This is a genomic window from Kitasatospora phosalacinea (genome assembly GCF_030268885.1).
Taxonomy (GTDB): Bacteria; Actinomycetota; Actinomycetes; order Streptomycetales; family Streptomycetaceae; genus Kitasatospora; species Kitasatospora phosalacinea_C.
In genome coordinates this window covers 227,623-284,001 of sequence record NZ_BSSA01000003.1, presented here as the reverse complement: position 1 = coordinate 284,001, position 56,379 = coordinate 227,623, and the positions used below count along the sequence as shown (strand labels likewise).

51 protein-coding genes, 1 tRNA gene and 1 pseudogene (2 of these 53 cut by a window edge) are annotated in these 56,379 nt (G+C 73.1%); 12 read left to right on the top strand and 41 right to left on the bottom strand.

The genetic code is table 11. The features are described from left to right. From QSK52_RS07370 to QSK52_RS07250, 25 genes are all read right to left on the bottom strand, one after another. Positions 1-421: the 5' portion of a DUF2550 domain-containing protein gene (locus tag QSK52_RS07370; protein ID WP_176190007.1), read on the bottom strand. The gene continues 80 nt to the left of window position 1, outside the view; 421 of the gene's 501 nt are visible here — the first part of the coding sequence; the start codon lies at positions 419-421; its stop codon lies off the left edge, out of view. Between the two features lie 128 nt (positions 422-549). Then, the gene (locus QSK52_RS07365) at positions 550-933 is read right to left on the bottom strand and encodes a F0F1 ATP synthase subunit epsilon (RefSeq protein WP_033252989.1); all 384 of its coding nucleotides are present in this window, start codon (positions 931-933) and stop codon (positions 550-552) included. A gap of 217 nt (positions 934-1,150) precedes the next feature. Next, positions 1,151-2,596 carry a F0F1 ATP synthase subunit beta gene (gene atpD / locus QSK52_RS07360; protein WP_285734897.1) on the bottom strand — a complete coding sequence of 482 codons (1,446 nt, stop codon included), beginning with the start codon at positions 2,594-2,596 and terminating at the stop codon, positions 1,151-1,153. Positions 2,597-2,598: 2 nt separating this feature from the next. Beyond that, positions 2,599-3,513 (bottom strand): F0F1 ATP synthase subunit gamma, encoded by a 915-nt coding sequence (locus tag QSK52_RS07355; RefSeq protein ID WP_285734895.1) that lies wholly within the window; start codon positions 3,511-3,513, stop codon positions 2,599-2,601. Between the two features lie 32 nt (positions 3,514-3,545). After that, positions 3,546-5,120 (bottom strand): F0F1 ATP synthase subunit alpha, encoded by a 1,575-nt coding sequence (gene atpA, locus QSK52_RS07350; protein ID WP_030457722.1) that lies wholly within the window; start codon positions 5,118-5,120, stop codon positions 3,546-3,548. Positions 5,121-5,274: 154 nt separating this feature from the next. Next, entirely contained in the window at positions 5,275-6,090 is an 816-nt protein-coding gene (locus tag QSK52_RS07345; RefSeq protein WP_285734891.1) for a F0F1 ATP synthase subunit delta, read from the bottom strand. Beyond that, positions 6,087-6,644: a F0F1 ATP synthase subunit B gene (locus tag QSK52_RS07340; RefSeq protein WP_285734889.1), complete on the bottom strand. Its 558-nt coding sequence runs from the start codon at positions 6,642-6,644 to the stop codon at positions 6,087-6,089. The genes QSK52_RS07345 and QSK52_RS07340 overlap by 4 nt, the downstream gene beginning before the upstream one ends. A gap of 41 nt (positions 6,645-6,685) precedes the next feature. After that, positions 6,686-6,916 (bottom strand): ATP synthase F0 subunit C, encoded by a 231-nt coding sequence (gene atpE / locus QSK52_RS07335; protein WP_285734887.1) that lies wholly within the window; start codon positions 6,914-6,916, stop codon positions 6,686-6,688. Between the two features lie 80 nt (positions 6,917-6,996). Next, positions 6,997-7,806, bottom strand: coding sequence for a F0F1 ATP synthase subunit A (atpB, locus tag QSK52_RS07330; protein ID WP_285734885.1), 810 nt, complete (start codon positions 7,804-7,806; stop codon positions 6,997-6,999). A 282-nt stretch (positions 7,807-8,088) separates the two neighbouring features. Then, the gene (locus QSK52_RS07325) at positions 8,089-8,511 is read right to left on the bottom strand and encodes a hypothetical protein (protein ID WP_285734883.1); all 423 of its coding nucleotides are present in this window, start codon (positions 8,509-8,511) and stop codon (positions 8,089-8,091) included. Between the two features lie 272 nt (positions 8,512-8,783). Further along, a complete protein-coding gene (locus QSK52_RS07320; RefSeq protein WP_285734881.1) occupies positions 8,784-10,112 on the bottom strand; it encodes an MraY family glycosyltransferase in 1,329 nt (442 codons plus the stop codon). 172 nt (positions 10,113-10,284) lie between these two features. Continuing rightward, positions 10,285-11,547 carry a serine hydroxymethyltransferase gene (gene glyA, locus QSK52_RS07315; RefSeq protein WP_285734879.1) on the bottom strand — a complete coding sequence of 421 codons (1,263 nt, stop codon included), beginning with the start codon at positions 11,545-11,547 and terminating at the stop codon, positions 10,285-10,287. A 166-nt stretch (positions 11,548-11,713) separates the two neighbouring features. Next, positions 11,714-12,349, bottom strand: a complete 636-nt coding sequence (locus QSK52_RS07310) for a protein-tyrosine-phosphatase (protein WP_285735099.1) — start codon at positions 12,347-12,349, stop codon at positions 11,714-11,716. A gap of 35 nt (positions 12,350-12,384) precedes the next feature. Then, positions 12,385-13,032: an L-threonylcarbamoyladenylate synthase gene (locus QSK52_RS07305; protein WP_285734877.1), complete on the bottom strand. Its 648-nt coding sequence runs from the start codon at positions 13,030-13,032 to the stop codon at positions 12,385-12,387. 150 nt (positions 13,033-13,182) lie between these two features. Then, the gene (gene prmC / locus QSK52_RS07300) at positions 13,183-14,049 is read right to left on the bottom strand and encodes a peptide chain release factor N(5)-glutamine methyltransferase (RefSeq protein WP_285734875.1); all 867 of its coding nucleotides are present in this window, start codon (positions 14,047-14,049) and stop codon (positions 13,183-13,185) included. Between the two features lie 18 nt (positions 14,050-14,067). Next, complete coding sequence (gene prfA, locus QSK52_RS07295; RefSeq protein WP_285734873.1) at positions 14,068-15,144, bottom strand: peptide chain release factor 1; 1,077 nt, start codon at positions 15,142-15,144, stop codon at positions 14,068-14,070. 120 nt (positions 15,145-15,264) lie between these two features. Beyond that, positions 15,265-15,489 carry a 50S ribosomal protein L31 gene (gene rpmE / locus QSK52_RS07290; protein WP_033214688.1) on the bottom strand — a complete coding sequence of 75 codons (225 nt, stop codon included), beginning with the start codon at positions 15,487-15,489 and terminating at the stop codon, positions 15,265-15,267. A 124-nt stretch (positions 15,490-15,613) separates the two neighbouring features. After that, complete coding sequence (locus QSK52_RS07285) at positions 15,614-16,774, bottom strand: LCP family protein (RefSeq protein WP_285734870.1); 1,161 nt, start codon at positions 16,772-16,774, stop codon at positions 15,614-15,616. 185 nt (positions 16,775-16,959) lie between these two features. Then, a complete protein-coding gene (rho, locus tag QSK52_RS07280; protein ID WP_285734869.1) occupies positions 16,960-19,068 on the bottom strand; it encodes a transcription termination factor Rho in 2,109 nt (702 codons plus the stop codon). 512 nt (positions 19,069-19,580) lie between these two features. Then, entirely contained in the window at positions 19,581-20,522 is a 942-nt protein-coding gene (thrB, locus tag QSK52_RS07275) for a homoserine kinase (protein WP_285734868.1), read from the bottom strand. A 300-nt stretch (positions 20,523-20,822) separates the two neighbouring features. After that, a complete protein-coding gene (gene thrC, locus QSK52_RS07270; protein WP_285734867.1) occupies positions 20,823-21,911 on the bottom strand; it encodes a threonine synthase in 1,089 nt (362 codons plus the stop codon). 9 nt (positions 21,912-21,920) lie between these two features. Next, positions 21,921-23,213: a homoserine dehydrogenase gene (locus tag QSK52_RS07265; RefSeq protein WP_285734866.1), complete on the bottom strand. Its 1,293-nt coding sequence runs from the start codon at positions 23,211-23,213 to the stop codon at positions 21,921-21,923. 132 nt (positions 23,214-23,345) lie between these two features. After that, positions 23,346-24,737, bottom strand: coding sequence for a diaminopimelate decarboxylase (lysA, locus tag QSK52_RS07260; protein ID WP_285734864.1), 1,392 nt, complete (start codon positions 24,735-24,737; stop codon positions 23,346-23,348). A gap of 95 nt (positions 24,738-24,832) precedes the next feature. Further along, entirely contained in the window at positions 24,833-26,488 is a 1,656-nt protein-coding gene (gene argS, locus QSK52_RS07255) for an arginine--tRNA ligase (RefSeq protein ID WP_285734862.1), read from the bottom strand. A gap of 117 nt (positions 26,489-26,605) precedes the next feature. Next, the gene (locus tag QSK52_RS07250; protein ID WP_285734861.1) at positions 26,606-27,157 is read right to left on the bottom strand and encodes a response regulator; all 552 of its coding nucleotides are present in this window, start codon (positions 27,155-27,157) and stop codon (positions 26,606-26,608) included. A 168-nt stretch (positions 27,158-27,325) separates the two neighbouring features. Here QSK52_RS07250 and QSK52_RS07245 point away from each other — a divergent pair. The 3 genes from QSK52_RS07245 (at position 27,326) to QSK52_RS07235 (ending at position 28,306) form a co-directional block, all read left to right on the top strand. After that, positions 27,326-27,400 (top strand) — tRNA-Arg (locus QSK52_RS07245). 101 nt (positions 27,401-27,501) lie between these two features. Then, positions 27,502-27,849, top strand: a complete 348-nt coding sequence (locus QSK52_RS07240) for a hypothetical protein (protein WP_285734858.1) — start codon at positions 27,502-27,504, stop codon at positions 27,847-27,849. Positions 27,850-27,928: 79 nt separating this feature from the next. Next, the gene (locus QSK52_RS07235; protein WP_285734855.1) at positions 27,929-28,306 is read left to right on the top strand and encodes a hypothetical protein; all 378 of its coding nucleotides are present in this window, start codon (positions 27,929-27,931) and stop codon (positions 28,304-28,306) included. 21 nt (positions 28,307-28,327) lie between these two features. Here QSK52_RS07235 and QSK52_RS07230 read toward each other — a convergent pair whose 3' ends face one another. From QSK52_RS07230 to QSK52_RS07210, 5 genes are all read right to left on the bottom strand, one after another. Further along, positions 28,328-29,083, bottom strand: a complete 756-nt coding sequence (locus QSK52_RS07230) for a hypothetical protein (RefSeq protein ID WP_285734853.1) — start codon at positions 29,081-29,083, stop codon at positions 28,328-28,330. Between the two features lie 116 nt (positions 29,084-29,199). Then, on the bottom strand, positions 29,200-30,153 hold the full coding sequence (locus QSK52_RS07225; protein ID WP_285734851.1) for a trypsin-like serine peptidase: 954 nt from the start codon (positions 30,151-30,153) through the stop codon (positions 29,200-29,202). Positions 30,154-30,388: 235 nt separating this feature from the next. Further along, complete coding sequence (locus tag QSK52_RS07220; protein WP_285734849.1) at positions 30,389-31,885, bottom strand: MFS transporter; 1,497 nt, start codon at positions 31,883-31,885, stop codon at positions 30,389-30,391. 180 nt (positions 31,886-32,065) lie between these two features. Next, complete coding sequence (locus QSK52_RS07215) at positions 32,066-33,778, bottom strand: DUF885 domain-containing protein (RefSeq protein ID WP_285734847.1); 1,713 nt, start codon at positions 33,776-33,778, stop codon at positions 32,066-32,068. A gap of 56 nt (positions 33,779-33,834) precedes the next feature. Next, complete coding sequence (locus QSK52_RS07210; protein WP_285734845.1) at positions 33,835-34,509, bottom strand: rhomboid-like protein; 675 nt, start codon at positions 34,507-34,509, stop codon at positions 33,835-33,837. 115 nt (positions 34,510-34,624) lie between these two features. Here QSK52_RS07210 and QSK52_RS07205 point away from each other — a divergent pair, with 115 nt between their 5' ends. Next, complete coding sequence (locus QSK52_RS07205; protein ID WP_285734842.1) at positions 34,625-35,395, top strand: TetR/AcrR family transcriptional regulator; 771 nt, start codon at positions 34,625-34,627, stop codon at positions 35,393-35,395. 117 nt (positions 35,396-35,512) lie between these two features. On the opposite strand, the gene QSK52_RS07200 is transcribed toward QSK52_RS07205, so the two are convergent. The 4 genes from QSK52_RS07200 to QSK52_RS07185 all read right to left on the bottom strand — a co-directional run bounded on the left by QSK52_RS07200 (position 35,513) and on the right by QSK52_RS07185 (position 39,364). Next, on the bottom strand, positions 35,513-36,637 hold the full coding sequence (locus tag QSK52_RS07200; RefSeq protein WP_285734840.1) for an ALF repeat-containing protein: 1,125 nt from the start codon (positions 36,635-36,637) through the stop codon (positions 35,513-35,515). Between the two features lie 178 nt (positions 36,638-36,815). Continuing rightward, the gene (locus tag QSK52_RS07195; protein WP_285734838.1) at positions 36,816-37,655 is read right to left on the bottom strand and encodes a fumarylacetoacetate hydrolase family protein; all 840 of its coding nucleotides are present in this window, start codon (positions 37,653-37,655) and stop codon (positions 36,816-36,818) included. A 217-nt stretch (positions 37,656-37,872) separates the two neighbouring features. Then, positions 37,873-38,982: a DUF6745 domain-containing protein gene (locus QSK52_RS07190; RefSeq protein WP_285734836.1), complete on the bottom strand. Its 1,110-nt coding sequence runs from the start codon at positions 38,980-38,982 to the stop codon at positions 37,873-37,875. Positions 38,983-39,037: 55 nt separating this feature from the next. After that, positions 39,038-39,364, bottom strand: coding sequence for a hypothetical protein (locus QSK52_RS07185; protein WP_285734834.1), 327 nt, complete (start codon positions 39,362-39,364; stop codon positions 39,038-39,040). A gap of 191 nt (positions 39,365-39,555) precedes the next feature. Between QSK52_RS07185 and QSK52_RS07180 the strand changes: the two genes are divergently transcribed. The 5 genes and pseudogenes from QSK52_RS07180 (at position 39,556) to QSK52_RS07160 (ending at position 44,784) form a co-directional block, all read left to right on the top strand. After that, positions 39,556-40,509, top strand: a complete 954-nt coding sequence (locus QSK52_RS07180) for an STM4015 family protein (RefSeq protein WP_285734832.1) — start codon at positions 39,556-39,558, stop codon at positions 40,507-40,509. A 14-nt stretch (positions 40,510-40,523) separates the two neighbouring features. Then, positions 40,524-41,525 (top strand): annotated as a pseudogene (locus QSK52_RS07175) (STM4014 family protein); the annotation flags it as partial. Positions 41,526-41,789: 264 nt separating this feature from the next. Then, positions 41,790-42,611: an STM4013/SEN3800 family hydrolase gene (locus QSK52_RS07170; RefSeq protein WP_285735097.1), complete on the top strand. Its 822-nt coding sequence runs from the start codon at positions 41,790-41,792 to the stop codon at positions 42,609-42,611. Then, positions 42,608-43,936 carry an STM4012 family radical SAM protein gene (locus QSK52_RS07165; protein ID WP_285734830.1) on the top strand — a complete coding sequence of 443 codons (1,329 nt, stop codon included), beginning with the start codon at positions 42,608-42,610 and terminating at the stop codon, positions 43,934-43,936. The genes QSK52_RS07170 and QSK52_RS07165 overlap by 4 nt, the downstream gene beginning before the upstream one ends. Continuing rightward, positions 43,933-44,784 carry an STM4011 family radical SAM protein gene (locus QSK52_RS07160; protein WP_285734829.1) on the top strand — a complete coding sequence of 284 codons (852 nt, stop codon included), beginning with the start codon at positions 43,933-43,935 and terminating at the stop codon, positions 44,782-44,784. The genes QSK52_RS07165 and QSK52_RS07160 overlap by 4 nt, the downstream gene beginning before the upstream one ends. 31 nt (positions 44,785-44,815) lie before the next feature. Here the strand turns inward: QSK52_RS07160 and QSK52_RS07155 are convergent, their stop codons facing one another. Genes QSK52_RS07155 through QSK52_RS07130 form a run of 6 tightly spaced genes read right to left on the bottom strand, consistent with a single transcriptional unit; the run spans position 44,816 to position 50,192 of the window. Next, complete coding sequence (locus QSK52_RS07155; RefSeq protein ID WP_285734826.1) at positions 44,816-45,805, bottom strand: ABC transporter substrate-binding protein; 990 nt, start codon at positions 45,803-45,805, stop codon at positions 44,816-44,818. 30 nt (positions 45,806-45,835) lie between these two features. Beyond that, positions 45,836-46,612, bottom strand: a complete 777-nt coding sequence (locus QSK52_RS07150) for an amino acid ABC transporter ATP-binding protein (RefSeq protein WP_285734824.1) — start codon at positions 46,610-46,612, stop codon at positions 45,836-45,838. Next, positions 46,609-47,556 carry an amino acid ABC transporter permease gene (locus QSK52_RS07145; protein WP_285734822.1) on the bottom strand — a complete coding sequence of 316 codons (948 nt, stop codon included), beginning with the start codon at positions 47,554-47,556 and terminating at the stop codon, positions 46,609-46,611. Before QSK52_RS07145 ends, QSK52_RS07150 begins: the two co-directional genes overlap by 4 nt. 19 nt (positions 47,557-47,575) lie before the next feature. Next, positions 47,576-48,502 carry an ABC transporter substrate-binding protein gene (locus tag QSK52_RS07140; RefSeq protein WP_285734820.1) on the bottom strand — a complete coding sequence of 309 codons (927 nt, stop codon included), beginning with the start codon at positions 48,500-48,502 and terminating at the stop codon, positions 47,576-47,578. Next, on the bottom strand, positions 48,499-49,020 hold the full coding sequence (locus QSK52_RS07135) for a GNAT family N-acetyltransferase (protein WP_285734817.1): 522 nt from the start codon (positions 49,018-49,020) through the stop codon (positions 48,499-48,501). Before QSK52_RS07135 ends, QSK52_RS07140 begins: the two co-directional genes overlap by 4 nt. Then, entirely contained in the window at positions 49,017-50,192 is a 1,176-nt protein-coding gene (locus QSK52_RS07130; protein WP_285734815.1) for an LLM class flavin-dependent oxidoreductase, read from the bottom strand. The genes QSK52_RS07135 and QSK52_RS07130 overlap by 4 nt, the downstream gene beginning before the upstream one ends. A 593-nt stretch (positions 50,193-50,785) precedes the next feature. On the opposite strand from QSK52_RS07130, the gene QSK52_RS07125 reads away from it, so the two are divergent. Genes QSK52_RS07125 through QSK52_RS07115 form a run of 3 tightly spaced genes read left to right on the top strand, consistent with a single transcriptional unit; the run spans position 50,786 to position 55,987 of the window. Further along, a complete protein-coding gene (locus QSK52_RS07125) occupies positions 50,786-51,760 on the top strand; it encodes an amino acid ABC transporter permease (RefSeq protein ID WP_285734813.1) in 975 nt (324 codons plus the stop codon). After that, on the top strand, positions 51,757-53,652 hold the full coding sequence (locus QSK52_RS07120; protein ID WP_435053179.1) for an FAD/NAD(P)-binding protein: 1,896 nt from the start codon (positions 51,757-51,759) through the stop codon (positions 53,650-53,652). The genes QSK52_RS07125 and QSK52_RS07120 overlap by 4 nt, the downstream gene beginning before the upstream one ends. Before the next feature lie 58 nt (positions 53,653-53,710). After that, positions 53,711-55,987 carry an FdhF/YdeP family oxidoreductase gene (locus QSK52_RS07115; RefSeq protein ID WP_285734811.1) on the top strand — a complete coding sequence of 759 codons (2,277 nt, stop codon included), beginning with the start codon at positions 53,711-53,713 and terminating at the stop codon, positions 55,985-55,987. Between the two features lie 17 nt (positions 55,988-56,004). Here the strand turns inward: QSK52_RS07115 and QSK52_RS07110 are convergent, their stop codons facing one another. Next, positions 56,005-56,379 carry the end of an NlpC/P60 family protein gene (locus tag QSK52_RS07110; RefSeq protein WP_285734810.1) on the bottom strand. Its footprint extends 1,173 nt past the window's final position, so 375 of the gene's 1,548 nt are visible here — the last part of the coding sequence; its start codon lies off the right edge, out of view — the gene reads right to left on this strand; it ends in the stop codon at positions 56,005-56,007.

Below are 56,379 nucleotides of genomic sequence, written 5' to 3'. Positions count from 1 at the left end.
CGAGCTCCAGCGGGGCGCCCTTGTGCAGGCAGCGCAGCACCACCGAGCCGGAGAGCAGGGCGAGTTCCTCCTGCCCCTGCGGGTAGCGGCGGCCGAGGACCTCGATCTCGGTGCGCGGCAGGACGCGGCGCGGGCGGGGTGCGTAGGAGAAGACCCGGAACCACTCGATGGAGTCGCCGCTGTAGCGGCCGATACCAAAAACCCACCCCTTGCCGTCGGTCTGCGGGACCGGGGCGGAGGTGGGCTGGCCGTTCTCGTCGAGATCCGGCTGCGTCGAGGCGTCGGCGGGCATTTTCAGGCGGTAGGAGCAGTCGAAGGTGCCGCCCACCCGCTGGATGAGGCGGCGGCGTACCGCGAAGCCGACCAGGCCGGCGATGGCGAGGACCACGACGGCCGCGCACACCACAAGGGCGAGGACCATGCTCACCTACCTCCTCGCTGCGTCCCCGTGGCGGTCGACCCACGACCGCTCGTTCCTACCAACTGATGCGACAGTCCCGGGGTCACGCTGCAGGCGTCCCCGGGACCGTCGCTGAGATCACATCAGGCTCAGTGCTGCGCCTTGAGCCCGCCGGCGGCGAGCAGACGGACCTCGGCGCGCCGCTCGGCGTGCGAGTCGGCCTCGTTCTTGGCGTTCTCCAGGGCGCGCTCGGCCCGGGCGACGTCGATCTCGTCGGCCAGCTCGGCGATCTCGGCGAGGATCGACAGCTTGTTGTCGGCGAACGAGATGAAGCCGCCGTGCACCGCGGCGACGACCGTGCCCTGGTCGGTGGTGCGGATGGTGACCGGACCGGTCTCCAGCACGCTCAGCACCGGGGTGTGGCCCGGCATGATGCCGGTGTCACCGGAGGCCGTACGGGCGACAACGATGGTGGCCGCACCGGACCACACCTTGCGGTCGGCTGCGACCAGCTCGACGTGCAGCTCAGCCAACGTGGGCTCCTTGGCTCTTGCCGGTCCTCGGGCACCCGGGCGAACGGGCGGCGGTCTCGGCAGTTTCGGTAAGAATAACGGTCACGCGCCCCCGGGACGAAACCAAGGGCCCGTACATGACGGGGATCACAGCAGATCCAGCGGTGAGGGGTGGCCCCCGACGGAGAGCCGGGGACCACCCCTCAACGGTTCGGTCTGCCGCGCAACCGGCCTGCGGTTACTTCTTCAGCAGCTCGGCGGCGTTGCGCTCGAGGTCGTCGATGCCACCGCACATGAAGAAGGCCTGCTCCGGGACGTGGTCGTACTTGCCGTCCGCGATCGCGTTGAAGGCCTCGATGGTCTCCGACAGCGGAACGGTCGAGCCGTCGACGCCGGTGAACTGCTTCGCCACGTAGGTGTTCTGCGAGAGGAAGCGCTCGATGCGGCGGGCCCGCTGCACCGTGACCTTGTCCTCCTCGGACAGCTCGTCGATGCCGAGGATCGCGATGATGTCCTGGAGGTCCTTGTACTTCTGCAGGATCCCCTTGATACGGACGGCCGTGTCGTAGTGGAGCTGCGTGATGTACCGCGGGTCGAGGATGCGGGACGTGGAGTCCAGCGGGTCGACGGCCGGGTAGATGCCCTTCTCCGAGATCGGGCGCGACAGAACGGTGGTCGCGTCCAGGTGGGCGAAGGTGGTGGCCGGGGCCGGGTCGGTCAGGTCGTCCGCGGGGACGTAGATCGCCTGCATCGAGGTGATCGAGTGACCGCGGGTCGAGGTGATGCGCTCCTGCAGGAGGCCCATCTCGTCGGCCAGGTTCGGCTGGTAGCCCACCGCGGAGGGCATGCGGCCGAGCAGGGTCGACACCTCGGAACCGGCCTGGGTGAACCGGAAGATGTTGTCGATGAAGAGGAGCACGTCCTGCTTCTCGACGTCGCGGAAGTACTCCGCCATGGTCAGCGCGGAGAGCGCGACGCGCAGACGGGTGCCCGGGGGCTCGTCCATCTGGCCGAAGACCAGCGCGGTCTTGTCCAGGACGCCCGAGTCGACCATCTCGTCGATGAGGTCGTTGCCCTCACGGGTGCGCTCGCCGACACCGGCGAACACCGACACACCACCGAAGTTCTCGGCGACGCGGTAGATCATCTCCTGGATCAGAACGGTCTTGCCGACACCGGCACCACCGAACAGACCGATCTTGCCACCCTGGACGTACGGGGTGAGCAGGTCGATGACCTTGATGCCGGTCTCGAACATCTCGGTCTTCGACTCGAGCTCGGAGAAGTTCGGGGCCTTGCGGTGGATCGGCCACTTGACCTGCACCTGGGACTCGAACTCGGCCTTGTCGACGTTCAGCACCTCACCGAGGGCGTTGAACACCTTGCCCTTGGTGATCTGGCCGACCGGGACGGAGATCGCCGCACCGGTGTCGACGACCTGCGAACCGCGGACCAGGCCGTCGGTCGGCTGCATCGAGATGCCGCGGACCAGGCCGTCGCCGAGGTGCTGGGCGACCTCGAGGGTCAGGGTCTTCTTGCCCGAGCCGTCGGGGTTGTCCACCTCGACGTGCAGGGCGTTGAACATGTCCGGAATGGCGTCGACGGGGAACTCCACGTCGACGACCGGGCCGATGACCCGCGCGACGCGGCCCGTCGCCGTGGTCGGCTCAACAGTGGTGGTCATACTCATTCGCTCCCCGCGCTAGCGTCGGCCAGCGCGTTCGCGCCGCCCACGATCTCGCTGATTTCCTGGGTGATCTCGGCCTGACGGGCCGAGTTGGCAAGCCGCGTCAGCGACTTGATGAGCTCGCCGGCGTTGTCCGTCGCGCTCTTCATCGCACGACGGCGGGCGGCGTGCTCGGAGGCGGCCGACTGCAGCAGCGCGTTGTAGATCCGGCTCTCGACGTACCGCGGCAGCAGCGCGTCGAGGACGCCCTCCGCCGACGGCTCGAAGTCGTACAGCGGGAAGATCTGGTTCTTCGCCGCCGCACCGTCGCTCAGCTCGACCTCGTCGAGCTTCAGCGGCAGCAGGCGGTTGTCCACCGCGTTCTGCGTCAGCATCGACACGAACTCGGTCGACACCAGGTGCAGCTCGTCCACGCCGCCGGTCTCCGCGGTGAAGGCCTCGATCAGGTCCGCCGCGATCGTCTTGGCGTCCCCGTAGGTCGGCTTGTCGGAGAAGCCGGTCCAGGAGTTCGCCACCGCCAGGTTGCGGAAGCCGTAGTAGCCCACGCCCTTGCGGCCGACGATGTACGTGACCACTTCCTTGCCCTCTTCGCGGAGGCGGGCGGCGAGCGCCAGCGACTGCTTGATGGCGTTGGTCGAGTAGCCGCCCGCCAGGCCGCGGTCCGCCGTGATCAGCAGGACGGCGGCGCGCGAGGCGTTCGGGTTCTCGGTGGTCAGCGGGTGCTTCGCGGTGGACCGGGTGGCCACCGCGGTCACCGCGCGGGTGAGCTCGTCGGCGTACGGAGTGGAGGCGGCCACCGCGCGCTGCGCCTTGACGATGCGCGACGCGGAGATCATCTCCATCGCCTTGGTGATCTTCTTCGTCGCGGTGACGGAGCGGATGCGGCGCTTGTAGACCCGAAGCTGTGCTCCCATGGGTCGTTACGTCCTTTCCCTCGCTACCGGACTCAGGCCTGCTCGGAGAGCAGCTTGCCGTCAGCCGTGGTGAAGCCCTGCTTGAAGGACGTGATGGCGGCGGTCAGCGCGTCGATGGTGCCCTGCTCCAGCAGGCCGGTCTCGACGATGCCGGCCAGGATGCCCTTGTGCTCCAGGCGGACGTTGTCCAGGAACTCGCGCTCGAAGCGGCGGATGTCCGCCACCGGGACGTCGTCCAGCTGACCGGTGGTGCCGGCCCAGATGGAGACGACCTGCTCCTCGACCGGGAACGGCTGGTACTGGCCCTGCTTCAGCAGCTCGACCATGCGCGCACCGCGCTCCAGCTGGGCCTTGGAGGCCGCGTCCAGGTCGGAACCGAAGGCCGCGAAGGCCTCCAGCTCGCGGTACTGGGCGAGGTCCAGGCGCAGACGGCCGGCGACCGAGCGCATGGCCTTGATCTGGGCGGAGCCACCGACGCGGGAGACCGAGATGCCGACGTTCACGGCCGGGCGGATGCCGGCGTTGAACAGGTCGGACTCCAGGAAGCACTGGCCGTCGGTGATGGAGATGACGTTGGTCGGGATGTACGCCGAGACGTCGTTGGCCTTGGTCTCGATGATCGGCAGACCGGTCATCGAGCCGCCGCCGAGGGCGTCGTTCAGCTTGGCGCAGCGCTCCAGCAGGCGGGAGTGCAGGTAGAAGACGTCACCCGGGTACGCCTCGCGGCCCGGCGGGCGGCGCAGCAGCAGGGAGACGGAGCGGTAGGCCTCGGCCTGCTTCGACAGGTCGTCGAAGACGATGAGGACGTGCTTGCCGTCGTACATCCACTCCTGGCCGATGGCCGAACCGGTGTACGGGGCGAGGTACTTGAAGCCGGCCGGGTCGGAGGCGGGAGCGGCCACGATGGTGGTGTACTCCAGCGCGCCGGCCTCCTCCAGGGCGCCGCGGACGGACGCGATGGTGGAGCCCTTCTGGCCCACGGCGACGTAGATGCAGCGGACCTGCTTCTCCGGGTCGCCCGAGCGCCAGTTGTCGCGCTGGTTGATGATCGTGTCGACGGCGACGGCGGTCTTGCCGGTCTGGCGGTCACCGATGATCAGCTGGCGCTGGCCGCGGCCGATCGGGGTCATCGCGTCGATGGCCTTGATGCCGGTCTGCAGCGGCTGCTTGACCGACTTGCGGGCCATGACGCCGGGGGCCTGCAGCTCCAGGGCGCGACGGCCGGTGGCCGCGATCTCGCCCAGGCCGTCGATCGGGTTGCCCAGCGGGTCCACGACGCGGCCGAGGTAGCCGTCGCCGACCGGGACGGAGAGGACCTCGCCGGTGCGCTGCACCGTCTGGCCCTCCTCGATGCCCGAGAACTCACCGAGGACGACGACACCGATCTCGCGGGTGTCGAGGTTCAGCGCGAGGCCGAGGGTGCCGTCCTCGAACTTCAGCAGCTCGTTGGCCATGACCGAGGGCAGACCCTCGACCTTGGCGATACCGTCCATGGCCTCGGTGACCGTGCCGACCTCTTCACGCGAGGCCGCGTCCGGCTGGTACGACTGGACAAAGTCGGCCAGCGCGTCCCGGATCTCCTCCGGACGGATCGTAAGCTCCGCCATCAGGCTTCCCTGCTCTCCTAGTTTGCGATCCTCGGCCCGCCATTGAGGGCCGCAAGTGCTCGACTCTCGGCCGGGTCGGGTGAACCGGCCGTACGTTTTGCCGGCCCACCTGGTGTGGACCGACGCCCGACCGAGGGTCGGATAGTGCTGGTGCTCAGCCTTCGAGGCCCTGGCGAGCGCCTTCGAGGCGGCTCGCGACGGTGCCGTCGATGATCTCGTCGCCGATCTGGACCCGGACACCGCCCTGGACCGCGGGGTCCACGTCGATGTTCAGGTGCACCGAACGGCCGTACAGACCGGCCAGGGCGGCGGCGAGGCGCTGCTTCTGGACGTCCGACAGCGGGATCGCGCTGGTGACCAGGGCCACCACGCGGCCCCGCCGGGAGGCGGCGAGCTTGGAGTAGGACTCCAGGCCACCTTCCAGGCTACGACCACGCGGGTTGGTGACCAGGCTGGTGACCAGGCGGACGGTGCCCGCGTTGGCGCGGCCGCCGAGGAGCTTGCGCACCAGCGCGGCCTTGGCGGCGGCGTCGGCCTTCGGCTCGGTCAGCGCGGCGCGCAGCTCGTGCGAGCCCGCCACCACCCGGCCGAACCGGAACAGCTCGTCCTCGACGTCGTCCAGCGCGCCCGCCTTGTCGGCGGCGATGACCTCGGCGTACGCGGCGAGTTCCTCGACCGCGTCGACCAGGTCGCGCGGGCCGGACCAGCGCGAGCGGACCAGGCCGGAGACCAGGTCGACACTCTCACCGGAGACCTGGCCGTTCAGCAGCGAGGCGACCAGCTGGGCCTTGTCCTGACCGGACCGCGCGGGGTCGGTCAGGACGCGGCGCAGCGAGACCTCGCGGTCCAGCAGCGCGGTGACGGCAGCGAGTTCCTCGGCGAGCTTGGCCGCGTCCACCGAAGTGTTGTCGGTCAGGCTCTCCAGGTTCTCGCGACCGGCGGCGAGTGCCTCACGGCTCGCGCCGATCACTTGGACGCACCCTGGGCAGCGGCGGCCTTGGACTCCAGCTCGTCCAGGAAGCGGTCGATGACACCGCTCTGGCGGGCGTGGTCCTCCAGCGACTCACCGACGATGCGGGAGGCCAGCTGGGAGGCCAGCGAGCCGACGTCCTGGCGAAGGACCGCGGTCGCCTGCTTCTTGTCGGCCTCGATCTGGGCGTGGCCGGCCGCGACGATGGCCTCGCGCTGGCGCTGGCCCTCCTCGCGCATCTCGGTGATCAGGGCAGCGCCCTGCTCACGGGCGTGCTCGGTGATCCGAGCAGCCTCGTGGCGCGCCTCGGCGAGCTCCGCGCGGTACTGCTCAAGCAGGGCCTGGGCCTCGGCCTGAGCGGCGTCCGCGCGCTTCATGCCGCCTTCGATGGCGTCACGGCGCTCCCCCAGCACCTTCTCGATGCTGGGGAGGAGCTTCTTGCCGAGGATGCCGAAGACGATGAAGAAGCAGAGCAGGCCGATGATGACCTCGGGCCACGCGGGGAGAAGAGGGTTCATCTTCTCTTCTGCCGCGAGGAGAACCTCGGGGGCCATATCAGAACCTTTCGTCGGAAGTGACTACCGGTGCGCCTGGCTCACTGGCCGTAGACGAACGGCATGACGATGCCGATCAGGGCGAGGGCCTCGGTCAGCGCGAAGCCGATGAACATGTTCGAGCGGATCAGGCCGGCGGCCTCGGGCTGACGGGCCATCGCCTGCACGCCGTTACCGAAGATCAGACCGACGCCGATGCCGGGGCCGATCGCGGCGAGGCCGTAGCCGATGGAAGCGACGGAACCGTGGACACCTTCAGCGAGAGCGGACATCTCAGCTAATCCTTTGCGGGGATGGGATACCGGTGGGTGTTGGCCACCGGGAGTTCAGGGCGCGGCCGGGGCCGCGGGGCTCAGTGCGCCTCTTCCAGGGCACCGGCGATGTAGCTGCTGGCGAGCATCACGAAGATGTACGCCTGCAGGAACTGCACCAGCAGCTCGAAGGCGGTCAGACCGGCAGCCACCACGAAGGACACCGAGCCGTACAGGGCGCCGATGGTGGGGCTCAGCAGGTACCACGAGGCCACCGAGAAGACGACGATCAGCAGGTGACCGGCGAACATGTTGGCGAAGGCTCGGACCGCGAGGGTGAAGGGGCGCACGAAGATGTTCGAGAAGAACTCGATCGGCACCAGGATGACCATGACCCAGCCCGGGATGCCCGACGGCCAGCAGAGGTTCTTCATGCCGCCGACGAAGCCGTGCTTCTTGAAGGTCAGCCCCATGTAGGTGACCCACACGATCGCCGCCAGCCCGACCGGGTACGCGATGCGCGACATCACCGGGAACTGGGCGAACGGGATGATGGACATGATGTTCATGATCCACACGAAGAAGAACATCGAGACCAGCATCGGGACGTACTTCTCGCCCTTTTTGCCGATGGTCTCCAGCACGATGCTCCGCTTGACGAAGTCGTACCCGATCTCGCCGACCAGCTGGAACTTGCTGGGGAGGAGCTTCGGCTTGGCGAACGCAGCCCAGAAGAACCCGACCACCAGCAGCGCGCAGATGATCGCCAGCAGCATCGGCTTGGTGAACTCGACGCCGGCGACCGTGAAGATCGGCTTGAACTGGAACTCACCGAGACCGGGGGCCGGGAAGCCGCAGCCGGAGAAAAGGTGGCAACTGGCCTCGGAGGCGAGCTGGACGTCAGCACCCACCACAGACTCCTTCGTTCTGACGCATGGTTACGGCAACCTCGGTGTGTCGGCGCGGCCGGTGGCCACGGTGCGGCACTGGAACTTGTCGGATTTCTCGCTGACCCGGCGCGGCGCATATCCCCACCGCGGGATCTTCGAAAGCTTCGTGGAGCCGGGGGGCGATCCGTCCGATCATCGGAGGGACCTGGCCGCTTCCCGTACTCCGCCGTTGGGACGGACGATAGCAGTCCGTCAGGAGGGCATAAACACCGCCCCCCTCGCGAGGGGGACGGTATGCCCCGCTCACGGTTGACGCCCTGATTTCGGCTTGCCGTCGGGTTCCACGTAGAAGGTCTTGGCCTTGAGCCAGCCCCGCACCTGGAAGCCCATCCAGATGATCACCAGGCCGAGCAGCGTGAACCCGAAGACCTTGTGGTCGAAGAAGGTGAGGTGCTTGGCCACCGCGAGCAGGATGCCGATCACCAGGATCTGAGTGGTGTAGACCAGCATCGCGATCGGCATCAGCATCTGCGGGTTGTTCCGGCCCAGCCGGTCGAGCGCGACCTGGCCGACCGCGAAGAAGGCGATCACGACCACGGTCGCGAGCAGGGCGCCGAGCAGGCCCTTCCCTCCGGCGGCGGCGAAGGAGGCCGCCATGGCGACCACTCCGGCGACCGCAGTGGGGATTGCGGCGCCACGGAGGATCCGGGCGTCGTGGGACGGCATGTCGGCAACTCCGGCGGCATGTCGGAAACGGGGGGCAGAGACACACGGGGGTGCGAGGACCTCGCCGCGGACAGCCGACTGAACGGCGAGCCCGTCGAGGGAGACCGACCGGGGACGGAAGTCCTCCACCTGTCAGGTCTTTCGGCGTGTTCTCGGTACTCGTGAACGGTATCACAAACTATTTGATGAGAGCTTTACCATGAACGTGTGGTACCTGTCACACGGAGGGCCCACGAGTGCCGCCGAACGGCCCAACCGGGGTTGACCTCCCGTCAGGACCGCCGCTCGCCGCGCGGCCCGACCGCCGTCGCGCCGGTGCCCATCCGCCCCAGCAGGGCCTTGTCCTCGGCCGACAGCTCGGCCATCGCGGGCGTCCCGCCGCCCGCGCCCTCCCCGGCCGCCGCCACCGCGTCCGCCTCCTCGCCGGCCCCCTCGCCGTCCCGGTAGCGGGGCGGGACGAAGGGCTGCACGGCCTTGGGCGCACGCGGCTTGAAGCGCGGCATCAGCAGCACCGCGAGGCCGACCAGGCACAGGCCCGCCATCGACAGGATCACCGCGCGGCCGGTGTTGGTGACCGACACCGCGACGGTGCCGAAGGCGATCAGCGCGGCCCAGAAGTACATGATCAGCACGGCCCGGCTGTGCGAGTGCCCGACCTCCAGCAGCCGGTGGTGCAGGTGCTGCTTGTCCGCGGCGAACGGCGACCTGCCCGCCCAGGTGCGGCGCACCACGGCCAGCAGCAGGTCGGCCAGCGGCAGCGCGATCACCGTCAGCGGCAGGATCAGCGGGATGTAGATCGGCACCAGGGCGTGGATCGCGGTGGTCTGCGAACCGGTCTGCGCGGTGACCAGGTCGGGGTCGACGCGGCCGGTGATGGAGATCGCGGCGACGGCCAGCATCAGGCCGAGCATCATCGAGCCGGAGTCGCCCATGAAGATCCGCGCCGGGTGCAGGTTGTGCGGCAGGAAGCCCAGGCACATGCCGATCAGCACGGCGGTGAACAGCGCGGCGGGCGCGGCGTCGTTGATCCCGTAGCCGAGCCAGAGCCGGTACGAGTAGAGGAAGAAGGCCATCGCGGCGATGCAGACCATGCCCGCGGCCAGGCCGTCCAGGCCGTCGATGAAGTTCACCGCGTTGACCATGACGACCACCAGCACGACCGAGATCAGCATGCCCTGGGTGGGCGTGGTCGGGACGGTCCCGTAGCCGGGCACCGGGATGGAGATCACCGTGACGCCCTGCCAGACCATCACGCCCGCGGCGATCATCTGGCCGCCGAGCTTCACCAGCGCGTCCACGCCCCACTTGTCGTCCAGGACGCCCAGCACGAACATGATCCCGGCCCCGGAGAGCAGCGCCTTGATGTCCGCGCTCTGCACGAACATCCGGCCCAGGCCGGAGAGTTGGGACGCGGCGAGCAGGCCGGCCAGCAGGCCGCCGAACATCGCGATGCCGCCGAGCCGCGGCGTGGGCTCGCGGTGCACGTCGCGCGCCCGGACGGCGGGCATCGCCCCGGCCGCGATGGCGAACTTCCGCACCGGACTGACCAGCAGGTAGGTCACCGCCGCCGAGACGAACATGACCAGCAGATACTCACGCACCACCGGCCTCCAGGGTCGCGCTCGGACGGACGAGTACGCAGGGTACTCCCGCGCTGGTTCGGGGTTCGAGGTGCGTCGCCACGGAGCACACCTTATTGACTCCGACGCCGTGCCCCCGCATCGCGGTTCTCCCCGGACGGAGGACCGGCCGGACGCGGGCCCGTCCGGACGCTCAGCCCCGCCCGGCGAACGCCCGGGCCAGCTCCCGCACCCGCCGCCGCACCGGTTCGGCCGCCGCCCCGCCCAGCACCCGTCCCAGCAGGGCACCGACCTCGGCGAGCTCCGCCTCCCCCATCCCCTGGGCCGCGCAGGCCCCGGTGCCCAGCCGGATCCCGGAGGTCTCGGTGGGCGGCGCCGGGTCGTACGGGAGGGCGCAGCGGCCGAGCATCAGTCCGACGGCGGCGCACCGGCGTTCGGCCTCCACGCCGGTCAGGCCGAGTGGGGCGACCGAGGCGGTCACCAGGTGGGTGTCGGTGCCGCCGGTGAGCGGCGGCGCCCCGGCCGCGGCCAGTTCGGCGGCCAGCGCCCGCGCCCCGGCGACCGCCCGGCGGACGTAGCCGGTGTACGCGGGAGTGGCGGCCTGGGCCAGCGCCACCGCCTTGGCGGCCACCTCGTGCATCGCCGCGCCGCCCTGGCTGAACGGGAACACCGCCCGGTCGATCCGGTCGGCCAGTTCGGCGGTGCACAGCAGCAGCCCGCCGCGCGGGCCGCGCAGCAGCTTGTGGGTGGCGGCCACGGTGACGTCCGCGTGCGGCACCGGGGAGGGCGCCGCGCCGGCCGCGACCAGGCCAGCGGTCTGCCCGGCGGCGGCGATCAGGTAGGCGTCGACCTCGTCGGCGATCTCCCGGAAGGCGGCCCAGTCGACGTGCCGCGGGTAGGAGATGCCGCCCGCCACGATCGCCTTCGGGCGGTGCTCGCGGGCCAGCGCGCGGACCTGGTCGAGGTCGATCCGGCCGTCGTCGGCGCGCACCCCGTAGCCGTGGAAGCGGAACCAGCGGCCGGAGAAGTTGGCGCGCGACCCGGCGCTCAGGTGGCCGCCGTGCTCCAGCGACATCGCGAGCACCGCGTCGTCCGGTCGCAGCAGGGCCGCGTAGGCCGCCAGCATCGCCGAAGTCGCGGAGCGGGGCTGGACGTTGGCGTGCGGGGCGGCGAAGAGTTCGCGGGCCCGGTCGACCGCCAGCAGCTCCACGGTGTCGGCGGGTCCGCAGCCGGTGTGGTGGCGGCGGCCGGGGTAGCCCTCGGCGTACTTGTCGACCAGCGGGCCGGTGAGCGCGGCCAGCACGGCGGGGGTGGCCAGGTTCTCCCCGGCGAGCAGTTGCAGGCTCCCGGCCCGGCGTTCGGCCTCGGCGGTGAGCAGGTCGGCGATCAGCGGGTCGGCCGTGCGCAGGGCCTCGGCGGCCTCCCAGTGGGTGAGCGGGGCGTCGGCGACCGTCATGGTGCGGCTCCAGGCTGCGGTGGCGGGCAGGTTCCCCCAGCGTAGGTCGGCCCCCGCCGCCCGGCCCGCCCGCACGCGCGGGCTTGCGCCTTTCCGGTTGCCACCACCGCCTGCGCACGCATTCTTCACAAATCCCCCACGGAAACTTTAGTGGAGGGCGCTCAACTCAGCGGGGCACACCCGTCAGTGCGGTCACCACCGGGTCCAGCGCGTCGAATATCTCCTCGCCGCAGTTGCGGAACATCCCGATCGGGGCTCCGTAAGGGTCCCTCAGCTCGTCGAACTCGGGCGCGGAGGCCAGCAGCCAGCCCCGCAGGGCGGCGGCCGAGCGGACCAGTGCGCGGGCGCGTTCGGTCAGCCGCGCGCCGTCCCGCGGGTCCGGCAGGGTGCGCGGGTCGACCCTTTGCACCAGACGGGTGAACTCCTTGATCGTGAAGGTGCGCAGCCCCGCTGCGTGCCCCATCGAGATGACCTGCGCCCGGTGGTCCAGGGTCGCGGTCAGCACCAGGTCGGCGTCGATCACGTGCTCGTCCAGCAGCTCCCGGCCGGCGAAGCCCGCGCTGTCCGCGCCGTACTCGCCGAGCACCGTCGCCGCGTGCGCCTCCATCGGGGCCCCCTCGTGGCCCCACGTCCCGGCGCTCTCCACCACGATCCGGCGGCCGGTGCGCACGCCGAGCCGGGAGTCCAGCTCCAGCCGGGCCAACCGCTCGGCGATCGGGGAGCGGCAGATGTTGCCGGTGCAGACGAACAGGATCCGGAAGGTGTCCAGCGGGAGCGGCCCCGGCTCCGCGAAGGGTGCCAGGGCGCTCCCCGCTCCGTACGACGGGGCGGCGGCGGTCAACTGCCGGCCTCCACGTCCGGAACGACCTCCCTCAGCTGCTCGACGCTGATCGCGCCCGCCCGCAGCACCACCGGCACCTTGCCGGTGACGTCGACGATGGTGGAGGGCGTGCCGTAGTCGGCCGTGCCGCCGTCCAGGTAGATCGAGACCGCGTCACCGAGCTGCGCCTGGGCCTCGTCGCAGGTGGACGGGGACGGGCCGCCGGTCTTGTTGCCGGAGGAGACCGCGAGCGGGCCGGTGGCGTTCAGCAGCTCCAGGACGACCGGGTGCAGCGGCATCCGGACCGCGACGGTGCCCCGGGTCTCGCCCAAGTCCCAACGCAGCGACGGCTGGTGGCGCGCCACCAGGGTCAGGCCGCCCGGCCAGAACGCGTCCACCAGCTCCCAGGCCTGCTCGGAGAAGTCGGTGACCAGCCCGTGCAGCGTGGTCGGCGACCCGACCAGCACCGGCGAGGGCATGTTCCGCCCCCGGCCCTTGGCCGCCAGCAGCGCGCCGACCGCCTCCGGCGAGAAGGCGTCCGCGGCGATGCCGTACACGGTGTCGGTCGGCACCACCACCAGCTCCCCGCGGCGGATCGCCGTGGCGGCCTCACGCAGCCCGCTCGCGCGGTCCTGGGCGTCGGAGCAGTCGTATCGGCGGCTCATCGGAGCATTCCCCTTCCGGTGGTGTCAGTGGTACGTACAGCGAGGCCGTGCTCACGGCGGGGCGGTGCCTACAGCGAAACACGCCTGGCCGTCGTGCTGTGCTCGGTGTTCACAACGAGACCCTTCGGGCCGTCGTGCTGTGCTCGATGTTCACAACGAGACCCTTCGGGCCGTTGTGAAGCGCGGCCGGTTGTTGAGGTCCCGGTGGTCGGCGGCGTCCGTCCAGCCGCCCTCCTCGCGGAAGATCCACGGGACCTGCCCGCCCTGGGTGTCCGCGTGCTCGATCACCACCGCGCCGCCGGGCCGCAGCAGCCGGGCCGCGACGCGTTCGATGCCGCGGATGGTGTCCAGCCCGTCCTCGCCGGAGAACAGCGACATCTGCGGGTCGTGGTCGCGGGCCTCGGGGGCGACGTACTCCCACTCGGTGAGCGGGATGTACGGCGGGTTGCTGATCACCAGGTCGAAGCGGCCGTCCCAGCCGCGGTCGTCGGCGAACGCCTGGGTGGCGTCGCCCTGGTGCAGGTGGACCCGGGCCCGGTCGGGGCTGGCCTCGACGTTGCGCCGGGTGTAGGCCAGGGCGCCCTCGTCGAGCTCGAAGGCGTGCACGGTGGAGCGGGGCAGTTCCTGGGCGAGGGCCAGCGCGATCGCCCCGGAGCCGGTGCACAGGTCGACCACCAGCGGCTCGGCCACGTCCATCGCGCGGACCGCGTCTATCGCCCACTCGACCACCGACTCGGTCTCCGGCCGGGGAACGAACACCCCGGGGCCGACCTCCAGTTCGAGGTAGCGGAAGAACGCCCGCCCGGTGATGTGCTGCAGCGGCTCGCGCTGCTCGCGGCGGGAGACCGCCTCCCAGTACCGGGCGTCGAAGTCGCCGTCCGGCACGGTGTGCAACTGGCTGCGCTTCACCCCGTGGACGTGCGCCGCCAGCTCCTCCGCGTCGAAGCGCGGCGAGGGCACGCCGGCCGCGGCCAGGCGCTGGGTGGCCTGGGCCACCTCGGCGAGCAGCAGGTTCATCCCTCGGGCCCCTTAGGCTCAGTTCTCCTGGGCGGCGGCCAGCTTGGCCGCGGCGTCGGCGTCCACGCAGGACTGGATCACCGCGTTCAGGTCGCCGTCCAGCACCTGGTCCAGGTTGTACGACTTGAAGCCGGTGCGGTGGTCGGAGATGCGGTTCTCCGGGAAGTTGTACGTCCGGATCCGCTCGGAGCGGTCCACGGTGCGGACCTGGCTGCGGCGGGCGTCGGACGCCTCCCGCTCGGCCTCCTCCTGCGCGGCGGCCAACAGCCGCGAACGCAGGATGCGCATCGCCTGCTCCTTGTTCTGCAGCTGGCTCTTCTCGTTCTGGCAGGACGCCACGATACCGGTCGGCAGGTGGGTGATCCGGACCGCGGAGTCGGTGGTGTTCACCGACTGGCCGCCGGGGCCGGAGGAGCGGTAGACGTCGATCCGCAGGTCGTTGGCGTGGATCTCCACCTCGACCTCCTCGGCCTCCGGGGTGACCAGCACGCCCGCGGCGGAGGTGTGGATGCGGCCCTGCGACTCGGTCGCGGGCACCCGCTGCACCCGGTGCACGCCGCCCTCGTACTTCAGCCGGGCCCAGACGCCCTGCCCGGGCTCGGTGCTGCCCTTGGTCTTCACGGCGACCGAGACGTCCTTGTAGCCGCCGAGGTCGGACTCGTTGGCGTCGATGATCTCGGTCTTCCAGCCCAGCCGCTCGGCGTAGCGCAGGTACATCCGCAGCAGGTCCCCGGCGAACAGCGCGGACTCCTCGCCGCCCTCGCCCGCCTTGACCTCCAGGATGACGTCCTTGTCGTCGTTGGGGTCGCGCGGCACCAGCAGCAGCCGCAGCTCCTCGGTCAGCTCCTCCTGGCGGGCCTCGGACGCCTTCGCCTCCGCGATGAAGTCGGGGTCCTCGACGGCGAGTTCGCGCGCGGCGGCGATGTCCTCGCCGGCCTGCCGCCAGGCCAGGTACGTCCGGGTGATCGGGGTCAGCTCGGCGTAGCGCTTGGCCAGCTTGCGGGCGTTCGCCTGGTCGGCGTGCACCGACGGGTCGGCCAGCCTCTTCTCGAGGTCGGCGTGCTCGACGAGGAGCTCTTCGACTGCCTCGAACATCGGTCTGTCCTACTTCCGTGAGTGTGCCGCGGGGTGCTGGAGGGGGGAGACGCGAACGGCGCCGGCCCGGACGCCTCCGTGACGAGCACGGGGACGTCCGAGACCGGCGCCGTGGAAGCGCTAGGCCTTGCCGCCGGAGAGCTTCTTGCCGAAGCGGGCCTCGAAGCGGGCCACGCGGCCACCGGTGTCGAGGATCTTCTGCTTGCCGGTGTAGAACGGGTGGCAGTTCGAGCAGACCTCGGCGCGGATCTCGCCGCTGGTCTCGGTGGAGCGGGTGGTGAACTCGTTGCCACAGGTGCAGGTCACCTTGGTGAGCACGTACTCCGGGTGAACGTTGGACTTCAAGGGATTCTCCTAGCTGATCGGGAGGGCACCGGGTCGGCGGACTGGGCAGCCGCTCGTGAACCGGGACCGACGGACCAGTGTGCCAGCACTGCCCGCTTCTTCCCAAACCGGGAGGCGGATCCGACTATTCCGCTCCCCCGCCCACCGCGGTCGGCCGCGCCGAGCGGGCCGCGGAGGCCGACGCCGGGGCGGACGGACCGCCGGAGGGACCGCCGGACGGACCCGCGGACGGGTCGGCCTGCGCCGGGTTGGTCGGCTGTTCCTGGAGCACCGACTGCGGCACCGCCCGGTCGCCGCGCAGCGCCGCCCACAGCTGCTGGGAGTCCGGGGCCTTCGGCACCACCCGGTTGGGGTCGCTGACCGCGTACGCCACCGGCAGGGTGACCATGGTGAGCTGGTCGGGGCCGATCTTCTTGACCGTCTGCGCCATGCCGACCAGCGCGCTCACCGAGGCCAGGTCGGAGTCTGTGGTCAGCGAGCTGGTCAGCTGGTCGCCGAGCTTCCACATCGCCACCGGGTTGGAGGTCAGGCCGAGCGAGCCGACCTGCCCGAGCATCGCCCGGACCATCTCCTTCTGCAGTTCGATCCGGCCCAGGTCGCTGCCGTCGCCGACGCCGTGCCTGGTCCGGACGAAGGCCAGCGCCTGCTGCCCGCCCAGGTGGTGGTCGCCCGGTTCCAGGTGCAGCCCGCTGTCCCGGTCGTCGATCGCCACCGTGGTGGTGACGTCCACCCCGCCGATCGCGTCGATCATCGCGGCGAACCCGGCGAAGTCCACCTCGACGAAGTGGTCCATCCGCATCCCGGTGAGCTGCTCGGCGGTCTTCACCGCGCAGGCCGGGCCACCGACCTCGTACGCGGAGTTGAACATCGCGCTGCGGGCCGCCGGGACCTGCTTGCCGTCGGTGCCGGTGCAGGCCGGACGGGGCACCAGGGTGTCGCGGGGTATCGAGACCACCGAGGCGGCGGTGTGCGCCTGGTTGACGTGCACCACCATCGCGGTGTCCGAGCGGGCGGTGTCGCCGGTCGCGCCGCCCGCCAGGTTCCCGTTGGCGCCGGAGCGCGAGTCGGAGCCCAGCACCAGCACGTTGAACGCCCCGCCGGTGGAGGCGGGCGGCCGGGCGGTGCCCAGCTGGCCGGAGATGTCGACGCTGCGGATGTTCCGGTTCAGCTTCCAGTAGGCGAGCCCGCCCAGCACGGCGCCGACCAGGACGAGGCCGGCCAGTGCGAACAGCGCGATCCGCAGCCCGCGGCGGCGCGGGGGGCGGTGCTTGGTGTCCTCGGCCATATCGCCTCTTTTCGCCCTCAGTGCGACCTTTCGAGCATAAGTGACCCGCCGGGACGGTGATCGGTTTCCGGGCGGGGCCCGGCCGCGGGGGCCCGGCCGCGGCCGGGCGGCGGCGCCCCGGAACGGCGGAGACCCCGCCCCGCCTGGACGGCGGTGCGGGGTCTCCGGTGCTGGCGCGGCCGGGGTCAGTCGCCCGAACCCGGGGTGTTCTTCGCGATCTGCATCAGGAACTCGGCGTTCGACTTGGTCTGCTTCATCTTGTCCAGCAGCAGCTCGATCGCCTGCTGCGAGTCCAGCGCGTGCAGGACCCGGCGGAGCTTCCAGACGATGGCCAGCTCCTCGTGGCCGAGCAGGATCTCCTCCTTGCGGGTGCCGGAGGCGTCCACGTCGACGGAGGGGAAGATGCGCTTGTCCGAGAGCTTCCGGTCGAGCTTGAGCTCCATGTTGCCGGTGCCCTTGAACTCCTCGAAGATCACCTCGTCCATCCGGGAGCCGGTGTCGACCAGCGCGGTGGCGAGGATGGTCAGCGAGCCGCCGTTCTCGATGTTGCGCGCGGCGCCGAAGAACTTCTTCGGCGGGTACAGCGCGGTCGAGTCGACACCACCGGACAGGATGCGGCCGGAGGCGGGCGCGGCCAGGTTGTAGGCGCGGCCCAGGCGGGTGATGGAGTCCAGCAGGATCACCACGTCGTGGCCCAGCTCCACCAGGCGCTTGGCGCGCTCGATGGCGAGCTCGGCGACGGTGGTGTGGTCCTCGGCCGGGCGGTCGAAGGTCGAGGAGATGACCTCGCCCTTCACCGACCGCTGCATGTCGGTGACCTCTTCCGGACGCTCGTCCACCAGGACGACCATCAGGTGGCACTCGGGGTTGTTGTGGGTGATCGCGTTGGCGATCGCCTGCATGATCATGGTCTTGCCGGTCTTCGGCGGGGCCACGATCAGACCGCGCTGGCCCTTGCCGATCGGCGACACCAGGTCGATGATCCGGGTGGTCAGCACGCCCGGGTCGGTCTCCAGGCGGAGCCGCTCCTGCGGGTACAGCGGGGTCAGCTTGCCGAACTCGGGGCGGCCGCGGCCGCTGTCCGGGTCCATGCCGTTGACGGAGTCCAGCCGCACCATGGCGTTGAACTTCTCGCGGCGCTCGCCGTCCTTGGGCTGGCGGACCGCACCGGTGATGGCGTCGCCCTTGCGCAGGCCGTGCTTGCGGACCTGCGCCAGCGAGACGTAGACGTCGTTCTGGCCGGGCAGGTAGCCCGAGGTCCGGACGAAGGCGTAGTTGTCGAGGATGTCCAGGATGCCCGCGACCGGGATCAGGACGTCGTCCTCGCTCAGCGGGACCTCGGGGCCGCCGGCGCCCTCGAAGCCGTCGCGGCGGCGGCCGCGGCGGTCGCGGTAACGGCCGCGGCGGCCGCGGCGGCCGTCGCCGAACTCGTCGTCCTCGTACCCGCCCTGCTGCTGGTGGGCGTTGCCGCCGCCCTGCTGCTGGGCGCCGCCCTGCTGGTTCTGCTGGCGGCCCTGGCCGCCGTCCTGCTGCTGGCCGCCGCCGCCCTGCTGGCGGTCGGTGCGGTCGCGCTCGCGGCGGTTGCGGCGGTCCCGGCGGGACTCGCGCACCTCGCCGTCGCCCTCGGCCGCGGGGGCCTCGGCGCGGTCGCGCTCGCGGCGGTCCCGGCGCTCGCGGCGCTCGGCACGGGCCTCGCCCTCGGCGGCGGCCGGGCGCTGCGCCTCGGTCCGGGCCTCGGCGGGGGCCTGCTCGGTGGCGGTGGCCGCGGCGGCCGCGCCGGCCTCGGCGGTCGGGGCGCCGGCCGCGGCGGTGGCCCGGCGGCGCGGGCGCTCGGCCCGGGCGGTGGCGGCCGCGGTCTCGGCGGCGGCCTGCACCGGGATCTCGATCTGCGCCTGCGGCTGCGGCTCGGTGGCCGCGGCGGTGCGGGTGCGGCGGGCGGGCGTCCGCGACGGAGCCGCCGGCTCGCCCTGCTCCTCGGCCGGGGCGGCCTCGGCGGCGGGCGCGGCCGCGGCCTTGGCGGCCTTCTTCGCGGCCGGAGCGGTGGCGCCGGGGGCGCCCGCGAGCAGCGGGTCCCCGCCGCTCTTCTCCTTGATGGCCTCGATCAGCTGGCCCTTGCGCAGCCGCCCGGTGCCGCTGATCCCGAGGGACGAGGCGAGCTTCTGGAGCTCGGCCAGCACCAGGCCGTCCAGGCCGGCGGCGGCGGTACGACGGCGTCGCGCCGGAGCCGCCGGGGCGGCCGCGTCCGACGCCTCGGCGTCCGGGCGCACGCCCATCAGATCGGTGGTGTCGCTCACTAAGGGTCCTTCCCTGGAGCGGACGTCGGCCTGTCTGGCACGGCGACCGGTTGTGCTGTCCTGGCCGGCGACTCTTTGCGCTGGTCAGGGGCTGGATTCCCGTGGAAGGCTGGTCCTTCCGGGGAGCTGCGAAGTGCGGTGCACTGTGGTGCGAAGCGGCGCGGACGGCCGGTTCTGGTGCCGACCTCGCTGCGCCTGTTGATGCCCGGGCCCCCGTCGCGCGGCGGCACTGCGGGCCCCAGCCCGGCCGAGCCTCACTGCGGAGGCTGGGGGTGGGAGTCCGGTGCCGTCACGGCTTCGGGATGGGCCGCAATCGCGCAGGCAGGCTGCGTACGCGCTGTGGCGAGCTCCCGGAGAATCGTGCTCCCGAGCTTCCGGCCCCCGTGCGGACGGGGGAACGGGATCGGGATGCCTCGCACCGGCGCCCGGAGGGCATCTGGTGCAGCAATGAGGTTAACACTACCTACCCCCTGACACATTCCCCAGCCCTTTGGTTGTCAATCGTGTCCGTCTCACATGTCGAGCGGCAGCACGGTGGCGCCGGTGCGGTCCAGCTCCAGCCGGTGCGCCGCGAACTGCGCACCGGCGCCGTGCCCGTGGTTGCCGGAGGCGAACTCCAGGACCTTCCCCACGTGCGCCTCGTCGGTGAGCGCGAGCACGGTCGGCCCGGCGCCCGAGATGACGGCGGGGACGCCCTCGGTGCGCAGGGCGGCGACCAGGGCGGCGCTGTCCGGCATCGCGGAGGCCCGGTAGTCCTGGTGGAGCCGGTCCTCGGTGGCGGTGAGCAGCAGCTCCGGGCGGCGGGTGAGCGCCTCGACCAGCAGGGCGGCGCGGCCCGCGTTGAGGGCGGCGTCGGCCAGCGGCACGGTCTTGGGGAGCAGGCCGCGGGCGGTCTCGGTGAGCACCTCGGTGGACGGGATGAACACGACCGGCACGACCCGGTCGGAGGGGTCCAGGGTGATGGTGCGGGCGCCGTCGTCCTCGGTCCAGGCGACGGTGAAGTTGCCGCGCAGGCAGGCCGCGACGTTGTCGGGGTGGCCCTCCAGCTCGGAAGCGAGGGCCAGCAGCGCGTCGTCGTCGAGCGCGGAGGCGCCGCCGATGGTGACGGCGCGGGCGGCCACGATGCCGGCGCAGATCGCGGCGGACGAGGAGCCCAGGCCGCGGCCGTGGGGTATCCGGTTGGCGCAGACCACCTCGAGGCCGCGGGGCTGGCCGCCGAGCCGGTCGAAGGCGGCGCGCATCGAGCGGACCACCAGGTGGCGCTCGTCGCGGGCGAGGTTCTCGGCGCCCTCCCCGGCGATGTCCACGGTCAGGCCGGAGTCGGCGACCCGGACCACCACGTCGTCGTAGAGCCCCAGGGCGAGGCCGAAGGCGTCGAAGCCGGGGCCGAGGTTGGCGCTGGTCGCGGGGACGCGGACCCGGACGGCGGCGGCGCGGAACGCGGGACCGGCCATGCGGTGGACACACTCCTGAAAAGGTGGGGGATCTCAGGCCCGGACCATCGGGACGACGGAGCCTGCGGCGGTACGGACGGCGGGGTCTCGGAAGGGGCGCGCAGCATGGCGCGGCCCGCCGGGGTCAAGCGTATCGAAGAGAGGTTCCGGAGCGGTACACCCTGCTCGGCTCCGATCTTCCGTGTTGCCGCAAGCAGCGGAAAAGCGCCGGTGGGTTGACCGGAAAGCGGCGGCGAGCGGCCGGCCCGGAGGGGGCCGGCCGCTCGCCGGGTCGACGCGGGGTCAGCGCGTCCGCCGCCGTCAGTCGAGCAGGCCCAGGCGGCGGGCCGCCTCCTCCGGGTCGACCGGGACGACCTGGGGCTGCGGCGCGCCGGCCACCGCCCAGTCCGGGTCCTTGAGGCCGTTTCCGGTGACGGTGCAGACGATCCGCTGGCCGGGGTCGACCAGGCCGGCCTCGGCCTTGGCCAGCAGGCCGGCCACCGAGGCGGCGGAGGCGGGCTCCACGAAGACGCCCTCCTGCGCGGCCAGCAGGCGGTAGGCGGCCAGGATCTGGCGGTCCGTCACCTTGTCGATGAGACCGCCGGAGTCGTCCCGGGCGGCGAGCGCGTGGTCCCAGGAGGCCGGGTTGCCGATCCGGATCGCGGTGGCGATGGTCTGCGGCTTGAGCACCGGGGCGCCGTCCACGATCGGGGCCGAGCCGGACGCCTGGAAGCCCCACATCCGGGGGGTGCGGGCGGCCAGGCCGTCCGCGGCGTACTCGCGGTAGCCCTTCCAGTAGGCGGTGATGTTGCCCGCGTTGCCGACCGGGAGGACGTGGATGTCCGGGGCGTCGCCGAGCATGTCGACGATCTCGAAGGCGGCGGTCTTCTGGCCCTCGATGCGCACCGGGTTGACCGAGTTGACCAGCGCGACCGGGTACTTCTCGGAGAGCTCGCGGGCCAGCGTCAGGCAGTCGTCGAAGTTGCCGTCGACCTGCAGGATCCGGGCGCCGTGCACCAGCGCCTGGCCCATCTTGCCGAGCGCGATCTTGCCCTGCGGGACGAGCACCGCGGAGACCATCCCGCCGCGCACCGCGTAGGCCGCGGCGGAGGCGGAGGTGTTGCCGGTGGACGCGCAGATGACGGCCTGGGCGCCGTCCTCCTTGGCCTTGGAGATGGCCATGGTCATCCCACGGTCCTTGAAGGAGCCGGTCGGGTTGGCGCCCTCGACCTTGAGGTAGACGTCGCAGCCGGTGCGCTCGGAGAGCACCTGGGCGGGGACGAGCGGCGTGCCGCCCTCCAGCAGGGTCACCACGGGGGTGGAGTCGGAGACCGGGAGGCGGTCGCGGTACTCCTCGATGAGGCCGCGCCACTGGTGGGTGTGGCTGCCTCGGGCAATCACGGCGTTCATTGGCTTTCCTTATTCCCCTTCGACCCGCATGATGCTGGCCACGTCGCGCACGCTGTCCAGTGCGCGGAGCTTGTCGACCGTCGCCGACAGGGCGGCGTCGGTGGCCCGGTGGGTCACCACGACGAGGGCGGCGTCGCCGTCGCGTCCCTGCTGGCGGACGGTGTCGATGGACACGCCGTGGTCGGCGAAGACCGAGGCGACCTGGGCGAGGACGCCCGCGCGGTCGTCCACGTCCAGGCTGACGTGGTAGCGGGTGACCACCTCGTCCATCGGCTTGGCGGGCAGCGCGGCGTACACCGAGTCGCCGGGGCCGGTGGCGCCGTCGAGCTTGTTGCGGCAGACCGCGACCAGGTCGCCGAGGACCGCGGAGGCGGTGGGCGAGCCGCCCGCGCCGGGGCCGTAGAACATCAGCCGGCCGGCCGCCTCGGCCTCCACGAAGACCGCGTTGTACGCCTCGCGGACGGAGGCCAGCGGGTGGCTGAGCGGGATCATCGCCGGGTGGACCCGGGCGGTGACCGAGGCGCCGTCGGCGGCCCGCTCGCAGATCGCCAGCAGCTTGACCACGCAGCCCATCTGCTTGGCGGAGGCGATGTCGGCGGCGGTGACCTCGGTGATGCCCTCGCGGTAGACGTCCGCGGCGGTGACCTTGGTGTGGAAAGCGATCCCGGCCAGGATGGCGGCCTTGGCTGCGGCGTCGAAGCCCTCCACGTCGGCGGTCGGGTCGGCCTCGGCGTAGCCCAGCGCGGTGGCCTCCTCCAGCGCCTCGGAGTACCCGGCGCCGGTGGAGTCCATCTTGTCGAGGATGAAGTTGGTGGTGCCGTTGACGATGCCCAGCACCCGGTTCACCTTGTCGCCCGCCAGCGACTCGCGCAGCGGGCGCAGCAGCGGGATGGCCCCGGCGACGGCGGCCTCGTAGTAGAGGTCGACGCCGGCCGCGGCGGCCGCGGCGTGCAGTTCGGCGCCGTCCTTGGCGAGCAGCGCCTTGTTGGCGGAGACCACCGAGGCGCCGCCCGCGAAGGCTTTCAGGATCAGCGACCTGGACGGCTCGATGCCGCCCACGACCTCGATCACCACGTCGACGTCCTCGCGCCCGACCAGGGCCTCGGCGTCGGTGGTGAGCAGGTGCTCGGGCACCCCCGGGCGGGGGCGGCCGGCCCGCCGGACCGCGATGCCCGCGAGCTCGACCGGGGCGCCGATGCGCGCGGCGAGGTCGTCGGCCGTCGTCGTCATGATGCGCGCCACCTCGGAGCCCACCACACCACAGCCCAGCAACGCCACCTTCAGCGGGCGCGTACGCATCATCCGACTCCGCTCTGCATTCTTCGGTCCCCGCCGGGGTGTTCCGTCGGCCCCGGGGGCTTGTCTGTCGTCACCAGTCTCCGGGACTTTCCGCACAGATCTACGGCTGGTCCACGTTCTGAGACGAAAATTTCGTCAGCCGATATCGAGCCGCAGGAGATCCTCCTCCGTCTCGCGGCGGACGATCACCCGGGCCGATCCGTCCGCGACGGCCAGCACGGGGGGCTTGAGGGCGTGGTTGTAGTTGCTCGCCATCGAGCGGCAGTAGGCGCCGGTCGCGGGCACCGCGATCAGGTCGCCGGGGGCCAGGTCGGCGGGCAGGAAGGCGTCCCGGACCACGATGTCGCCGGACTCGCAGTGCTTGCCGACCACCCGGACCAGCATCGGCTCGGCCTCGCTGGTGCGGGAGACCAGCGCCACCGAGTACTCGGCGTCGTACAGCGCGGTGCGGATGTTGTCGGACATGCCGCCGTCCACGCTGACGTAGGTGCGCAGGCCCTCCAGCACCTTGACGGTGCCGACCTCGTACAGCGTGAACGCGGTCGGGCCGACGATCGCCCGGCCGGGTTCGACGGAGATCCGCGGGGGCGTCAACTCGGCGGCGGCGCACTCGCGTCGGACGATCTCGCTGAGCGAGGCGGCGATCTCGGCGGGCTCGCGCGGGTCGTCCTCGGCGGTGTACGCGATGCCCAGGCCGCCGCCCAGGTCGACCTCCGGCAGCTCCACGCCGTGCTCGTCGCGGACCTCGGCCAGCAGGCCGACCACCCGGCGGGCGGCGACCTCGAAACCGGCGAAGTCGAAGATCTGCGAGCCGATGTGCGAGTGGATGCCGCGCAGTTCCAGCGAGGGCTTGGCCAGCACCCGGCGGACCGCCTCGGCGGCCAGGCCGCCGGAGAGCGAGAGGCCGAACTTCTGGTCCTCGTGCGCGGTGGCGATGAACTCGTGGGTGTGCGCCTCGACGCCGACGGTGATCCGGATCAGCACCGGCTGCCGGACGCCCTGCGCCCCGGCGATCTCCGCCAGGCGGTCGATCTCCTGGAAGGAGTCGACCACGATGTGGCCGACCCCGGCCTTCACGGCCTGCTCCAGCTCCTGCACCGACTTGTTGTTGCCGTGCAGCGCGATCCGCTCCCCCGGCATCCCGGCCGCCAGCGCCACGTGCAGCTCGCCCGAGGAGCACACGTCGACGTTCAGCCCCTCCTCGTGCAGCCAGCGCACCACGGCCTTGGACAGGAACGCCTTGCCCGCGTAGTACACGTCGGCGCTGTCCCCGAAGGCGTCCCGCCAGGCCCGGGCCCGGGCGCGGAAGTCGGCCTCGTCCATCACGTACGCGGGGGTGCCGAACTCGGCCGCCAGGGTGCGCACGTCGACGCCGCCGACGGTGGCGACGCCCTCGGCGTTGCGGCCGACGGTGCGCGACCAGACCTTGGGGTCGAGGGCGTTGAGGTCGGCCGGCGGGGCCTGGTAGTGGCCCTCGGGCAGCACGTCGCCGTGACGGGGGCCGGCGGGGTGGGCGGAGCGACTCATCTCTGGAACTTCCTCGACCTATGGCGAGGGGCGGCCACCGGTCGCCGTCGACCGGTCGCCGCCCCCTGCTGTGCTGCGCTTCGGGGGTTGGTGCGTTACATCCGCTCGGGCGCCGAGACGCCCAGCAGGCGGAGGCCGTTGGCCAGCGTCGTTCGCGTGGCGTCGGCCAGCCAGAGGCGGGCGTGCGTGAGGTCGGTGACCTCCTCGTCGCCCTTCGGCAGGATCTGGCAGTTGTCGTAGAAGCGGTGGTAGGCGCGGGCCAGCTCCTCCAGGTACGTGGCCACGTGGTGCGGCTCGCGCAGCTCGCCGGCCTTGGCCAGCACCCGCGGGAACTCGCCGAGCTGGCCGAGCAGGTCGTTCTCCCACTCGGAGCTCAGCAGCTCCGGTTTGAAGTCCGCGCTGCGGACGATGCCCTTCTCCACGGCGTTGCGCTGGACCGCGCTCATCCGGGCGTGCGCGTACTGCACGTAGTAGACCGGGTTCTCCCGGGACGTGCTGGTCACCAGGTCGATGTCGATGGTGATGGTGGAGTCGGTGGACTGCCGCACCAGCATGTAGCGGGCGGCGTCCACGCCGATCCAGTCGATCACGTCGTCGATCGTGATGATGTTGCCCGCGCGCTTGGAGAGCCGGACCTCCTTGCCGTCGCGCAGCATCTTCACGAACTGGCCGATCATCACCTCGATGTTGCGGTCCATGTCGTCGCCCGCGCAGGCCGCGATGGCCTTCAGGCGGTTGACGTAGCCGTGGTGGTCGGCGCCGAGCATGTAGACCGAGACCTCCGCGCCGCGGTCCCGCTTGCTCAGGTAGTACGCGGCGTCGGCGGCGAAGTAGGTCGTCTCGCCGTCGGCCTTGATCAGGACGCGGTCCTTGTCGTCGCCGAAGTCGGTGGTGCGCAGCCAGATCGCGCCGTCCCGGTCGAAGACGTGGCCCTGCTCGCGCAGCCGCTCGATGGCCTTCCCGACCGCGCCGGAGTCGTGCAGCGTCTGCTCGGAGAACCAGGTGTCGAAGTGCACCCCGAACTCGGCCATCGAGCGCTGGATCTCGGCGACCATCAGCTTGAGGCCCTCGGTGCGGAACACCTGGAGCTGCTCGTCCTCGGGCAGGTCGAGCACGCCGGGCACGCCGTCGGTGACGGCCTTGGCGATGTCGGAGATGTACTCGCCGACGTAGCCGTCCTCGGGGACGGGCTGCCCGTTGGCGGCGGCCTTGAGCGACTTGGCGAACTTGGTGATCTGCACGCCCGCGTCGTTCAGGTAGTACTCGGTCGACACCTCGGCGCCGGTCGCCTTCAGCACCCGGGCCAGCGAGTCGCCGACCGCGGCCCAGCGGACGCCGCCGATGTGGATCGGGCCGGTCGGGTTCGCCGAGACGAACTCCAGGTTGATCCTCAGGCCCTTGAGCGCCTCGTTGCGGCCGTACGCCTCGCCCGCCTCGACGATGGTGCGCGCCAGCTCGCCCTGGGTGGCGGCGTCCAGCGTGATGTTCAGGAAGCCCGGACCGGCGATGTCGACCTTCGCGACGCCGCCGATCCCTCGCAGACGCCCGGCCAGGATCTCCGCGACGGCTCGCGGCGGCCGACCGGCCGGCTTCGCGAGCTGGAGGGCCACGTTGGTGGCGTAGTCGCCGTGGTCCCTGTTCTTGGGCCGCTCGACCGTGACGTGCTCGGGCACGTCGACGGTCAGCTCGCCGGCCTGGACGGCGGCGCTGACGGCGGCCTGGACTGCCTGGGAGAGTTCTGCGGGTGTCACGGTGCCAAGCCTAGGCGAGACGGGGTACCCGACCGCCACCCGGTTTGCCCGCGGCGGCGCGCGTCGTCCCTCCGGACGTGCTTCGTGTCGTCGGACGCCGGTGCAGGCGGGCACATCTCACGGGCGCGGGTCGTCCGGCCGGACGAGTTCCTGCACCTGTTCGCCCAGGGCTGAATCCCGGGAGGTTTTCCGCGGGGTCTGCGGAGGCGCCGGGGGCGGGCTCCCGAAGTCGTAGGCGAACCGCCGCACGGCCGGGACCGGGGCGGCCGGGTCGGCCGGGTCGGTCGGCGGTGCCGCCCTCGCCCGCAGCCTCCGCACCAGCGCGACCAGCTCCGCCGGGTCGAAGGGCTTCGCCAGGTAGCCGTCCACCCCCACCGACTCCCCGCGCTCCAGGTCCGCCGGGGTGCAGGCACTCACGATCGCGATCGGCAGGTGCGCGGTCTCCCGCGCGGCCCGCAGCCGGGCCGCCGTCCGCAGCCCGTCCAGCCGGGGCATCACCACGTCCAGGGTCACCACGTCCGGCGCGACCCGGCGGACCACCTCCAGGCACTCGGCACCGTCGGCGGCGGTCACCACCTCGAAGCCCTCCAGCTCCAGGTTGACCCTGATCAGTTGGCGGATCACCTCGCTGTCGTCCACCACGAGGACCCGCCCCGACGTCGCCGCCACCTCACCGAGGGTAGCCGCGCCCCGTCCCCCGCGTCCGGCCTTTCGGCTACTTGCCGGTCACCCGCTGACGGGCCGTCGGGCGGGGCCGGAAGAACCCTGTGCAGACGCGTGCACTTTCTTTGGTAGTGTTTCCCGTGTCAGGCCGGGTCGCCCCGAAAAGCGGCCCAGGCCCCCGTAGCTCAGGGGATAGAGCACCGCCCTCCGGAGGCGGGTGCGTAGGTTCGAATCCTACCGGGGGCACCAGTGTGTAACGTGAACGAAGGCCCAGGCTGGCGGAGTTGATCCGCGAGCCTGGGCCTTCGTCGTTTCCGGGACCCGCCGGGCCCCGGGGAGGGGGTGGCGAGATGACCAGGACGGAGCCCGTCCCGAACCTGCCGGACGAACGGCTGTGCTGGCTGGCCGTCCGGGAGCAGCTGGGCCGGAAGGCGGCCAGGCCCGGGGTGTTCGGCTGGCTGAGCGCGCTGTTGGCCTTCAAGGGGGGGCCTCTCGGGCGGCAGTCCGCCGGGTTGGCCGGCGACCTGCGGCGCGACCTGGCGTCGGGCCGGCTGCACGAGTACGCCTTCGCCGTGGACGGCGCCGCCGAGACGCTCACCGCCGCGGAGCGTGCGCACCTGCGCGCCACCGGCGAAGTGCCGGACGGGTTCCTGGCCGAGGTCGAGCGGCGGGTGGCCGAGCGGCGCGGGAAGCGCTGAACTCCGCTGCCGTCCAGGGGTTCCGGCGGGCGGGACGGCCGCCGGACGGACCGCCGGGGTGTGGCAGGGTGGCCGGGTGATGATCTCTCCCGAACAGGTCCGACTGGTCTCCGGGGCGTCCGCCCCGATCCTGCTGCTGGGCGGCGCGCCCGTGCACGACGCGCTGCCGGTGCTGCGGGTCGTGGACGGGGCGGTGCCCGGCTTGGACGGGTGGTCGGTGTTCGCCCGGTTGACGATGTGCGTGCTGGACGGGCCCGGCGACGCCGGGTGCCTCTTCCCCACCCTCGGCGGGTCGTTCGGGACCGACGGGGTCGCCCGGTGGTGCGACGAGGTCGAGCGGGCCGGGGGTGCGCTCGTGGTGTCGCTGGCCGACGCCGCGGAGCTGACCGGACCGGTCGACTGGCCCGCCCTGCTGGACGGCGGCTCGCGCGGCGGGTTCGCTGCGGCGGCGGGCTGACGACGGCGGGCTGACGACGGCTCAGCGCGGCCCGGGCCTGCGGTGCTCCCCGCGCAGCACCAGCGCCGGGGTGCCCGGGTCGTACGCGCCGCAGGCCGTGGTCGACCACGCGGACCACTGGCGGGGGACGGCGAAGTAGGGCACCAGCAGCGGGCCCCTGCGCCCCGGTGCGGCCTTCGCGGGCAGCAGCGCGGGCAGGACGTCCGGGGTCCGGCCCGCCAGGATCGCGGCCCGGCAGGAACGGCAGGCGGGGCGTCGCTCGGCGGCGGCCTCCCGGGCGGTCACGTGCTTGCGCTGCCGGGCCTTGCGGCCCCTGGGCGGCTCCGGGGCGGTCTCGGCCGGGCCGTGCAGCGGGTTCCAGTAGCAGCGCACCAGCAGCGGGCCCGGCCGCTGCCCCGCGTGCAACAGGTGGGCGGCGGCGAGGCGTTCGACGGCCTGCTCGGCGAGGAGGACGGTCGCCGCCAGGTCGGGCAGGTCGGTCTCCGCGTCCCCCGCGTGGTCGAGGAGCCGACCCGCGGCCTCGTACGCCTCCAGCGCCCACTGGTAGGCGCGGCGGGCGGCGGGCTCCCCGCCCTCCAGCTCCAGTTCGGCGGACCGGAACACCTCCCCGGCGGCGGTGACCCGCTCGGCCGCGACCTGGCGCAGGTGCTCCCGCAGGGCCTCCCACTCCCCCAGCACCAGGGCCCTCCGGGCCCGCAGCTCCCGCCGGGAGAGCGCCTCCGGCGGGGGCGGGGCCGCGGCCGTGCCCTTCGGGAACCACCACCAGCGCCGGAACACCGCGCCTCCCCCGTGCCGTGGGCGTCAACGGTCCCATGGTGGACCCCGGAGGGGGACGCGGGGAACGGGCTGTTGCAGATCCGGGGGCCCTGGAAGGGTCCTCCGACGGGGCGCGCTCAGCCGGCTCGGGACAGGAGGTCGGCGATGGTGTGGTCGAAGGCCGCGCTGTAGGAGACGTCGTCGGTGGCGCCGCCCTGTTGGTAGCCGCCGATGACGCCGATGACCTGGCCGGTGGCGGCGTCGACGAAGGGGCCGCCGCTGGTGCCGCCGGGGAAGGCGGGGCAGTCGATGCGGCGCTGGTAGGTGTCCTGGCGGCTGGTGGTGTTGGTGCAGACGACGGGGAGTTCGGTGCCGGCGGGGTAGCCGTAGAGGCGGGCCCGGACGGTCCAGGCGGCGTCGGTGCCGAGGGGGTTGCCGCCGAGGGCGTCCTCGATCTGGCGGCCGTCGTTGGGAGCGACGGCGAGGATCGCGAAGTCCTCGTCGGGGTCGTTGCCGGACTGCCAGCCGTCCGCGGTGTAGACCTTGGTCACCTGCCAAGTCCCGTACGGGGCCTGGCCGTTGCGGTAGCCGGGGACGAAGGTGGTGCCGTTCGCGCCGGACAGGCAGTGGGCGGCGGTGAGGATCAGGTTGCGGCCGGGGCTGTCGATGACGCTGGCGGTGCAGAAGTGGTTGCCGGGGCCGGTCGGGCCGGAGAACAGGGCGCCGACCCGGCGGGATTCGGCGTCGTCGGGGGCGGTGGTGGTGACGCCGAGCGGGACGTCGGGGGGTGCGGAGGGCGGGGCCTGCAGGGTGGGCCCGGTGGCGGGGGCGTCCTGCAGCACGACGGCGGCGGGGGCGCTGGGCGAGGGGGAGGGCGCGGGAGCGAGGGAGGGCGAAGGGGACGGGGACGGGGAGGCGCTGGCGGAGGTGGCCGGGGCGACGCCGTCGCTGCTGGGGTCCCCGGCGTCGCGCAGGTGGACGGTGAGCAGGCCCGCGGCCGCCATCACCCCGACGGCGCCGACGGCGAGGAAGGAGGTGAAGGCGACCGGCCGCAGGGTGCGGCGCTCCTCCGGCCTGGTGTGTCGTCCCATTCGTTGCCCCGCTCCCGCTGCTCCTGGTCGTGGCGGCGCCCGCGCCGCGGTTCCGACGCGGGCACCTGTCGCACACCGCCTGCCCCAATATCCGCCGTCGAACTGGGAAAGCCGTCATGAGTCCCTGGGAGGCTCGTGAGTTTTCCGGCGGCGTGCAGCACAGCAGCGTGCCACGGCCGGGGGCGGGCCGCCCGGTGCGACACCCGCCCCGCGGTCCGGGCCGGGCCCGGAGGGGTCAGACCGCGGCGCGGGCCGCGGCGGCGGCGTCCTCGCCCTCGGCCTCGCCGGGGGCCGGGCGGTGGTTGATCATCAGGAAGGCGATCACCGCGGCGGCCAGCAGGATGCCCATCGCGACGGTGGTGGCGACGGCGTAGCCGTGCACCGCGCCCTGGGCCTGGACCAGCGGGTCGGTGGGGTTGCGGGCGGCCAGGTAGGTGGCGGTGACGCTGGCGGCGATGGTGTTGAGCAGGGCGGTGCCGATCGAGCCGCCGACCTGCTGGGCGCTGTTGATGATGGCGGAGGCGGCGCCGGTCTCCTGCGGGGCGACGCCCAGGGTGGCCAGGCTCATGGTGGGCATGAAGACCAGGCCCATGCCGAAGCCGAGCAGCAGTTCGGCGGGCAGCACCATGGTGGTGTAGGGGCTGTCGACCTTGATCTGGGTGAGCCAGGCCATGCCCCCGGCGCCGAGCAGCAGGCCGGGGACGACCAGGTTGCGGGTCGGGACGCGGGTCATCAGCCGGGAGGCGAGGCCCGCGGCGCTGACCACGATGGCGGCGGTCATCGGCAGGAAGGAGACGCCGGCCTTGATCGGCGAGTAGCCCTTGATCACCTGCAGGTAGTAGGTGAGGAAGAGGAACAGGCCGAACATGCCGATCACGGCGAGCCCCACGGAGAGCGCGCCGCCCGCCCGGTTGCGGTCGCTGATCAGGTGGATCGGCAGCAGGGCGTGCTCGGTGCGGCGCTCGACCAGGGCGAAGACCGCGAGCAGGGCGACGCCGACGCAGAGCGCGGTGAGCACCAGCCAGTCGTCCCAGCCGCGGGAGACCGCCTCGGAGGTGCCGTACACGATGGCCAGCAGGCCGCCGCAGCCGAGCACCGCACCGGGCAGGTCGAGCCGGACCCGGCGGGAGCGGTCGATGTGGTCGCGGACCAGCAGGTAGTACGCGCCGATGCCGGTGACGATCGCGATCGGGATGTTGACGTACAGGCACCAGCGCCAGGACAGGTACTCGGTGAGCAGTCCGCCGGTGATCAGGCCGATCGCCGCGCCGCCGCCGGCCAGGGCGCCGAAGATGCCGAAGGCGGTGGCGCGTTCGCGCGGGTCGCGGAAGGTGACGGAGAGCAGGGAGAGCGCGGACGGGGCGAGCAGTGCGCCGAAGGCGCCCTGGAGGGCGCGGGCGGCGAAGAGCACGGCGCCGGTGGTGGCGAAGCCTCCGATGCCGGAGGCGAGGGCGAAGCCGAGCAGGCCGACCAGGAAGGTCCGCTTGCGGCCGAAGAGGTCGCCGATCCGGCCGCCGAGCAGCAGCAGGCCGCCGAAGGCCAGCGTGTAGGCGGTGATCACCCACTGCCGGTTGGCGTCGGAGATGTCCAGCGCCTTCTGCGCGGACGGGAGGGCGATGTTCACGATCGTCGCGTCGAGGACGATCATCAGCTGGGCGATGGCGATGACTGCCAGGGCCCACCAGCGGCGCGGGTCGGCCTCGGAGGTCTCGGGGGCGTGCTGGGGGGTCACCGTGGGGCCGCCTTCCGCAGGATCGGGAGTGGGGCTGGGCGCGTACGGCGCTCTTCCCAGGGAAACCCCCGAACGGGGCGACGGCAAGGCGGATTGTCCGTTGATGTCAGCATTCGGGACGGCGGCCCCGGGTGCCCGGCCGCATCGGCCACCCGGGACGCGGTCGTCCGGTCGCTCCGGTTACAGCGCGCCCAGCTCGGTGACCAGGTCGTCCAGGCCCAGCGAGCCCTGGGACAGCGCCGCCATGTGCCAGCCCTTGAGGTCGAACTCCTCGCCGCGCGCCTCGGCCGCCGCCCGGGCCGCGGCCCGTCCGCGCAGCCAGGCCCGCTCGCCGAGCTTGTAGCCGATCGCCTGGCCGGGCAGGCCGAGGTAGCGCACCAGTTCGCTGTCCAGGAAGCCCGCGGACAGGCCGCAGTAGGAGCCGAAGAACGCGCGGGCCCGCTCCGGCGTCATCGCCTCGCCGGGGGCGAACGGCGAGTCGGCCGGGAAGTCCAGCTCGGCGTGCATGCCGATGTCGACGATCACCCGCAGCGCCCGCATCATCTGGGCGTTCAGGTAGCCGAGGCGGTGGCCCGGGTCGGTGAGGTAGCCGAGCTCGTCCATCAGGCGCTCGGCGTACAGCGCCCAGCCCTCCATGTTGGCGCTGACCCCGCCCAGGGTGACCTGGTAGGTGGAGAGCCGGTCGGCGACGTACGTCCACTGGGCCAGCTGCAGGTGGTGGCCCGGGACGCCCTCGTGGTACCAGGTGGAGACCAGGTCCCACTCCGGGAACGCCTCCCGGCCCAGGGTCGGCAGCCAGGTCCGGCCGGGGCGGGAGAAGTCCAGCGAGGGCTGGGTGTAGTACGGGGCGGCGGCGCTGCCGGGCGGGGCGATCCGCGACTCGACCTTGAGCAGCGGCTCGGCCAGGTCGAAGTGGGTGCCCTGGAGGTCGTTGATCGCCCGGTCCATCAGGCCCTGCAGGTACTCCTGCACCTCCTGCTCGCCGCGGATCGCCGGGCCGTCGGTCTCCAGCCACTTCATCGCCTGCATCGGGGTCGCGCCCGGACGGACCTTCTCCGCCTCGGCCCGCATCTGGGCGTCCAGGTCGTGGAACTGCTCCCAGGCCCAGCGGTACGCCTCGTCCAGGTCGAGCTCGGCGCCCGTCCAGAACCGCACCCAGCGGGCGTAGCGCTCGCGGCCGACCGCGTCGGGGGTGCCCTTCGCGGCGGGGGCGTACGCGTCGCGCATCCAGTCGCGCAGGTCGGCGAGCGCGGCGGTGGCCTCGACCGCGGTGGCGGTCAGCTGCCCGCGCAGGTGCTCGGGGGCGGCGGCGACCAGTTCGCCGAACCAGCCGCCGGGGGTCTCGCCGTCGATCCACTCGCCGAACTGGCCGACCACCGTCTCCACCTGGCGCGGCGCCGACAGCAGGCCGCGCCGGATTCCCTCCTCCAGGCTCTGCCGGTACTGGGCCATCGCCAGCGGGAAGCGGGCCAGCCGACGGCCCAGGCGCTGCCAGTCCTCGTCGGTCCCGGTGGGCAGCAGGGTGAACATCTCGCGGGTGTTGTGCACCGGCGAACCCAGGTTGCGGACGCTGCGGTAGCCCTCGCCCGCGTCGTGCACGGCCAGTTCGGCGGTCAGCCGCTCGCGCAGCAGCCGGGCGCAGCGGCGCTCGGCCTCGTCCTCGACCGGGCCGGACGCCTCCAGCTCGTCCAGGGCGGCGAGGGTGCGGCGGGCCAGCTCGGCGGTGGCTTCGATGCCCTCGGACGACAGGTCGGTGAGCCGGTCGTCCTCCGGGTTGAGGCCGAGGTACACCGCGGTCAGCGGGTCGACCTCGGCGAGCGCGTGGACGTAGGAGTCGGCGAGGCGGCGCGGGGTGGGGCCGCTCGGGTGAGGGACGTTCAGTTCATGAGCCATCCGGCCATCCTGTCGCAGCCGCAGGCGAATTCAACCCCTGTCCGCTGTCGAAGTGGTCACCCCTTCGCGGGGACGAGTCGGCGGGCGCTGCGCCACGGGTCCCAGGTCGGCCGGCCCCGGGTGATCGGGTGGAACGCCAGGCCGATCAGCACCGAGCAGAAGTGCCCGAGGTCGGTGAACGTGTGCGAGGCCAGCAGCGGCACCAGGTAGAACCCGACCAGCCCGCAGCCGTACACCCAGCGCCACGCCCCGGCCAGCCGGTACGTCAGCACGCCCTCCACCCCGGCCAACGCGTACGACACGCCGACGTCCACCGTGGTCGACATGTTCTGCGGCAGCACGTGGTGGTGGACGCCCCAGGCGACCACGCCCTCGCTGACGAAGGTCGCCAGCACGTGCGCGGTCAGCGCGACCGTCAGCCAGCGGCGGGTGCCGAGCCAGCGTTCGGCGGGCACGTGGAAGACGTGGAACACCACGAAGTAGAAGAGGAAGTTCGCCTGCTCGGTCCAGATCAGGCTGGCCAGCAGGGCGTGCACCGGGTGCGAGGAGAGCTGGTCGAGGTTGGTGGAACGCTTCTGCAGGAAGTACTCCAGCGCCGCCGGGTCCATCCGCGCCACCACGAAACTGGTGATCGCCAGCAGCAGCAGCCACACGTACGTCCCCGGGGACTTCCCGACCCATCGCGCCACCGCCCGCACCCACCGCACCGGCCGCTCCTCGCCGCGACTCACCCGACACCTGCCCACAGTCTGCGGCCCCGGAGCGGGCCCCGCCCGGCGGGAACCCGCCGGTAGCGGCCGTGCGGAGGGGGTCCGGCGGCCCCGCCCGAGGTCTACCCTGGCACGCATGGCAGCGACCCCCTCCCCCGTCGGGGACCCCGTCGAGGAACCCGTCGACGACCCCACCGCCGCGGAGCGCCCACGCCGCGCCGCCTACCGCCGACTGCCCGTCCAGCAACGGCGCGAACAACTCATCGCCGTCGCCCTCGAACTCTTCGCCGCCCGCCCGCCCGAGGAGGTCTCCCTCGACGACGTCGCGGAGGCCGCGGGCGCCTCCCGGCCGCTCGTCTACCGCTACTTCGCCGGGGGAAAGCAGCAGTTGTACGAGGCGGCGCTGCGCAGCGCCGCCTCCGAGCTCACCACCCGCTTCGCCGTCGAACCCACCGACGGCACCCCCACCCAGCAGCTCGGCGCCGTCCTGCACCGCTACTTCGACTTCGTCGGCGAGCACGCCGCGGGCTACGGCGCGCTGCTGCGCGGCGGCTCCGTCGTCGAGACCGCGCGCACCTCGGCCATCGTCGACGACGTGCGCCGGGCGGCGCTCCGGCGCACCCTGCGCCACCTCGGCGTGCGGGAGGCCGGGCCGCGGCTCACCCTGCTGGTGCGCTCGTGGATCTCGGTGGTCGAAGCCTCCGCGATCAGCTGGCTCGACGAGGGGCGGCAGATCCCGGCCGACTCGCTGTGCGCCTGGCTGGTCGACCAGTTCGTGGTGATGGCCGCGGCCACCGCCGTCCGCGACGGGCAGACCGCGGAGGTGCTGCACGGCTGGCTGGAGCTGGAGACCGCGGAGAGTCCGGCGGGAGTGCTCATCGCGCGGTTGCGCGAGATGGGGCTCTGAGGAGGGCCCGGTAGGGGCCGGGGAACGGCGGGCCCGGAGCTGCTCACGGTTCACCGCCGGGGCGTGCCGTGGCTTCGGGCGCCGTTCGGGCGGCCCGAAGCCACGGCCTCGCCGTTCTCACCCCCGGCCAGGGGCGGTCTCCTTGCGGCGGCGGGTGACCACCAGGGTGGCCGCACCGAGGGCGATCGCCGCCGCGCCCGCGGTCGTGACGGCCGCGAGCGGGGTGCCCGGGCCGGTGAAGGCCAGGCCCGTGCCGGTGCCGGTCTCCGTGGCGGTGGCGGTGCTGGTGGTCGTGGCGGTGCTGGTGGTCGTGGCGGTCGTGGTGGTCAGACCGGCCTCGGTGGCGTCGTTGCCGCCGTTGCCCGACGGCCGGCCCTCCTCGCCCTTCGTGCCGTTCCCGTCCGCGCCGCCGTCCTTGCCGCCCGCCTGCTCGGCCGCCTTGTCCCGGGCCTGGGCCTCCTTGAGCCCCGTGGCCAGGAACTCGCGCAGGTCCTCCAGGGTGCCGCTGGTCAGCAGCACGTTCACGGCCTTCCGGACCTCGGGGCCGCCCACGGACATCGCCTGGGTGGCCTGGATGCGGTAGTCGTCGAGCAGCATCCCCGGTGCCTGTGCCAGGAAGTCGGCGATCTCCTCGGCGCTGCCCCGCTCCAGCACCGCGAGCGCCGCGGCGCGCAGTCCGGCGCTGATGAGCGGGGTCTCGGCGAACTGCGAGAGCTTGACGCGGTTGTTGTCGGCGGTCAGCGCCGGGACGGTGACGTGCAGGAAGTGCTCGATCGCCTCCGGACTGCCGTCGTTGAACGCCGCCTGGGCCGCCTGCCGGATCGGGCCGTCCCCGGACTCGCTCATGATCTGGGTGGCCCTGATGTTGTTGTCGTCGTGGACGACCCCGATCAGCTCGACGTCGAGGAAGTGCCGGATCTGCTCAGCGGTACCGCCCTGCGCCTCCTTGACCGTCTTGTAGTAATGGGCGTAGTGGCCCGGCTCGGCGAGGGCCGCCGCCAGGCGGGCCCGCAGCGCGGCCTCGTCGAGCACCGGCGTGACCGGAGCAGCGGGCTCGACGTTCGGCGCCGTGGGCTCGACGTCCGGCGCCGTGGGCGCGGCGTCCGGCGCCGTGGGCGCGGCGTCCGGCGCGGACCGGCCGGTCGGGGTGGTCTCGGCCATCGCCTGTGCGGCGCCGAGGACGGTGGGTGCGGAGACGGCCGCGACGAAGACGGCAGCGGCGATCGACCGACGGATGCTCAAGACTCCCCCAGGGAAGGTGGTTCGCGCGAGAGCCGCCACTGCGGTGGGACCGTCACGCGGCGGCGGGCGGAAGGGATCGTATCGGAACCTTCCACTCCGTCATAACGTCTTCTTTTCAGATCCTTTGCCTGAGAAGTCCCCGTTCCGGCCGTTCTCCGCACCCCGGGACCGCGTGGGGTCACGCCTGGCCGAGGGTGGTCTCCTGGCGGCCGAGGCCGGTGACCTCGAGGGCGAGCTTGTCGCCCGCGCGGAGGAAGGGGGTGCCGGGGCGGCCGAGGGTGACGCCGGCGGGGGTGCCGGTGATGACGACGTCGCCGGGGTCGAGGCGCATGAAGTGGGTGAGGTAGCGGACGGTCTCGTGGACCGGGAAGATCATGTCGGCGGTGGAGCCGTCCTGCCGGAGTTCGCCGTTGACCCAGAGGCGGAGGCCGAGGGCCTGCGGGTCGCCGAGTTCGTCGGGGGTGACCAGCCAGGGGCCGAGCGGGGTGAAGGTCTCGGCGGACTTGCCCTTGTCCCACTGGCCGCCGCGGTCGAACTGGAAGGCGCGTTCGGTGACGTCGTTGACGGCGGCGTAGCCCGCGATGATCGCGGCGGCGTCCGCCGGGGTGTCGAGGTAGCGGCCGGTGCGGCCGATGACGACGGCGAGTTCGACCTCGTAGTCGGTCTTCTCGCTGCCGCGCGGGACGAGCACCTGGTCGTGGGGGCCGACCAGGGTGTTGGTGGGCTTGAGGAAGACCACCGGCTCGGTCGGGATCGCGGCACCCGCCTCGGCCGCGTGGTCGCGGTAGTTGAGGCCGATGCCGACGATCTTGCCGGGCCGGGCGACCGGCGGGCCGACGCGTTCGCCGGTGAGGTCGGTGACCGGGAGGGCCGCGGGGTCGAAGGTCGCCGGGTCGAACCCGGCAAGGAAGGCGCCGTCCAGGTCGGGGGTGAGGGGACGGAGGTCGCGGGCGGTGCCGTCGGGGGCGAGTACGACCGGTCGTTCTGCGCCCGCAGGGCCCACGCGGAGGAGCTTCACTGCCCGTCACCACCTGTTCGTCTCGGGGGCGGGTCCGACCCTGCCCCGGGACATTGAGGTATACCAGCGGTGCTCGCCTGCGGAACAGTGGTGTCCGTTCGGCGAAATCCTCCCAATCGAAAGGGACCGGGCGGAAGCCGAATCAGCGGCCCGCACCCTTGACAGCCGCCCGGCCCTCCCGGCCCTCCCGGCGCCCCGCGCCCGGCCCGGCCGCCGGTCAGGTCTCGCGCTGCGGCCGGTAGTCGGCCTCCTCGACGCCGAACGTCCAGGCGACGCCGGCCCGGGCGGTGCGGGTGCCGGGCGGGACGCGCAGGTAGTAGGTGCGGTGGGTGCCGTCCGGTTCGGGGGTGGAGTTGACCACCTCGACCATCACCACCGGTTCGTCGTCCGGGAGTTGGATCCGCCACAGGACGCCGGTCTCGTCCCGGTGCAGCGGCTCGGCGCCGGACTCGGCGAGGTAGCGGTCGTAGCCGAAGTGCTCCAGCATGACGCGGCGCAGCTCGGCGTTCTCCTCGGAGCGGATGCGCTCGGGGGTGAGGCCGGTCAGCTGCTCGGGGAAGTCCGCGGGGACGGGCATGCCGCGCCAGGCGTGCAGCGCGAAGCCGTCGGCGTACGCGAGGGCGGGGCCGTCGGCGCGGTCGAGCCGGCCGGCCTCGTCGCGGTGCAGGACGGTGGGGCGTTCGCTGAGCAGCACGGCGCGCTCGTACGGCCACCACCAGCCGGCCTGGCGGGCGACGCCGGCCAGCGCGGCGAGGGCCGCGTCGCCGGTGCCCGCGGTGTCGAAGGCGGCGAGCCAGGCGGCGTCGTGCTGCCCGGCCACCGCGTCCAGCAGGGCGAGCCGGACCGCGGCGCGCTCCTCGGCGGCCCGCTGCCGGACCGCCCGGTTCTCGGGCCTGCGGGCCTGCTGCCAGTCGTCGATCGGCTCGGGCTCGGGGGCGAAGTGGTCGAGCAGCGCGGTGCGGACGCGTTCGGCGGGCAGCGCGGCGGTGGCGGCGAGTTCGGCGCCGGTGGTGTTCCAGAGCTCGGCCCAGCCGGCCGGGCCGAGCGCGGCGAGGGCCGCGGTGCGGGCCCGCTCCCAGGCGGCGGTGCGGACCTGCTCGCGCACGCTGGCCCCGAACCCGCCCGGGCGGGACAGGAGTTCGGTGAGGGCGGCGCGCGGCGAGGGGTACCAGCGGAACTCGGCGGGCTCGGCGAGCCCGGCGGCCCGGTAGGCGTCCCGGACGGCCTGCTCGGCGGTGGCCCGGTCGGCGGGGCCGGTGGCGGCGGCGACGGCCCGCCAGTGGGCCACCGAGAGGTCGGCCGGACGGCCGGTCAGCTGGCTGGTCATCGGTTCTCCGTGTCCTGGGTCCTGGGTCTGCTACGGGGCGGGCTCGGACGGGGGCTCAGTCGGCGACCATCCGGACCGCGCCGGGCGTGTACTCGCGCTGGCGGACCACCCGGAACCAGCCGCTGGGCAGGGTGATCGCCGCGTGCTCCTCGTGGACGACCCTGCCGCCCTCCGGCAGGTGCAGCCAGGCGGGGGCGAACGGGCCGCCCTCGCGGACGAGTTCGCCCGGGCCGAGCACCGCGTGGGCGTGCCCGGTCACCTCGCCGAGGGCCAGCACCAGCCGCCCCCGGGCGTCCCGCGGCCGGCGCGCCAGCTGCGCGACGGTGCCCGGGACGGCGTCCGGCGCGACCGGAACGATCAGTACGTCTCCCTGACGGTACACGGGGCCTCCCGCGGTCCGGTCCGGCCCGCTGCCGGAACTCCGTGCACCGCAAACTAGGCCGCACCACCGACAACCGCGCCCGCTGTGCGTCCTTCGTGCGGGTGAAGTCACGGGCGCCTGGTAGACAGGTCTCCGGCCCACCACGAGCCGCGGCACCGGCAGCGGCACGACGAAGCAGCGAGGAGCAGCGCATGGTTGTCAGCGACCACGCCGAGGAGTTCCACGGCCTCCCGGTCACCGATTTCCGCACCGCCCGGACGAAGGGCGACCTCCCGGCGGCGGGCAGCACCGCCTGGCGGGTCGGCCTGCACTGGGAGGACGAGGACGAGGAGTTCCCCGAGCTGTGGCAGGCGTTCCTGGACACCGTCGACCCGGAGCGGGTCACCGCGCTGGTGCTGGGCCGCTGGTTCCAGGAGGAGCCGGAGCCGCTGTCCGAGGCGCTGCCGCTGATCCTCGCCGCCGCCGACCGGATGCCCGCGCTGCGTGCGCTGTTCCTCTGCGACGTCACCGGGGAGGAGTGCGAGATCTCCTGGATCCAGATGTGCGACGTCACGCCGGTGTTCGAGACCTTCCCGCTGCTGGAGGAGCTGGTGGTGCGCGGCTCCGCCGCGGACTACGAGGACAAGGAGCGGCTCGCCCTCAAGCCGCTGCGGCACGAGAGGCTGAAGGCGCTGCGCTTCGAGTCCGGCGGCCTGCCCGCGCCGGTCGTCCGGGCGGTCGGCGCCTGCGACTTCCCGGCGCTGGAGAGGCTGGAGCTGTGGCTCGGCGTCGACAGCTACGGCGGCGACTGGACGCTGGAGGACCTCGCCCCGTTCCTGTCCGGCGCCAAGCTGCCCGCGCTGAAGCACCTGGGCCTGCAGGACGCCGAGGAGCAGGACCGGATCGCCGCGCTGGTCGCCCAGGCCCCCGTGGTGCCCCGGCTGACCGGGCTGTCGCTGTCCATGGGCGCGCTCACCGACGAGGGCGCGGCGGCGCTGCTGGAGGGCCAGCCGCTCACCCACCTGAAGACCCTGGACCTGCACCACCACTACCTCACCGAGGGCATGCAGCAGCGGCTGCGCGACGCCCTGCCCGGCGTCACGATCGACCTCTCCGACGCCGAGGACCCGGGCGACAACTGGCGCTACGTCGCCGTCTCCGAGTAGGCGGGACGAGGGAATTGACGCACCACCAGCTGGTCGTCCTGGGCTGTCCGGGGCACCGCCGGGTCACCCTGTTCGCCGCCGCGGCCCGCGCCGCCGGACGGCCGGAGCCCGCCGTGCTGCCCTGGTCGGACCTGCTGCGCGGGCGGTACGAGCTGCCGCCCGGCGCGGTGGTCCGGCTCGACTCCCCCGGCGAGGACCCGGAGGCCGACCGGCTGCTGCGCGGTCCCGTCCTCGGCCCGGGCTACGCCCCGACCCGGGTCGAGGGCGGTCCCGCCTGGTACGCGGGGGTCACCGCGGCCCTGCGCGGGCTGGCCGCCCGGCCCGGGGTGCGCCTGCTCGGCGACCCGGACGAGATCGCCGCCATGTTCGACAAGCGGCGCACGCACGCCCTGCTGACCGCCGCCGGGGTGCCGGTGCCGGACGCGCTGCCGGGCGGACCGCCGTCCGGTTTCGCGGAGTTGCGGGAGCGGCTGGCGGACGCCGGGATGCGCCGGGTGTTCCTCAAGCCGGTGCACGGCTCCTCCGCGTCCGGCGTGGTGGCGCTGGAGTTCGGCCCGCACGGCCGGGTCCAGGCCACCACCTCGGTCGAGCTCACCCCGGACGGGCTGCACAACTCGCTCGCCGTCCGCCGCTACCGTTCCGCGGCGGAGGTCGCCGAACTCGTCGACCGCCTCGCCCCCGAGGGCCTGCACGTCGAGCGCTGGGTGCCCAAGTCCGGCCAGCACGGCCGTGCCGCGGACCTGCGGGTGCTGGTGGTCGGCGGGCGCGCCACCCACGCGGTGGTCCGCACCAGCCGCCACCCCATGACCAACCTCCACCTCGGCGGCGCCCGCGGTGAACTCGCCCTCGCCCGGGCCGCCGCGGGCGAGCACTGGCCCGAGCTCCTCGCCACCGCGGAGGCCGCCGCGCGCTGCTTCCCGCACGCCCCGATGGTCGGCGTCGACCTCCTCCCGCACTCCCACTGGCGCCGCGCCCTGGTCGCCGAGGTCAACGCCTTCGGCGACCTCCTCCCGAACCTCCCCGGCCTCCCCGAAGGGCCGGCCCCGGGCCTGGACACCTACGCGGCGCAACTGGCTTCCCCCGCCTACGCGTTCAGGGGCTCGGGGAACGGCGAGGCCGAGTCTGCTGACGGTTCACTGCCGGAGCGCGCATCTGCTTCTGGTTCTGTTACTACACGCAGCAGCACGAACCTCCGACGGGCTCCGGCCGTCAGCAGCACGGACTCGCCGTTCCCCGAGCCCCTGGTTTGTTCCCCTTCGTCCGCCGCAGAGATTCCCGACATGAACGAGGTCGTCGGCTCGCACGACCTGCTGCTGGTCACCCTCGACACGCTGCGCTACGACGTCGCCGCCGAGCTGCTCGCGGCCGGCCGGCTGCCCAACCTGGCAAAGGTGCTGCCGCCCGGCGGCTGGGAGCGGCGGCACTCGCCGGGGAGTTTCACGTACGCCGCCCACCAGGCGATCCTGGCCGGTTTCCTGCCGACGCCCGCCTCGCCGGACGGTCCGCACCCGCGGCTGTTCGCGGCGCGGTTCGCCGGTTCGGAGACCACCGAGGCGCGGACGTGGGTGTTCGACGCGCCCGACCTGCCGACGGCGCTGGCCCGGGCCGGGTACCGGACGGTGTGCATCGGCGGGGTGGGGTTCTTCAACAAGCAGGGGCCGCTGGGTTCCGTCCTGCCGGGCCTGTTCCAGGAGAGCCACTGGGCACCGGAGCTGGGCGTCCCGTCGCCGACCTCCTTCGAGTCGCAGGTGGCGGTGGCGGAGCGGGTCGCGGCCGAGCAGCCGCCCGACCGGCCGCTGTTCCTGTTCCTGAACGTCTCGGCGCTGCACCAGCCGAACTGGTTCCACCTGCCGGGCGCGACCCGGGAGGACGGGGACAGCCGGGAGACGCACGCCGCCGCGCTGGAGTACGTGGACGCGCACGTGGGACGGCTGTTCGCGGCGATGAGCGCCCGGCGGCCGTGCTTCGCGATCGTCTGCTCCGACCACGGCACCGCGTACGGCGAGGACGGGTACACCGGCCACCGGATCGGCCACGAGGTGGTCTGGACCGTCCCGTACGCGCACTTCACCCTCCCCGCCAGCCCGCAGGAGCCCCGATGAGCACCGCCACCACCGAGTCCCCGTACCGGAGTTACGTCTACGCGTACCCGCACAAGACGGCCTACCGCCCGCTGCCGGGGCGGCCGCGGCTGGCCGAGCTGTGGCAGGACGAGAAGCAGGACGCGCTGTCGCTGTACCTGCACGTGCCGTTCTGCGAGGTGCGGTGCGGGTTCTGCAACCTGTTCACCCGGATCGGCAGCCCGGAGGGGCTGACCACGGCGTACCTGGACGCGCTGGAGCGGCAGGCCCGGCAGGTGCGGGAGGCGCTGGCGCCGCAGGCGCGGTTCGCGCTGGCGGCCTTCGGCGGCGGGACGCCGACCTACCTGAGCGCGGCCGAGCTGGAGCGGCTGTGCGACATCGCCGAGGTGCGGATGGGGGCGGACCTGCGGGCGGTGCCGCTCTCGGTGGAGGCGTCGCCGGACACCGCGACGGCCGACCGGCTGCGGGTGCTGGCGGAGCGCGGGACGACCCGGCTGAGCCTGGGCGTGCAGTCCTTCCTGGACGAGGAGGCCAGGGCGGCGGTGCGCCCGCAGAAGCGGGCGGCGGTGGAGGCGGCGCTGGGGCGGGTGCGGGAGGCCGGGTTCCCGGTGCTGAACATCGACCTGATCTACGGCATCGACGGCCAGACGCCCGCCAGCTGGGTCGCGTCGCTGGACGCCGCCCTGGCGTGGCAGCCGGAGGAGCTGTACCTCTACCCGCTGTACATCCGCCCGCTGACCGGCCTCGGGCGGCACGCCCCCGCCGGCCCGTCCCCGGAGTGGGACGCCCAGCGGCTGGCGCTGTACCGGGCGGGCCGCGACCACCTGCTGGCCGAGGGGTACGAGCAGGTGTCGATGCGGATGTTCCGCCGGGTCGGCGCGGCGCGCGCGAGCGCGGGCGAGTACGCCTGCCAGACCGACGGCATGGTGGGCCTGGGCTGCGGGGCCCGCTCGTACACCTCGCGGCTGCACTACTCCTTCGACTACGCGGTGGACGCCCGCGAGGTGCGGCGGATCATCGACGACTACGTGGCCGCGCCGGACTTCTCCCGGGCCGAGCTGGGCTGGGCGATGACGGACGAGGAGACCCGCCGCCGCCACCTGGTGCAGTCGCTGCTGCAGGGCGAGGGCGTCGACCTGGCGGCCTACCGGGAGCGCTTCGGCAGCACCCCGGAGCGGGACTTCCCGGCCGAGCTGGCCGAGTTCGCCGCCCGCGGCTGGCTGGCGGCGGGCGACCCGGCCCGGCTGCTGCTGAGCCCGGAGGGCCTGGCCTGGTCGGACGCGGTGGGACCGCGGCTGTTCTCGGCGGCGGTGCGCGCCGCCATGGCGGAGTACGAGGCCAAGTGAGCGACCACCTGACCGTGCTGTACCGGGGCCCGCTGTCCTCCTGCGACTACGACTGCCCGTACTGCCCGTTCGCCAAGCGGCGCGACACCCCCGAGCTGCTGCGGGCCGACCGGGCGGCGCTGGAGCGGTTCACGGCCTGGGCGGCGGCGTACGGGCACGGGCGGCTGTCGGTGCTGTTCACGCCGTGGGGCGAGGGGCTGGTGCGCAGCTGGTACCGGCGGGCGATGGTGGAGCTGAGCCGGTTGCCGCACCTGGAGCGGGTGGCGATCCAGACCAATGCGAGCTGCCGGACCGGCTGGCTGGCGGAGGCGGACCGCTCGAAGCTGGCGCTGTGGGTGACGTACCACCCGGGGCAGGTGACCGAGCAGCGCTTCCTCGCCAAGTGCGCCGAACTCACCGCGCTGGGCGTGCGGTTCAGCGTGGGCGTGGTCGGGCAGCCGGAGCACCTGGCGGCGGCCCGGCGGCTGCGGGCGGCGCTGCCGAAGGGGGTGTACCTGTGGGTGAACGCGGCCGAGGGGCTGACGTACACCGACGCCGAGGCGGCGCAGTGGACGGAGCTGGACCCGCTGTTCGGGTACAGCCGCCACCCGCACCGCAGCGCGGGGCTGCCGTGCCGGACGGGCGAGAGCGTGGTGTCGGTGGACGGGGACGGGACGGTGCGCCGCTGCCACTTCGTCCGGCCGCCGCTGGGCAACCTGTACGACGACTCGTACCAAGAGCAACTGCGGCCGCGGGCCTGCCCGTTGGGGTCGTGCGACTGCCACATCGGCTACGTGCACCTGGAGTCGCTGCCGCTGTACGACGTGTTCGCGGGCGGCGTGCTGGAGCGCATCCCGCACGGGTGGTGAGGGATGCGCTCCAACGGCCGTGCCGGGAGTGTCAGCTGTTGGTCTTGGGCAGGCCGGGCGGGTTGATCTCGGAGGTCGGCACGGCCTCGTTGTCCAGGCCCCAGCGCCCCAGGACCTGGGCGTAGGTGCCGTTCTTGATGGTCTCGTTGATGGCCGCGTTGAGCGCCTTGACCAGGCCGTTGTCCTTCTTGGTGGTGGCGGCGATCTTGCCGATCACGGTCTCTCCGGCGCCGGAGTAGGTGCCGATCACCTCGGTCTCGCCGGTCTGCGCGGAGTGGAAGGCGGTGCCCGGGTTGGGGCCGAGCCAGGCGTCGATCCGGCCGGAGCCGAGGGCGAGGTAGTAGTCGGAGGAGTTCTGGTAGTACTTCACGTCGACCGGCTTGAGGCCGTTCTTGACGTCCTGCTCGCTCCAGGCCAGCAGCAGCTTCTCCTGGTTGGTGCCGGAGGAGACGCCGATGGTGTGCCCGGCGACGTCGGCCGGACCCTTGACCTTCCAGTTGCCGCCCTTCTTGGCCTCGAAGCCGAGGATGTCGAGCCGGTAGGTGGCGAAGTCGTACTTCTCCTTGCGGGCCTCGGTGACGGTGACGTTGGTGAAGGCCGCGTCGTACTTGCCGCTGTCCAGGCCGACGAAGACGTTCTCCCAGGAGACCGGGTCGATCTCGACCTTCAGGCCGAGCACGTTGCCGACCAGGTACGCCAGGTCGGCTTCGGTGCCGATGACGGTCTTGTCGTCGGTGGCGTAGAAGCCCAGCGGCGGGACGGTGCCGATGTTGGCCGCGACCCGGAGGGTGCCTCTTCGGCGGACTTCGTCGGGGAGGAGTGCGGCGATCGCGTCGACCTCGGGCGTGCTGATCCGGTTCTGGTCCGGGGTCAGGTTGATCTTCACGCCGTTGGGCGCGGTGCCCTCCTTCTTGGCGCCGAGGTCGGCGGAGGCGTTGTCCGCGGAGCCGCAGGAGGAGAGCAGCAGGGCGGCGACGAGGGCGGCGGCGGCCGGGACGAAGGTGCGGCGGTACACGGACACGGGGGTGACTCCTTTGTTCGGGAGGGGACTTCAGAGGACCTTGGCGAGGAAGGCGCGGGTGCGTTCGTGCTGCGGGTCGTCCAGCACCTGGGCGGGCGGCCCCTGTTCGACCACCACGCCGCCGTCCATGAACACCACGGTGTCGGCGACCTCGCGGGCGAAGCCGATCTCGTGGGTGACCACGATCATGGTGGTGCCGGTGCGGGCCAGGTCCTTGATCACGTCGAGCACCTCGCCGACCAGTTCGGGGTCGAGCGCGGAGGTCGGCTCGTCGAACAGCAGCACCTTGGGCTCCAGGGCGAGCGCCCGGGCGATGGCGACGCGCTGCTGCTGGCCGCCGGAGAGCCGGCGCGGGTACTCGGCGGCCTTGTCGGCCAGGCCGACCCGCTCCAGCAGTTCCAGTGCCCGGGCCCGGGCCCGCTCCTTGGACACGCCGAGCGCGCCGACCGGGGCCTCCACCAGGTTCTCCAGCACGGTCAGGTGCGGGAACAGGTTGAAGTTCTGGAACACGAAGCCGAGCCGGGTGCGCTGCTTGAGCACCTCGCGCTCGGGCAGTTCGCGCAGCTTGTCGCCGACCTGCCGGTAGCCGATCAGCTCGCCGTCAACCCGGACGTACCCCCGGTCGAGCTTCTCCAGGTGGTTGACCGCCCGCAGCAGGGTGGACTTGCCGGAGCCGGACGGGCCGAGCACCACCGTGACGGTGCCGGGGCGGACGTCGAGGTCGATGCCGCGCAGCACCTCCAGCCGTCCGAACCGCTTGTGCACGCCGCGTACTTCGACCATGGCCGTGGCGCTCTCGCTGCTCATGCCCGCTTCTCCTTGCTCTCGGTGACGGCGGCGCGCAGCCGCTGCCAGGGGGTGGGCGGCGCGTGGCGCTCGCTGCCGCGGGCGAAGTAGCGCTCGACGTAGTACTGGACCAGCGAGAGGGCGGTGGTCAGCAGCACGTACCAGACGGTGGCCACCATCAGCAGCGGCACCACCCGGCCGGTGCGGCCGTAGATCACCTGCACCTGGTAGAAGAGCTCGCCGATCGCCATCACGTAGACGATCGAGGTGCCCTTGAACAGCGAGATCACCTCGTTGGCGGCGTTCGGCAGGATGCCGCGCATGGCCTGCGGCAGCACGATCCGCCACGCCTGCCGGAACCGCGGGATGCCGAGCGCGGCGGCGGCTTCGAGCTGCCCGGCGTCCACCGCGAGCACCCCGCCGCGGATGATCTCGGCGGCGTACGCGGCCTGGTGCAGGGCGAGGCCGAGGACGGCCGCGCCGAGGGCGCCGAGCAGGTCCATGGTGCCGAAGGAGGCGAAGGTCGGACCGAACGGGACGCCGATCCCGATCCGCTTGTACAGGTAGGCCAGGTTGAACCAGAACACCAGCTGCACGATCAGCGGGATCGAGCGGAACGCCCACACGTACGTCCAGGCGATGGTGCGCAGGATCGGGCTGCCGGACAGCCGCAGCGCGGCGATCACCGCGCCCAGCGCGAAGCCCAGCACGGTGCCGTAGGCGGTGAGTTGGAGGGTGACGCCGACCGCGCGCAGGATGCTGTCGGAGAAGACGAAGGTGCGGAAGGTCGGCCAGTCCCAGCCGGGGTTGACGGCCAGTCCGTGCAGGAACTGGGCGGCCAGCACCAACGCGGCCAGGCCGGCCACCAGCCGCCACGGCCTGCGGTGCGGGACGATCCTCAACTCCTGTACGGAGTCGGCCGGTTGTCGGAGCGGGAGGGCCTGTTCGGGGGTGAGGGCGGTCATCGGGGGCTCCTGGGGCGGGTCAGGGGTGCTCGGGCGGGTTGATCTTGGATTCGGTGATCGCCGAGTCGGCGGTGCCCCACTTGGCGAGGATCTTCCGGTAGGTGCCGTCCTTGATCAGCTGGTTGACGGCGGCCTGGAAGGCCGGGGTGAGCGCCGAGCCCTTCTTGAACGCGAAGCCGACGTCGAGCAGGTGGTACTCGCCGAGGAAGCGGGTCTTGGCGCCGGGCTGGGCGGCCTGGTAGCGCAGGCCGTTGATGGTGGACATCACCACGTCCAGGCGGCCCTGCTGCAGGCCGGTGAAGACGGCGCCGTTGTCGGAGAACACCTTGACCTCGTACGGCTTCTTGCCGGCCTGCGCGCAGACGTCCTTCTTGGCGTTCAGGGTGGCCTCGAAGGTGGTGCCCGCGCCGGTGCCGATGGTCAGGCCGCACAGCTGGACCAGGTCGGTGACGGTGTTCAGCGCGGTGTTGTCCGCGCGCACCGCGAAGCCCTGGCCGTCGTCGATGTAGGTGACGAAGTCGATGGTCTTCAGCCGGGCCTCGGTGACGCCGAAGTTGCCGGTGCCCACGTCGTACTTGCCGCTGCCGAGCGCGGGCAGGATGGTCTCGAACGCGGCGTCCTCGCGCTGCACCTGCACCCCGAGCACCTTGGCGACGGCGTTGACCAGGTCGACGTCCAGCCCGGTGATCTCCTTCTTGCCCTCCGGGTAGTACGCCCCGGGCGGGAAGCCGACCGCGCCGCCGAGCTTGACCGTGCCCGCGGCCCGGACGTCGGCGGGCAGCAGCGCCGCGGCCGCCTCGTTCTTCTGCACGCCCGACAGGACGTCCTGGTCGGGCTGGATGCCGACCGGCGCGGCCCCGGGGGCGGCCGCCGGGTCGGAGCCGCAGCCCGCCAGCGCCAGGGCGGCGACGGCGGCCAGGGCGACGGCGGGGAGGTGGCGCTTCATCGGATCGGTGCCTTTCCGGCCGCCGCGGCGGCCGTGCCAGTGGTGAGCAGGTCCTTCTCGAACGGCAGCGGGTCGCCGTCCGGTGCGGGCTCGACGCGGACGTCGAACAGCGGGGTGTACCCGGCCGCCAGGTAGAGGCCCTTGGCCTCGGGCTGGCGCGGACCGGTGGTGAGGAAGATCCGGCGGTACCCGGCCTCCCGGGCGGCCGACTCCAACTCGGCCAGCACCCGGCGGCCCAGGCCCCGGCGGCGGTGGCCGGCGGCGGTCCACATCCGCTTGACCTCGGCGGTGTGCGGGTCGTCGTGGCGGCGGTAGGCGCCGCCCGCCACCGGTTCGCCGTCCTGCAGCAGCAGGAGCAGCAGGCCGTGCGGCGGGGCGAACTCCTCGGCGCCGTAGCGGGCCATCTCCTGGTGGCCGCCGGGACCGTAGCGGGTGACGTACTCGTGGGTGAGCTCGCGGACCAGCGGTTCGGTGAGCGGGTCGCCGAGGACGGCCCGCTCGACGGTCAGCGCGCTCATGCCGCGTCGGCCCCGGCCCGGGCGGCATCGGCCCGGGCGGCGTCGGCCCGGGCGGCGTCGGCCCGGGCGGCGTCGGCCCGGGCGGCGTCGCGCTTGGCGACCTCCTCGCGGACGATCGGGATGACGTACCGGCCGAAGTCGATGGCGTCGCCGACGTGGTCGTAGCCGCGGGCGGAGAGGATGTCCACGCCGAGGTCGTAGTAGTCGAGCAGCGCCTGGGCGACCGTCTCGGGCGTGCCGACCAGGGCGTTGGAGTTGCCCGCGCCGCCGGTCGCGGCGGCGGTCGGGGTCCACAGCGCGCGGTCGTAGCGCTCGCCCGCCTCGGCGATCTCCACCAGCCGCTGCGAGCCCGCGTTCTCCGGCCCGGCGCCGTTCGCGAGCCGGCGGCGCACCAGGTCGTCGCTCTCCCGGCGGGCCCTGATCGCGGCGACCGTGCGGTGCGCCTTCTCCCAGGCGAGTTCCTCGGTGGGCGCGATGATCGGCCGGAAGGCGACCTGGATGCGCGGGGTGTCGGTGCGCCCGGCGGCCCGGGCGGCGGCCCTGACCAGCTCGATCTGCTCGGCGGTGCGGGCCAGCGGTTCGCCCCACAGCGCGTAGATGTCCGCCTCGGCGCCGCCCGCGGCGAACGCGGCGGGCGAGGAGCCGCCGAAGGAGACGTTCGGGCGCGGCTGCTGGACCGGGAAGACGTCCGAGACGAAGTCGTTGAAGCGGTAGAACTCGCCCTCGTGGTCGAAGGGTTCGCGGCTGGTCCAGGCCTTCTTGACGATGCCGATGTACTCGCGGGTGCGGTCGTAGCGGCGGTCCTTGGGCAGGAAGTCGCCCTCGCGCTGCTGCTCGTGGTCGTTGCCGCCGGTGATGAAGTGCACGGTGAGCCGGCCGTCGCTGATCCGGTCCAGGGTGGCGAAGGTCTTGGCGGCGAAGGTCGGGTACGAGACGTTGGGCCGGTGCGCGAGCAGGATCTGCAGCCGGTCGAGCTTGGCGGCGAGGTACGCGGCGGAGGCGGCGGGTTCGGGCGATCCGGCGCCGTAGGCGAACAGCACCCGGTCCCAGCCGTGGTCCTCGTGGGCGCGGGCCAGGCGCAGCGTGTAGTCGCGGTCGAAGGCGTGGGTGGTGCGGGCGGTGGTCTCCGAACCGTCGCCGGTGGCGGCGATTCCGAGGAACTCGACGGGCATGGTGGAGCCTCTTCCGGTGGTGCGGGCCGCGTCCGGGCATGCCGGGGGACGCCCCGGCGGGCGGTGCGGACGGCTGCGGACGGCGGCGGCGGGTGGGGAGGACGGGCGCGGGCGCGTGACGGGACGCCGGCTCAGGAGCGAGCGGGAACGCTAGGGGCGGCGGCAGCGTGCGCCTGCTGGTCCGTCCGGACGGACGGCTTCCCGGCCCGCGACAGGGGCGACCGAGGGAGGACTCCCGGAGGGAGGAAGGGCCGGATCAGGCGGCCCGCTGCCGGGTCAGCCGCGACACGCCGCGGACCACACCCGACCGAAGTCGATGTGGCCTCGCGTCACGAGGGCGGGCTGCTCGGCTGTCATGTCGAACAGTTGAGCAGTGCCGCGGACGGTCCGTCAACCTTTCCGCCGGGGACGAAACACCGACGTCACACCCGCGTCCTTGACAGCCGCCGCTCGCTCGCGCGTACGATCGAATCGGAGCGAGAACTGCCCGGGCCCGGCCGAACTGCCGCCAGGCCCAGCCGCGTTGAGGGACGCGGCGCGCGTGAGTGACGGCATGCGGAGACCGCCTGCCCCGCCGCCCGTTGGAGCCCTCCATGGCCTCGCCCGCCGCCGCACCACCCGCCTCCACCTCCCCCGCCTCCCCCGCCGACAAGGCCCCGGACGCCGCACCGCCCGCCCTGGCCGGGCTGCCGATCGTGCCCCGCCGCCGCCCCGGGCGGTACCTCAGCGGCGGGCTGGCGCTGCTGGCCGCCGCACTGCTGGTGCGCTCGCTGGCCGGGAACGCCGCCTTCGAGTGGCCGGTGGTCGGCTCCTACCTGACCTCGCCGTCGATCCTGCGCGGCCTGCTGCTGACGCTGTGGCTGACCGGCGCGGTGGTGGCCCTCGGCTTCGCCCTGGGCACCGCGCTGGCGGTGGCCCGGCTCTCCGGGAACCCGGTGCTGCAGGGCCTGAGCTGGGGCTTCGTGTGGATCTTCCGGGCGACCCCGCTGCTGGTGCAGCTGCTGCTCTGGTTCAACATCGGGCTGCTGTACCCGACGCTGTCGCTGAGCCTGCCGTTCGGCGGCGAGCTGTTCTCGGTGAAGACCGTCAACCTGCTCGGTCCGGTGCTCACCGCCCTGATCGGCCTGACCCTGCACGAGGCCGCGTTCGCCGCCGAGGTGGTGCGCTCCGGCGTGCTGTCGGTCGACCAGGGCCAGCTGGAGGCGGCCGCCTCGCTGGGCCTGGGCCGCGGCCGGGTGCTGCGCCGGATCGTGCTGCCGCAGGCGATGCGGGCGATCCTGCCGCCCGCCGGGAACATGCTGATCGGCACCCTCAAGGGCACCTCGGTGATCAGCGTGCTGGCCGTCCACGACCTGCTGTTCTCCGCCCAGATGATCTACAACCAGACGTACCGGGTGATCCCGCTGCTGATGGTGGCCACCCTCTGGTACGTCGCGGTGACCAGCGTGCTGTCCGTCGGCCAGTACTACCTGGAGCGGCACTTCGCCCGCGGCGCCACCCGCGGCGGCCTGCCGCCGACCCCGCTCCAGCGGGCCCGTGCAGCCTTCCGCCGCACGGCCGGGCGGTGAGCGCGGTGCCCGTACTGGTCGTGATCGGGGCCGGGCCGCGCGGCACCGGCCTGCTGGAGCGGATCGCCGCCAACGCACCCGAACTGCTGGGCCCCGGCGTCGAGTTGGACGTCCACCTGGTCGACCCGCACCCGCCCGGCGGCGGCCGGATCTGGCGGCACGCGCAGTCCCCGCTGCTGCGGATGAACTCGATGGCCGAGGACGTCACCATGTTCACCGACGAGCGCACCACCATGGACGGCCCGGTCCGCCCCGGCCCCTCGCTCGCCGAGTGGGCCGCCGACCCGGCCGCCCACCCCCCGTACCGCCCGGCCGAGGACGAGGAGGTGGCCGCGGAACTGCGCGCCCTCGCCCCCACCGACTTCCCCACCCGGCGCGCCCAGAGCGGCTACCTGGACTGGGTGCTGCGCCGGGCCGCCGGTGAACTCCCGGACAACGTCCGGCTGTTCGTCCACCGGGACACCGCCCGCCGGATCACCGGCGACCCGGACGGGCCGCAGCGCGTCCACCTCTCCGACACCGTGCTGCTCGCCGACCGGGTGGTGCTCGCCCTCGGCCACCTCGACTCCGCGCCCGGCCCCGACACCGCCGAGCCCCGCGCGTTCGCCGCCCGCCACGGCCGCACCTACCTGCCGCCCGCCTTCACCGCCGACGCCGACCTCTCCGGCCTCGCCCCCGGCGAGCGGGTGGTGGTCCGCGGCCTCGGCCTGGCCTTCGTCGACCTGGTCGCCCTGCTCACCGAGGGCCGCGGCGGCCGCTTCACCCCCCGCCCCGGCGGCGGCCTGCGCTACCACCCCTCCGGCCGCGAACCCGTGCTGTACGCGGGGAGCCGCCGCGGCGTCCCGTACCACGCCAAGACCGGCTACCGGCTCCAGGGCCCGCCCCCGCCGTTCCCGCGCTACTTCGGCCCCGACCTGCAACTCCCCGACGAACAGGTCGACTTCCGGCGCGACCTGTGGCCCGCGATGGCCAAGGAGATCGGCTTCGGCTACTACCACGAGCTGTTCCACGGCCACCCCGAGCGCACCGCCCTGCCCTGGGCGGAGTTCCTCGCCGCCTACGACCGCCACCCCTGGGACAGCCCCGAGCGGGTGGACCTGGTCGCCGCCGCCGTCCCCGACCCCGAGGACCGCGTCGACCTGGAACGGCTCGACCGCCCGCTCACCGGCCTGCGGGTCGGCAGCCCCGCCGAGCTCCAGCAGCACCTGCGCGCCCACCTGCGCGCCGACCTGGCCCGCCGCTCCGACCTGCGGCACAGCGCCGACCTGGGCGCCTTCTACGCCCTGCTCTCGCTCTACGGCCACCTCGTCCACCTGCTGCCCGCCCACCCGCTCACCGCCCGCTCCACCGCCGCCCACCTCGACGGCTGGTGGGCCGGCTTCTTCTCCTTCTACGCCTCCGGCCCGCCCGGCTTCCGCCTGGAACAGCTGCTCGCCCTCTCCGACGCCGGGCTGCTGCACTTCCTCGGCCCCGAGCTGCGCGTCGACCTCGACGAGGAGCACGGCACCTTCCGCGCCTCCTCCCCCGCCCTGCCCGGCCACCACGTCCACGGCACCGCCCTGGTCGACGCCTTCCTCCCCCGGCACGCCCTCGACCGCACCGACGACCCGCTGCTGCGCCAGCTCCTGCGCGAGGGCCGGATCGACGAGGAACGGCTGACCGACCCCGACGGCCACGTCTACCGCTCCGGGCTGGTCCGCACCGACCCCGACGCCCGGCTGATCGACCCCGCCCTCGGCCACCGCCCGCACCCCCGCCGCACCGCCCTCGGCGCCCCCACCACCACCCGCGCCCCGGCCGCCTTCGCCCGCCCCCGCACCGACGCCCCGTCCTTCCGCCAGAACGACGCCGTCGCCCGCCGCCTGCTCGCCGAACTGCAGAAGGAGGGCTGAACACCGCCGCGCCCGCACCGGATACGCTCCAAGCACCCGAGCCCTCCGGAGAACCGCCATGGCCAAGCAGCCCCCGCACCGCGACCCCGCCCAGGACGCCCCGCACGTCGCGCCCCCGGCCCACGCCGCCGCCGGCCTGCCCGCGATCGGGCACACCCTGCGGATGGCCGCCGAGCAGATGTCCCCGGGCCGGGTGCTGGCCACCCTGCGCAGGGTCAACCAGCCGGACGGCTTCGACTGCCCGGGCTGCGCCTGGCCCGAGCCGGACAAGCCGCACCTCGCCGAGTTCTGCGAGAACGGCGCCAAGGCCGTCGCCGAGGAGGCCACCGAACGCCGGATCACCCCGGCCTTCTTCGCCGAGCACCCGGTCGCCGCCCTCGCCGAACGCTCCGGCTACTGGCTCGGCCAGCAGGGTCGGCTCACCACCCCGATGCTGCTGGACGAGGGCGCCACCCACTACGCCCCGATCGGCTGGGACGAGGCCTTCGCGCTGATCGCCGAGGAGCTGACCGCGTTGGACTCCCCGGACGGGGCGGCGTTCTACACCTCCGGCCGCACCTCCAACGAGGCCGCCTTCGCGTACCAGCTGTTCGCCCGCAAGCTCGGCACCAACAACCTGCCGGACTGCTCCAACATGTGCCACGAGTCCTCGGGTTCGGCACTCACCGAGACGCTCGGCGTCGGCAAGGGCAGCGTCTCGCTCAAGGACCTGTACCAGGCCGACCTGATCATCGTCGCGGGCCAGAACCCGGGCACCAACCACCCCCGGATGCTCTCCGCCCTGGAGCGCGCCAAGCGGGCCGGGGCGCGGATCGTCAGCGTCAACCCGCTGCCCGAGGCCGGGCTGGAGCGGTTCAAGAACCCGCAGACCCCGCGCGGCCTGGTCGGCGGCGGCACCAGGCTCACCGACCTGTTCCTGCAGATCCGGCTCGGCGGCGACCTCGCCCTGTTCCGCGCCCTCAACCACCTGCTGCTCACCACCCCGGGCGCCGTCGACGAGGCCTTCGTCGCCGAACACTGCGCGGGCTACGCCGAGTTCGCCGCCGACGCCGCCGAGCTGGACCGGGCGGCCGTGCTGCGCGCCACCGGCCTGCCCTGGGAGCAGATCGAGCAGCTGCACGGCCTGGTGCTCGGCGCGCAGAAGGTCATCGTCTGCTGGGCGATGGGCCTCACCCAGCACAAGCACGCCGTCCCCACCATCCGCGAGGTGGTCAACTTCCTGCTGCTGCGCGGCAACGTGGGCCGCCCCGGCGCCGGGGTCTGCCCCGTCCGCGGACACAGCAACGTGCAGGGCGACCGCACCATGGGCATCTTCGAGCGCCCCTCCGCGGCCTTCCTGGACGCGCTGGGCCGGGAGTTCGCCTTCGAGCCGCCGCGCGCGCACGGCCACGACACCGTCGACACCATCCGGGCGATGCGCGACGGCCGGGTGAAGGTGTTCTTCGCGATGGGCGGCAACTTCGTCGCGGCGAGCCCCGACACCGACGCCACCGAGGCCGCGGTGCGCCGCTGCCGCCTCACCGTGCACGTCTCCACCAAGCTCAACCGCTCGCACGTGGTCACCGGCGCCCGCGCGCTGATCCTGCCCACCCTGGGCCGCACCGACCGCGACGTGACGGCCGCCGGGCCGCAGTTCGTCAGCGTCGAGGACTCCATGGGCATGGTGCACTCCTCCCGCGGCGGCCTGCGCCCGCCCGCGCCCGGCCTGCTCTCCGAGGTCGCCATCGTGACCCGGCTGGCCCGCGCCGTCCTCGGCCCCCAGGACCCCACCCCCTGGGAGGAGTTCGCCCTCGACTACGACCGGATCCGCGAGCGGATCGCCCGGGTCGTCCCCGGCTTCGACGACTACAACGCCAGGGTCCGCCGCCCCGGCGGCTTCGCCCTCCCGCACGCCCCGCGCGACACCCGCACCTTCCCCACCGCCACCGGGAAGGCCAACTTCACCGTCAACCCGCTGACCGCCCCCGAGGTCCCCGCCGGGCGGCTGCTGCTGCAGACCCTGCGCTCGCACGACCAGTACAACACCACGGTCTACGGCCTGGACGACCGCTACCGCGGCATCACCGGCGGCCGCCGCGTCGTCCTGGTCAACCCCGCCGACGCCGCCGAACTCGGCCTCGCCGACGGGCAGTTCGTCGACCTGGTCAGCGAGTGGACCGACGGCAGCGAGCGCCGCGCCCCGCGCTTCCGGGTGGTCCACTACCCGGTCGCCCGCGGCGGCGCGGCCGCCTACTACCCGGAGACCAACGTCCTCGTCCCGCTGGACTCCACGGCCGACGTCAGCAACACCCCGACCTCCAAGTCGGTGGTGGTCCGCTTCGAGCCCGCGGCGTAGCCTGGGGCCCGGGGGCCTCAGCCCGCCGAGCCGCTCCCCGACGGCGACGCCGCACCGCTCCCGGCGGACGAGGACTCCGAGCCGCTCGGGGTGCCCGCCACGCTCGGGGTGCCCGAGCCCGAGGACGTGCCCGAGCCCGAGGGCGTGCCCGTCCCGCTCGGCGTGCCGGAACCCGAGGGCGTGCCCGTCCCGCTCGGGGTGCCCGAGCCCGAAGGCGTGCCCGAGCCGCTCGGCGTGCCGGACCCGCTCGGGCTGCCCGACCCGCTCGGCGTGCCCGAACCCGAGGGCGACGCCGGGTCGGTGGGCGTGGCGGGCGCGCCGGGCGTGGACGTCGGCGTGGTGGCGGGCGGGGTCGGCAGCGTGGAGGGCTTGGCGGGCTGGATCTTCACCGC

What these genes read in the sequence shown, in the direction of transcription:
- atpE (WP_285734887.1), bottom strand. Translation starts at nt 6,916, where the DNA reads ATGTCCGCTCTCGCTGAAGGTGTCCACGGTTCCGTCGCTTCCATCGGC.
- QSK52_RS07180 (WP_285734832.1), top strand. Translation starts at nt 39,556, where the DNA reads ATGGTTGTCAGCGACCACGCCGAGGAGTTCCACGGCCTCCCGGTCACC.
- QSK52_RS07235 (WP_285734855.1), top strand. Translation starts at nt 27,929, where the DNA reads ATGATCTCTCCCGAACAGGTCCGACTGGTCTCCGGGGCGTCCGCCCCG.
- QSK52_RS07305 (WP_285734877.1), bottom strand. Translation starts at nt 13,032, where the DNA reads ATGAGCCGCCGATACGACTGCTCCGACGCCCAGGACCGCGCGAGCGGG.
- QSK52_RS07355 (WP_285734895.1), bottom strand. Translation starts at nt 3,513, where the DNA reads ATGGGAGCACAGCTTCGGGTCTACAAGCGCCGCATCCGCTCCGTCACC.
- QSK52_RS07135 (WP_285734817.1), bottom strand. Translation starts at nt 49,020, where the DNA reads ATGAGCGCGCTGACCGTCGAGCGGGCCGTCCTCGGCGACCCGCTCACC.
- atpA (WP_030457722.1), bottom strand. Translation starts at nt 5,120, where the DNA reads ATGGCGGAGCTTACGATCCGTCCGGAGGAGATCCGGGACGCGCTGGCC.
- QSK52_RS07145 (WP_285734822.1), bottom strand. Translation starts at nt 47,556, where the DNA reads ATGACCGCCCTCACCCCCGAACAGGCCCTCCCGCTCCGACAACCGGCC.
- QSK52_RS07240 (WP_285734858.1), top strand. Translation starts at nt 27,502, where the DNA reads ATGACCAGGACGGAGCCCGTCCCGAACCTGCCGGACGAACGGCTGTGC.
- QSK52_RS07340 (WP_285734889.1), bottom strand. Translation starts at nt 6,644, where the DNA reads ATGGCCCCCGAGGTTCTCCTCGCGGCAGAAGAGAAGATGAACCCTCTT.
- QSK52_RS07215 (WP_285734847.1), bottom strand. Translation starts at nt 33,778, where the DNA reads ATGGCTCATGAACTGAACGTCCCTCACCCGAGCGGCCCCACCCCGCGC.
- QSK52_RS07205 (WP_285734842.1), top strand. Translation starts at nt 34,625, where the DNA reads ATGGCAGCGACCCCCTCCCCCGTCGGGGACCCCGTCGAGGAACCCGTC.
- thrB (WP_285734868.1), bottom strand. Translation starts at nt 20,522, where the DNA reads ATGGCCGGTCCCGCGTTCCGCGCCGCCGCCGTCCGGGTCCGCGTCCCC.
- QSK52_RS07130 (WP_285734815.1), bottom strand. Translation starts at nt 50,192, where the DNA reads ATGCCCGTCGAGTTCCTCGGAATCGCCGCCACCGGCGACGGTTCGGAG.
- glyA (WP_285734879.1), bottom strand. Translation starts at nt 11,547, where the DNA reads ATGACGGTCGCCGACGCCCCGCTCACCCACTGGGAGGCCGCCGAGGCC.
- QSK52_RS07325 (WP_285734883.1), bottom strand. Translation starts at nt 8,511, where the DNA reads ATGCCGTCCCACGACGCCCGGATCCTCCGTGGCGCCGCAATCCCCACT.
- lysA (WP_285734864.1), bottom strand. Translation starts at nt 24,737, where the DNA reads ATGAGTCGCTCCGCCCACCCCGCCGGCCCCCGTCACGGCGACGTGCTG.
- QSK52_RS07225 (WP_285734851.1), bottom strand. Translation starts at nt 30,153, where the DNA reads ATGGGACGACACACCAGGCCGGAGGAGCGCCGCACCCTGCGGCCGGTC.
- QSK52_RS07115 (WP_285734811.1), top strand. Translation starts at nt 53,711, where the DNA reads ATGGCCAAGCAGCCCCCGCACCGCGACCCCGCCCAGGACGCCCCGCAC.
- QSK52_RS07190 (WP_285734836.1), bottom strand. Translation starts at nt 38,982, where the DNA reads ATGACCAGCCAGCTGACCGGCCGTCCGGCCGACCTCTCGGTGGCCCAC.
- QSK52_RS07125 (WP_285734813.1), top strand. Translation starts at nt 50,786, where the DNA reads ATGGCCTCGCCCGCCGCCGCACCACCCGCCTCCACCTCCCCCGCCTCC.
- QSK52_RS07170 (WP_285735097.1), top strand. Translation starts at nt 41,790, where the DNA reads ATGAACGAGGTCGTCGGCTCGCACGACCTGCTGCTGGTCACCCTCGAC.
- prmC (WP_285734875.1), bottom strand. Translation starts at nt 14,049, where the DNA reads ATGAACCTGCTGCTCGCCGAGGTGGCCCAGGCCACCCAGCGCCTGGCC.
- atpD (WP_285734897.1), bottom strand. Translation starts at nt 2,596, where the DNA reads ATGACCACCACTGTTGAGCCGACCACGGCGACGGGCCGCGTCGCGCGG.
- QSK52_RS07165 (WP_285734830.1), top strand. Translation starts at nt 42,608, where the DNA reads ATGAGCACCGCCACCACCGAGTCCCCGTACCGGAGTTACGTCTACGCG.
- QSK52_RS07265 (WP_285734866.1), bottom strand. Translation starts at nt 23,213, where the DNA reads ATGATGCGTACGCGCCCGCTGAAGGTGGCGTTGCTGGGCTGTGGTGTG.
- thrC (WP_285734867.1), bottom strand. Translation starts at nt 21,911, where the DNA reads ATGAACGCCGTGATTGCCCGAGGCAGCCACACCCACCAGTGGCGCGGC.
- QSK52_RS07150 (WP_285734824.1), bottom strand. Translation starts at nt 46,612, where the DNA reads ATGAGCAGCGAGAGCGCCACGGCCATGGTCGAAGTACGCGGCGTGCAC.
- QSK52_RS07285 (WP_285734870.1), bottom strand. Translation starts at nt 16,774, where the DNA reads ATGGCCGAGGACACCAAGCACCGCCCCCCGCGCCGCCGCGGGCTGCGG.
- QSK52_RS07140 (WP_285734820.1), bottom strand. Translation starts at nt 48,502, where the DNA reads ATGAAGCGCCACCTCCCCGCCGTCGCCCTGGCCGCCGTCGCCGCCCTG.
- prfA (WP_285734873.1), bottom strand. Translation starts at nt 15,144, where the DNA reads ATGTTCGAGGCAGTCGAAGAGCTCCTCGTCGAGCACGCCGACCTCGAG.